This window comes from Catonella massiliensis (assembly GCF_016651435.1).
Taxonomy (GTDB): Bacteria; Bacillota; Clostridia; order Lachnospirales; family Lachnospiraceae; genus Catonella; species Catonella massiliensis.
In genome coordinates this window covers 2,997,582-3,055,252 of sequence record NZ_JAEPRJ010000001.1, presented here as the reverse complement: position 1 = coordinate 3,055,252, position 57,671 = coordinate 2,997,582, and the positions used below count along the sequence as shown (strand labels likewise).

Genomic DNA, 57,671 nt, shown 5'->3' with positions numbered 1-57,671 from the left:
TGCCTCTCCTCTTGTTTCCACATTGGCTGATGCGTGAGGGAAAAATGTAGAGTTTTCGTGCTGGTCATATACATTTAAGACCAGATTTTTTTCCTTTGCAATCTCTTCCTCTGTAGCATAGCGTGCCTCTATATAGTGCATTGCACCTGTAAAGCTCTTTGGTGAATAATTAGGTCTGTTGTTAGCAGGTGGTATAAAAAATGCTACATTTCTTTCTGGTGCATAGATAAATGCTTCTCTCATACTGTCTTCAAAGCGTACTACACAGTATCTTCCTGCCCTATCCGTATCAAGCACTATCCTGTCTCCGTCAAGGTATTCGCTTGTATACACAAGCTCTGCCCTATCCTCGCCTTCAAAACCGCAGGCCTTTTCTCTTTCATCCTTACCAACAATCTTTAGTTTAATCATTATTCTACTCCTGTAGTTGTTTTACCAGTACATCTTCCAATCAGGTCTTGCAAGCCTTGTGAGAGCTTCCATAAAAAAATAATCTCCCCATATTACACATTCATCTACACCTCTGTTCTTACAGGTGTTATAAGGTGTCTTTCTCGCATAGGTACCATGGAGGAGCTGTCCGTTGGATACAGACTTATTCTTTACCTGATAGTTCTCTATAAGTGAGTGCATAAGCTTCTTTGCAACCGATATATAATAAGCACTCTTCTCTTCATCAAGGTACTTGCTCATTTCAAGGAAACCGCAGATTGCTATTGCCGCTGAAGAAGAGTCTCTTGGCTGTTCTGACTCATCCCCGTCACCAAAACATAAATCCCAGTATGGGCAAAGATCCTTTGGAAGGTGGCTAAGGAAGTATCTTGATACTCTTTCAAAATATTTAATGTACTCAGGATCTCCTGTATTCTTATAAGCAATTGCAGTGCCATATATGCCCCAAGCCTGTCCTCTCGCCCAGGCAGACGCGTCCTTATAACCCTGGCAGGTAGCTCCGTGTGAGAATTCACCACTGTCTGGATCAAAAAATATGGTGTGCCAGGTAGAATCGTCATCTCTTATTACGTGCTTCATAGTGGTGAGAATATGATTTTTAGCTATATCAGCGTAGTGACCATCCTTTGTTTCCTCACTTGCCCAGTATAACAGAGGTACATTTAACATACAGTCTATGATGAGCCTTGCATTGTCTCTCGCCCACATTTCTCCCCAGGCCTGGATGTACTTTCCTTCAGGACGGTATCTGCTTACAAGCTGGTCTGCAGCCTTAAGAGCTGCTTCCTTTCCATTTTCATAGCCTAACAGACGGTAGGCGGCAACACAGGAAGGTATATATAAAAATCCCATATCATGGTGGTCTATATAATGCCTAATGTTGATTCTCTCTAAGAATGAATCAGCCTGCTTCTTCCCTGCTCTTTCAAATAACGCCTTGTCTTCAGGATTTGCAGCATTCTCGTATGCAAGCCATACCTCACCTGTCCAGAAGCCACTTGTCCAGTCAGTGTTGATATCAGGCTTATAAAAATTCTCCTCGCTGTTGGCTGGAGGAAAATGCTCCTCAAACTCCGGAAGATTGTTCTTTACCTGATTTGTACAGGTATCAAGAGCATTTTTAACCATATCATCCGTAGCTTCCGGATAGTTTTTAAGTAAATCAACATCAATCCATTTTTCCACTTATCCAATCTCCTTTATCTTACCCATAAGACTATAGTCAAACCATAATCTATGATTTTTTTGCTGATTGTAATCTATACAAAGTATAAGTTAACTACCACCTTAAAACTGTCATATACTCAGGTTTTTTATGGAGAGAGGCAGCCATAGTCTGTCCAATTCCATATACTCCCTTGATTCCGTTTAAGTCTCTTCCGTTTCCTACATCATCCTTGTATAGCATAACACTGTATTCCTTTTCACCTCTGGATATTAAGTATCCCTGCACCTCATTATCCTTAAGTACGGTTTCATTGGTGAGGTTATAAACTTTCTCTTTGTTTATCACAGTCTTTTCGCCTGCCTGATTCTTTACTATAATTGTAGTAAGAAAATGCGAAGCTTTCGTACTTAACCTAAGAGCCTTGCTTTCACCTATATGGTTATAATGCCTTGACACCTTGGCTGTGACTATGTCCTGAGCCACCTCTCCTCTTTCATCAAAGCTCTTTACCACAAACTCACATTTAACTCCCTTGCCTCGTAATTCTCCTGCTTCTTTCTTTAAGTCAATATCTTCTGCAAAGGCAAAATGCTGTGAGAGTTCATTCTTCTTATTTCCTATAATTTCATCACAGATTACGATAATATCAGGCTTTAGGGCAACAACTCTTCTTCTAAGTAAAACTCCTGCTTCCATATAGCCACAGTGTGCACCTTCAAACAGTAAAAATCCGTCCTTTTGATTGAAATAATTTCCGACTGATAAAGGCAGCTTTTCATATATCCACGAATCGGCATTAGGTGCATATTCAAGATTGTTTATTATCGGCACATTGTGAATCTTAGAGCCCTTCAGCTCATATCTTTCTTCTACATGTTTATATGTGTAACGTCCGCTGTCCCTTAGTATCTGTTCACCTTCAAACCACAGCTCTATATGAAGCTTATCCTGGTGTCCATGTCCGCCCCCAAGGCAACCATTTCTAAAATATATAAAATCGGCATCTTCATTATACGAGCTTCTCCAGACAGCCTCTCCACTTTCATCACTTATTTGAAGCCCTCCAATAAGTTCAGTAGTTTCAAGTTTTTCATAGGTTTCTATTCCTTTAGTTCCAAAAAGCCAGGCTCCTTCAAAGTCCAGTTCCTTATATCCCCCTGACTTTAGGCGGGAATCTACAAAAATAACCGCTGACTGGCTTAATAAATCCCTCACATCTGTGTCATCCGAATCTCCTGTCATCAGCTGATGGTGATTAGGATAGGTTCTTACAAGGGTGGCATATGCCATTCTTTTAACAATCTCTCTCTCATCCTCTGTAAATGGCTTATCTCCATAGATTTCAGCCACCCTAAGAACTTCAAGATAGGCTGCAAGCACCTCATTGTGATACATAGGAGAGGACTCCCACTGGAAGCCGTCATCATGTATCTGAGTATGTAAGCCCATTTTAAGGAAATAGATTGCTGTTTTTTTGTATTCTTCATTGTCAAGCACAAGGGAGAGAATGTAAAGTCCTGTATATTCCATCACTCCCCAGTTACTTTTCATTGAGAATCCTTTTTTAGGATTTGCAGCCAAATGCCCTGCGTGTACTAAAAGAGCCTCAAAAAATCTTTTCTTTACATCCTCTGTAATAAGTGGGCTGTCTGCAAAAAGCGCCATAGCTCTCACCCAGTAATCAGCCCTTAGTCCCGTTTCAAGAGTTCTCCAAATCGCTTTATCAGCTTTTTCTATGTCGATGTTCTCATCTATCCAGTCAAGGAGCTGCCCTATAAATGCTTTTACATACTTTTCATTGCCTGTAAGCCTATAGGCCTGTCCCAGGCTTATCCAGTATCTATGCCTGTTTAGCTGAAAGATGAATTCCTCGTCTTCATTTAGAACATAATTCCACTTGATTTTCCTGTCAAAATGTACTACTTCACTCGTGGCTTCCATATCCCACGGAAGCCTGAATAAAAAGGTATTCTCTGCTGTTTCATCAGCTGTCTCCATAACAAGCTTCATCATTTCACCGCAGTTTTTCAAGCAGAAATCTGCTATTTTTAAGGCTTCATCTTTGTCATAACCCAGGTGTTTTTGAAATTCATCCCACAGCAATTCTGTATTATTCATAAGCCGCTTCCCTGCTCCAGTTATCAATAAAGCCGTCATTTTGGCATTTCATCCAGTTTACAACCTTTGCTTCAAGCTCCCTTGCAAGCATTTTATTCTCTTTAGTATCCAAGTCAAGTGGATGAATCTGCTCGGGATCTTGCTGGTTATCATAAAGGTATCTCTTAGGCTTACATATTACATCATAGCCTAATTCAATCACATAGGTATATCTCTTGGTTCTGACACCCCTCCAACCGTAAGTCGCTGGATCCTTACCTGCCTTCTTAAACTTCTCTACAAAGTCAGCCCTGCCGGGACTTGCACAGATGAAGCTTACTCTCTCCTCATCCTCTTCACCCTTTATGAATCTCTGGCAGTCTTCGCCCTCTACCGTATCAGGTATAGGACAGTTTAATAGCCCAAGGATGGTCGGCATCATATCCTGGCTTCCTATGCAGGTGCTGCATCTTCTGTTATCATTTCCCGGAATATGCACGACAAATGGGATTCTAATTGACTCCTCATACCACACATGTTTTCCCATAAGTCCGTGCGAACCCATCATATCTCCATGGTCAGCCGAAAGAATGACTAGGGTGTCATCATATAGGTCATTTTCTTTAAGATAATCTATTATTCGCCCAAACTGCTTATCCAGTCCGCTTATAGCTGCATAATACTGCTTCGTGGTAAGAGTCATTTCCTCCTCTGTCATTGGTGCCTCTTCACCTGTGTGGTGATGAATCCCTCCTAAACGGACATTATTTTTAAGCTTGACATCGTCATAGAGCTTAAGATATTCTTCAGGAACCTCACTATATATGCTATGTGGAGGATTCCAAGAAATGTAAAGGGCAAAAGGCTTTGATTTATCCCTCTTTTCCTCCAGATATTCAATCGCCTTATCAGTCTCATGTTCCGGAGACCACTGATGAATTTGAATCATTTCATCGGTATTCTCCCAGTAATGAGGTGATAAATGCTTATCGAATGTTCCATAAGAATACCAGTAGTCAAATCCATGTCTTCTGACACCGGGAGGAGTATAGGCATCCCAGTTTCTGGCTCCCGACTTTGGCTCAGCACAGTAGGTCTGTTCAGCCTCATCCAAGTGCCATTTTCCGATATAGGCCGTATCATAGCCTTCCTTCTTAAGTACATCTCCCACGCAGATTTCTTCATCTTTAAGCCTTAAAGACAAGCCCTTCTTGCAGTTGGTGAAAAACCCTGCGGAGAGAGGATATTTTCCAGTCATAAGGCTTGCTCTGTGAGGAGAGCAGACAGGAAAGGTACTAAAAGCATGGTCGCAGTAGGTCGATTCCTCGCAAAACCTGTCCATAAGCGGAGTTAGCACAGGATCTTCCTTTGCATATCCCATGGCTCCCACTCTCCATTGATCCGCAAAAACAAATATCAGATTCATTTAGCCCTTTACGCCTCCTGTTATACCACCAATAATCTTCTTTGACAGACCTATGTAAAGAACAAAGGTTGGAATAAAGACAATGATTACGGATGCGAAAAGTCCTGACCAATCACCGCTGTACTTCATTCCGTTAATCATAGAGAAGAGTCCCAAAGCTACAGGTCTTAGCTTCTCTGAGTTTACAAAAAGCAGTGAGAGGAAGTACTCATTCCATATAGCTATGAAGTTAAATATTGTAACCGTTACAACGCCGCCCTGTGCAAGAGGGAATACAATCTTCCAGAAAGTCTTTACAGGGTGACAGCCGTCTATGGCCGCGGCTTCTTCATAGGCCTTTGAAATATTGGCAAAATAAGCCATAAGGAAGGTAGTTGTATAAGGTATCTTAACTGCCACAAACAGTACTACAAGTACTATTCTGTTTGAGAATGCATTCCCAAGCACTCCTGTTCTTGCTACCCAGGTATAGAGAGGAATAATAACCATTATAATCGGAATACCCATTGTACCTGCAAGTGCTGATGTTATTGTCTTTCTTCCCCAGAATTCAAATCTCTGAAGTACATAGGCATAAGGTGCGCAAATCAAAATGAGAAATGCACATGACAGGACTGCATAAATAAGGGAGTTGGTAAAGAATACCGACACATTTGACGATACCCAGGCCTTTTTATAGTTTTCAAAATGAATTCCTGTCTTAAATCCAAGAATATCACCTGAAAATATATCTGCTGTAGTTGACAAACTGGCTGCAACTACCCATCCAAGTATAACTACCGTAAAAATAATCCAGGTAATTATAATTATATATCCCGGCAAAAGCTTAATTTCTTTCTTGAAATTAAAAGGCACAGAATTTTTTTCTTTTTTTGCAGTTTTAAACATTTTCATAATCTAACCTTTCGTATTTGACTATTAGAACTCTAAATCATCGTCCCTAATAAATTTGTTGGCAAGCTTGAATATAATCAAGACTAAAACACAAAGAATTATACCAATAGCCGCGCCTGCTCCGGCATCACGGGAAATTATATCTGCCGTTTCCGCTCCAAATACCTTGGTATACATATATACCATAGGAACTACAGTTGAAGTATCCGCTGTAAGTGGAGAGAAGAGTTGTGACCAGATAAAAAATCCTGCTATTCTTATGGACCACATGATAATATTGGTTCTTAATATACCCCTAAGAAGAGGAAGGGTAATATGAAAAAACTGCTGAACTTTATTGGCACCGTCTATTCCTGATGCCTCATAATATTCCTTGCTGACTCTCTCGATACCGCTTATCCATATAAGCATATGATGGCCTATCATTCCAAAGCAGTAGGAAATAAGAAGTGCCCAGAATTTATGTTCTGCATCCAGCCACTGTATTTTAGCAAGGCTCTCCAAGCCCAACATATTAAAAAATGTTGTTAAAAATCCATAAGAAGAATTAAATACATACTGAATCCACATAGTTGCCATTGCTACGGCACTAATTACATTAGGCAGGTAAATTGCTGCCTGGAAAAATCCCTTGAATCTTATTCCGCTTGTCAGGATTATTGCCAGTAATAACGATACGGAAAGAGTTATTACACCACCTATTGTCCATATCTTTCCTATATTGATAAGAGACTGCCTAAACAGTGAAGCATTAAACAAATCAATGTAATTGCCTAGTCCTCTAAATTCCCATCTACTAACCGGGTCTGTAATCTCCACAATTCTAAAAAAGCTCATGATTACAGTTCTGATTATAGGATAGACAAATACTGCAATAAACAATAATGTTGCGGGAAGAGTAAATGCTAAAATCATACTTCTATTGCGCTTCATAAATATTTTCCCTTCTGAACAAACTCCTTTAGTATAAACCCCGGTTTGGGGTAAGTAACTTATAAAACGGGCAGGTCAAATAACGATAAGTTACCTGCCTGCCCCTATTATGTACATTTGTAAATCTAAGTACAAATCACATATTTGTTAAAAACAAAACTATAAATCCTGTCTTAGTCTTACTTTCCTGCAGCTGCCTTCATATTGGCAACGAACTCTGCACCTGTGATCTTACCTGAGTAAAGCTTAATCAAGTTCTCCTTTAATGCAGGTGTAATGTCAGGATTGCTTTCTGCTCCACCCATAATCTCTGTACAGTTGTCAAAGTAAGGCTTTACATCTGCAAGCTGCTCTGGCCAGTTTTTATTCTCTGTATCTGCTGTAATACTGATACTTTCTTTGCCTAGCTTCTCGTCAAATTTGCCTCTTGTCATCTTCTCGATGAATCCAAATGCTGCTTCAGGGTTCTTACACTTTGAAGTAATAGCAAAGCTCTGTCCACCGATAACCATAGCTTCTGTACCGTTGATTCCGTTATTTACCTCGGGATAAGCGAAGAAGCCCCATTCAAAGTCAGGTCCTGTGATGTTCTTAACCTCGTTAACCATGTAGGTTCCTACGCAGTACATAGCAGCCTTTCCTGTTGCAAACTCAGTATTCTGTCCTGTAGGATATACGTTTGATGCAACCAGCTCTGAGAAATATCCCTTGGCCGCAAGGTCTGCGAGGTCGTTAGCTGTCTGTAAAACCTCTGGTCTGTCCCAGCCGTTTTCATTAACTATTTTCTTCAAGCCTTCACTTCCTACAAGTCTTCCAAGGTGCATACCAAATGCCTGTGGCACGTAGGCATCATCAGTAGTAATAGGTGTGATTCCGGCATCTTTAAGCTTCTGACAAGCAGTTAAAAACTCTGACCAGTTAGCAGGTGCCTTCTCGATTCCTGCCTGTCTGAAAAGCTTTTTATTGTAAAGATATGAATTAGCCTTAAACTGGAAAGGTATTTCTTTAAGCACTCCATCATTATAGCTTCTGAAAAGTTTCATCATAGTAGGGTTGGAGCGTGGCTCGTAATTATGCTCCTTAACTAAATCCTCAAGACTTATAATACGGTCACCGTAATTACTCTTATTTCCGGCACCGTCAAAGAAATCTATCTGCTGGTTTGCATCAAGAGCAGGAATCAAGCCTTCTTTAATTCCCTTACGTCCCTTAAACTCAACCTCAATATCAATACCGGTCTCCTTCTCATAGTCCTCAATAGCCTCAGCAACTACCATTCCCTGTGGCTCTGTAGCTTCCCAGCTTGACCAGTATACGAGCTTTACCCCGCTATAATCCTTAGCCTTTGTGCCTGAAGCAGTGCTTGTCTTAGCAGAACTTGTTGCTGCTGACTTTGCTGCACTTGCAGAAGCTGATTTGTCTGTCTTTTCTGAGCTTCCACATCCTGTAAGTGCGGATACTATCATAGCTCCTGAAACAACTGCAACCCCAATTTTCTGTAACATTTTCTTTCTCATCAAAAAATCCTCCTTTTTATTGATGTTTACATGTATATGATTTTTGTACATCCCTTTTGTTTGATTTTATGTACAAACATTTCATACCAACTTAAATCTTGCCCGCCCCACATCCGGTTAAGCCTCATTTGAACAAATATTTTACTGAACGTTATACAGTTCCGCATTGTTTTCAAGCGCTATGTCAATCTTACATAGCATTACATCCGGCACCTGTAATTTTTTAATGAGGCAGTCAACCATTGCATTAAATGCCATATAGCCTTTTTTATAAGGATTTTGATCTATAACTGCCACCATTTTCTTTTGCTTAAGAAACTCAATCGTTTCCTCATTTAAGTCGGTACCTATTATAGAAACTCCGGATAACTTATCTCTTCTTTCAAGTGCTTCGACAAAGGCCACATTATCATGTGATGTAAGCGCATACATAAGACAAATATCGTCATACTTATCAAGAGCCTCACAAGCATTGCGGTATAACTCTCCCTTGCGGTTCATCTTCCTAGTGTAGCCCTTTACAATCTCTAAGGTAAGCCCCGGCTTATTCTCTCTTATGTAATCACAAAAACTATTTAGTCTTCCTTCGTGAATCTTAGAATCAGAACGTCCCCCTGATACAAGCACCCTGCCCGTTTCAGGTGTAACTAGGGAAGCAAATTCTGCTGCAACCTTTCCTACCTGAACTTCTCTTGGGTGAATGCACATAAGCCCTTCAGGTGTGGTGATATGATCATCTATAACCAAAACCTTAATATTAAGCGCCAGCAATCTTTGTAGCTGCATAAGAATCTCCGGCGCCCTTGTAAATGAAAGTGTTATAACTCCCCCATAGCTGTCAGAACCTTCTCCTGCTATCTCCTTAAGCTGTGTAAGCTGTTGTTCTTCGTCATCACATACAAAAGGAATTATTTCAACATTTAATCCCTTCAATTCCTTTGCACTTTTTTTAATTCCAAGCCAGATGTAGTCGAAGTACATTTTCTTCTCCCACTTACCCTTCGGGAGAACCACCGCCACCCTCTCGGTCTTTCTCTTAATCGAAGCTGCGGCATAGTTTTCTACATACCCCATTTCCTTGGAAGTCTCTATGATTTTGGCACGAAGCTCGTTGCTCACTCCCTCTTTACCCTTAAGTGCTCTGTGAACAGAAACCGAAGATACTCCTATTTTTTTTGATATGTCTTTTATCGTAACCATAGCTGAAGCCTTCTTCTTAAAATCATCCATTTCCATCCGATAAGCATAAGTTATAATAATCTTTGCTTATCTTTTTGTGAAAACAAATTAACGTTTAGCGTTTAAGTAACCGTTTACTTATATAACATTTTATGATATAATCATTCCGATGTCAATATCCTTTGGTTATTTTTTATAAATTTTTTAGGAGGTATTTATGTTATTGCACGATATTATTGAAAACTGCGGTGTTGTTCCTGTGGTAGTACTGGAGGATGCCAACAAGGCTGTTCCTCTTGCAAAGGCCTTACTCGCGGGAGGAATCAAGACCTGCGAGGTTACTTTTAGAACTGCTGCCGCAGAAGAAGCCATTAGGCAAATTGCACTAAACGTTCCTGATATGATAGTGGGTGCCGGTACAGTTATTACAAAGGAACAGCTTAAGAGTGCTGTAGATGCCGGAGCTAAATTCATCGTTTCTCCGGGAAGCGATATCGAGGTGGTTAGATATGCTAAAGAGCTTGGGGTATATATGCTTCCCGGCGCTGTAACTCCTACAGAAATAATGCAGCTTATGAAAGAAGATATCAAGGTAGTTAAATTCTTCCCTGCAGAAAACTATGGTGGACTTAAGACTATTAAGGCCATATCCCAGCCTTTTCCTAACATCAGATTCGTACCTACAGGAGGAGTGAGCCTGTCAAACCTCTCCACCTATCTTGAGTTTGGTAAAATAGCCGCCGTTGGAGGCTCCTGGCTGTGTACAAAGGACCTTATAAATGAAGAAAAATGGGATGAGATAACAAGGCTGTCAAAAGAGGCTATGGAGATTTTTAGGAAAGTAAGAAACCTATAAAGGCCACCGTTTGACTTGTAGCCTATGAAATATTGGAAAAGTTGGAATCTGTAGCGTTGACAATGTTGCTTGTAACTTATGAAATAAACGATATGAGTAGATAGCCATTTTGGCAAAGGCAAGCGGATTACGAATATTTTGCAATGATTATAAGACAAAACGAGGAGAGGCACAACATTTTTCATAACTTGTTTGTGCCTTGAGTGAAGCGAAAGGAATGATAAAATTATGAATTTACAGATTAAAAGTAAGGAAGAATGTGCCTATGACGAGGTATCAATGGGAGAAGTTATGCTACGCCTCGATCCGGGTGAGGGAAGAATAAGGACTGCCAGGAGCTTTGCGGCCTATGAGGGAGGCGGCGAGTACAATGTAGCAAGAGGACTTGCCAAATGCTTTGGCTTTAAGACTGCTGTCATCACCTCTCTTGCAAAAAATGATGTGGGTTATCTCATAGAGGAAATGATTGATGCAGGAAAGGTTGACTCTCAGTTCATACTGTGGAAAGACTTTGACGGCATTGGCAGGGCTGTTAGAAACGGACTTAACTTTACCGAGAGAGGACATGGAGTAAGAGGCGCCCTTGGCATATCCGATCGTGCCAATACTGCTGCCAGTAAACTTAAACCGGGCGATTTTGACTTTGACCACCTCTTTGGCAAATTAGGTGTAAGGTGGTTCCATACAGGAGGAATTTTTGCTGCCCTTTCTGAAAGCACCGCAGAGTTCACCATCGAAGCCGTAAAAAAAGCAAAACAATACGGTACTATTGTAAGCTATGACTTAAACTACCGCCCTTCTCTCTGGAAGCACATAGGAGGCCTTGAAAAATGCAGGGAAGTGAACCGTGAAATAGCTAAATATGTAGATGTAATGATTGGAAATGAAGAAGATTATACTGCCTGCCTTGGCTTTGAAGTGCCTGGAAATACAGAAGATCTTACCTCTCTTAACTTAGACGGATATAAGCTTATGTTAAACGAGGCAACCAAGGTATACACCAACTGGAAGGCCGCAGGGACCACTCTCCGTGAGGTTAAGACAGCTACAGTTAATGACTGGTCAGCAATGCTATATGTGGACGGCGAAATCTACCGCGCAAATGAGTATAAGGCTCTTGAAATCCTTGACAGAGTGGGAGGCGGTGACAGTTTTGCTTCAGGTCTGATTTATGGACTTATGGAAACGGGCGATCCAGCGAAGGCTGTAAACTATGGCGCAGCCCACGGCGCACTTGCAATGACTACTCCGGGCGATACCTCGATGGCAAGAAAAGCCGAAGTTGAATCCCTGATGTCAGGCTGCTCCGCAAGGGTTAAGAGATAGATACTGCAGTTAAGACACTGGCTTTCATTTTTGATGATTAATGCAAGTCCGCTGTTAGTTACAATGTAAATGATAGGAATAAAAAACAGCCACATTAGGAATTATTATCTGATGTGGCTGTTTTTTATTCTCTGTTTCAAATAGTCATTTTCCTTCATGCTTATTCCTGACTAATTTACCCCTTATGTCTAATCTATGAAGTAGCTAAATAACTATTAGCAATCATAAACACAGTATCAAATTTTGCCCAACTTTTTCAGGGATGTAGATGGCTACCTTAAAAACAGCCTCAGCAACTTCTCCTTAAATCCCGTATAAGGCTGGTAGCGTACAGGCATATCCATCCAGGTCTTCTTATCCACTATGCTCCTTGTATGGCTAAATTCCTCAAAGCCTGCCCTTCCGTGGTAAGAGCCCATTCCACTCTCTCCAACTCCTCCAAAAGGCATTTCACTTGTAGCCAGATGAATTACCACATCATTGATACAGCCACCGCCAAATCTGCATTTTTTTAGAATTTTCTCTTTAACTCTCTTATCCTCCGTAAAACAGTATAAAGCCAAAGGATGGGGATGACTTTCAATCACCAAAACAGCCTCATCTAAGGTCTTATAAGTAAGTATAGGGAGTATTGGACCAAATATCTCCTCGCCCATTACTGCATCTTCCCAATTTACATCTACCATAACAGTAGGCTCTATTCTGTTATTCTCCTCATCAAGGCCTCCGCCGCATACTGTCTTTTCCTCATTTATCAGTCCTTTTAACCTGTTAAAATGCTTTTCATTTACTATCTTGCCGTAGTCAGGATTCTCAAGCGGTTTGCTTCCAAACTGTAAGGTTATTTCCTTTTTGATTGCAGAAACCAAGCTCTCTCTTATGCTTTCATCACAAAGGATGTAGTCAGGTGCAACACAGGTCTGACCACAGTTTAGGAACTTTCCAAATACTATTCTCCTTGCAGCAAGACCTATTTTGGCGCTTTTTTCTACTATGCAGGGACTCTTGCCTCCAAGCTCTAAGGTTATAGGAGTAAGATGCTCAGCCGCTTTTCGCATTACTTCTTTACCAACTTCCTTGCTTCCTGTGAAGAATATCTTGTCGAATTTCTGCTTTAAGAGAGCCTGATTTTCAGCCCTTCCTCCGGTAACTACAGCTACCAACCCGGTATTAAAGCTCTCTTCAAGCATTTTCTTTATTATATCAGAAGTCACGGGCGCATAGGCACTCGGCTTTAATATGGCTGTATTTCCCGCAGCCAGTGCATCCGCAAGAGGCTCTAAGGTAAGGAGTAAAGGATAGTTCCAAGGACTTATTATCAGCACATTTCCATAAGGAGACGGACTTCTAAAGCTGGTTGCCGCAAACTGTGCAAGAGGGGTGAGGACATATTTCTTTCTCATTAGCCCTCTAAGATGCTTTATAAGCCAGTTTATCTCAGAAATAGCAAGTCCTATCTCACACATGAAAGCCTCTGCCCTGCTCTTGCCAAGATCCTCCTTCAATGCTCTGCACAACTCATCTTCATTACTAAGTATTGCTCTTTTTAAGGTCTTAAGCGAAACAAGTCTTGATTCATAGCTCCTTGTAAGCCCTGAATTAAAATACTTATTCTGCTCTTTAATAAGTTTTTCTATATCCTGCTCTGTCATTTTACTTCCTCCTCACAACACAGACTACGCCTGTAGAATCGCCTTCCTCTTCCTTCAATGACACAGCTCTTAAAAGTGTCAACCTTCTCTTACAAGCACTCCCACTTGATTTTCAACACCTTTGATGCTTATATCATCCTCTTAAAATTTATTATATATATGCTCTGCCGAGCAAAGTACATCCTTAAGCTCTATCTTTCTTCCATCATCAAGGATGGCGGTTCCACTCATTTTACCAAATACCTGATGCTGGTCGGAACAAAGAAGTTTTAGGTCGATTTTCGCCTTTCTGTCGATGATAGGTTCAAACTCCATTTCAAAGCGTCCGTCAGAGGAGATATATTTCCACTTATCCATATAGCGTATGGCTCTCTTTTTGTCTCTCTTTCCGGACTTAACCTCTTCACCCTTTTCCTTTAGCGGATTAGGTCCATTGTCTCCCGGTATCACAAACATAACATCGTCAATCTTGTGTCCTACCCCGTCATAGAAGAGGATATTTTCGCTCGCTGCCTTTGTATTGCCAAAGCCATAGCCTATGTTAAAGCCAAAGCTGTGTCCGTCCAGGTCGCAGCTGCAAGTTCCCCAGTACCAGGTATTTTCATAGGTCCACACTCCTCTGCCCCAGTCCAGGGTACCAAAGTCTGTCTTAGGGTTAAATTGATAGGTTTTATCATTAAACTGCACCTCTCCTGAGGCGCGCATACAGTTTATTTTCTGATTATAGTAAAATGCGTGTTTTTTATTCCAAGGTGTAGCTATGACCAGACTGTCCATTTCAGGCTCATCAAGCCATACATCACACTTAAAAGGCTTGCCGTTATAAAAGTTCTTAAAATTGCAGATTATATGCCTTTTTCTACCATTTCCCGAAGTATTTGCAACAAGCTCATAAGAGAGGGTAAGTCTCTTATCTTTGTAAAAGCAGTTCCCCTCCTTGCTTGTTTCAGGCATTTTCAGCTTACCCATAGGAAATGGTGTTAAGATGGTTTCCGTATGCTCAAAAGGCTTTCCTGTAAATTTAAGAAAGCTTGCAGACTGTAGTCCCAGATAGCCGTCATCAGACATTGTAAGGGCTATACCAAAGTCTTTATTTAATATGAGATAGTAGTCCCACTCCTTAATCCTTACTGCAGGAGCTTTTATGTCCTTCCTCCTGTATCTTTGGAACTGCTTCCTAGACCACCCGGGCTCCGCCACATTTCCATTTTTGTCTAAAAGGTTTTGATACTCTGTGATTTCGTGATTTCTCATGTAGTTACCCCCTTTAAGCTTATTGTCACTATAAATTTGGGTTTTCTTTGATATTTTTAATTCTTACTCCCTTGCAATCTCTACAAACAGCTCAAAGGAAGTCATTTTATTCTCTTTGTCAAAACTGATTGTTGCATAATATTCATTCCAAAACAGGTGGTCACTGTTTGTTCCCCATTTCAATCCATAGTACAACTGAGTAATATCCGCATCTTTGTCAGGTATCGACCATATATTCCCAGCAAATGTCTTTTTTACCTTTTCTCTTTTCAGAGTAGTAAGCAGATCCATGCCGTTTAATTTGTATGAGAGCGACTTTCCTTTTGCTGCCGCTATACAGTCCTCATCAGTCTTAAAGCCTATAATTTTACTATCTTCCAGTACCGTATCCTCTGTCTCACCACCATATAATTCTATGCTTCCAAGAACAAGCCCCTCTTTTACAAGAATATACTTAGCATTCTCTACAGAGTCATTAACCGGGTGAAATCCTTTTCCTATCCTTACACTTTGGTCAGCCGGATATTTTACATAGCTCCCCGATGTAAGAAGTTCATTATAGTCGGTGCTCCCTGCACCTGACCTCCTAATGTAGATATCACAGCCACTATCAATCAAATCTTTGGCAGTCGTCCTCGCTGCTGTAATAGGAATGTGGTCTACTACCAGTAAAGGTGCTTTTTTAGGAAGACCTATAAGCGCATTGGCCAGCATCAAAAACAATGAGACCATGAATGCCATTACCAGAGCAAGCATGGCTTTGCCGGTACGCTTTCTTGCATTAAAAAGCGCCATAACCGGTGGCAGAAGAATTGCCTTTGCAAGGATAGCAGACCCTCCTCCTTCTTGTTCCTGCATAATCAGTACTACAATGAGAGCTGCAACAATAATTATGGAGCCATATACCAATAACTCTCCTGCCCCCATTTTGCCCGTTCTTGTCTGTTCATTTACAGGCTGGTTCATCAGCGGCTCTCCATTAACCAAAGTTTTCTTCATCCAGTGATACATAAAGAACCCGATGCCTGTGCAGGCCGCCGCAAAAAATACGAGTAAACCTATAAAAACCATCTTTAACATATTCGCTATCCCCTTTTAGAACTTAAAATCACCTAGAAACCCATAATTTATACGACTATTCTTTTACTTGATAATATCACATTTTAAGGCTTTGAACAAGGTAAGTCCTGCCTCTCCACTATAAAATACAGATAATTTCTCTCATGATATGGTAATTATGTGGCTTCCCATTGCATGATTGTACAATCACCTAAATCCCTACCTCTCCTCCATAAACCATAAATTATTGTCCTCATAATATAAATGACTTTTACATCCATCCACTATACAGGTGTAGCGAAGCCCCACGCCTCCGGCTTTAAGGCTCGCTGCCCTGCGTATATCTGTTACTTTCTGAATCTCATAAACCTGTCCGTCCTTCCACACAAAGCTCTTCGGAATGAGCCTCCCGTCCTTGGTAAACTCAGCCGTTACATCCACATATACCTTATGGCTTTCCATCAAATCATCCCTCCATTTTTAACATATACAAAGTACAGACTTCGCACACGAATCTCGCCCCTCAACTAAGTTTATATACCGTAAGCTATACAACATATTGGCAGCATTCTCTTTTATTTATCTGCCAAAAGACTGTAAATTCTCTTGCGGGCAGGTTCCATTTAATTTCATAACTTTGGCGCTTGCATCACCCAAAGTACCCGATAGGGTGCACAGTATGGTCTTCCTTAGCATTACAGGCAGATAAGATAGAATCTCTGTACATAAGCCCCCTCTGAATACTGTAAAATCCAAATCTTTTTCTTATATTGTCAACAGTGACATCCATCTTCATCCTCTTTTCCCTAAGCTTAGGATCCATAAATATATCCATCTGCTCCCAGTAAAAGTCTGTCACAAGATCTGAGCCACTGATTCCTATACTCCTTAGCGGCTTTTGATAAAATTCCGTACCAAAGCTTTTAAGCTCATATTCATTTGCAGGCAGACTATAGCTTTTTTTGTAAAGCATATAAGCTGCTTCAGCTATTTCACCTGTGATATTGCTGGCATTTTTAAGCTTCATCTGCTTTGAAAAATGAAATAATTCCTTGTCTCTGATGCTTATTTCCACAGTTCTGCAACGAAATCCATTTTCACGAAGCCTTGCAGCCACGCTCTCTGCAAGAATGTATAATACAATCTTTACATCCTCATCAGTTCTCATATCCTTCGGAGTTGTGGTGCTGTTGCCTACTGATTTAATCGGTGCGGAAGTATTTTCAATCTTTACGGGAGATGTATCATAACCATTTGCAAATGCATGAAGGATATTCCCCACCTTGCCAAACTTTTTAGTAAGGATGCCCTCGTCCATAAGCGCAAGGTCTCCTATAGTCTTTACGCCCATTGTCCTAAGCTTCCTATCTGTCGCCCTCCCCACATATAAAAGATCCGATACAGGGAGCGGCCATGCCTTTGTGCGGTATTCGTCCTTACCCATAGTGGTAATGGCATCCGGCTTCTTGTAGTCAGAGCCAAGCTTTGCAAAAACCTTGTTAAATGAGACTCCTATACTGACGGTTATACCAAGTTCCTTTTTCATCCTGTTATTTATTTCCTTTGCAATTGAATATCCGTCTCCCTTTATACTCACGCTGTCGCTCACATCAAGCCAGGACTCATCTATTCCAAATGGCTCTACCTTGTCTGTGTATTCCGAATATATCTCCTGAGCCATTCTTGAAAATCTAAGATAAAGATCCATCCTTGCAGGGAGAAAGATGAGGTCAGGACAGAGCTGTCTTGCCTGCCAAAGTGCCATCCCCGTCTTTACTCCATACCTCTTTGCCTCATAATCCGCTGTGAGAATTATGCCATGCCTTGCATCGGGATCGCCGCAAACTGCAACAGGCTTTCCCCTAATCTCAGGATGATGCAGAAGTTCAACTGAAGCATAAAAACAGTTGCAGTCGCTGTGAAGTATGGTTCTACTCATATCTGTGGCCTTCCTTTCCCTAAAAATAATATATAAAATGCTAAATATCTTGTGACCCCCACATCACTCAATGATGTTGTATCTTTAAATCGAATCTATGTTCGAATATCTTGTATATAATATAACTCTAATTTTATTGAATTTCAAGTATTAATTTTTTATTTATTCTATTTTTATTGATTTAAGCTTGAATATTTGATGTTTCAATGATATAATTATAATACGAGGCTGAATTGAAATCCGAAGTTCCAGTTTATATACCCAACACAAACACAGAAAGGCGATTTACTATGAGAAATTTGGGAAAAACTATAGCAAAGCATAGAAAAGAGCATAAGCTGAAGCAGAGCCAGCTTGCAGACAGGCTTACAAGCTACGATATCTTTGTTAAACCAAATACCGTAAGTGCCTGGGAATCAGGACTTTCTCTGCCAAGCTCTAAGCAGCTACTTGCTATATGTGAGATTTTAAACATTTATGATATATATACCGAGTTCATTGGAACTAATCCCGACAATCCTTTCCGCAATCTGAATAAAGAGGGTATAGACAAGGTAATGGAATACACCTATCTCCTTGAAAAGAGCGGAGATTATAAGACTGCCGAGATTATTCCTATCAATGTGATAAGAGAAAGAAAGGTTTACTTTGCCGCCGTATCAGCAGGCAACGGCTCCTTCTTAGACGGGGAAGACTATGAGATGCATGCCTCAGCGGATATACCTGAGAAGGCTGATTTCGGGGTTCATGTAAGTGGAGACAGCATGGAGCCTGTTTATAAAGATGGTGAACTTATATGGATTGAGCAGACTTCTTCACTTGAAGACGGCGAAACCGGCATTTTTTTCCTTGACGGCAATGCTTATGTGAAGAAGTTTCAGAATAACAAAAAAGGAGCTTATCTCGTTTCTCTTAACAAGAAATACGCCCCTATGCCTATTACGGAGAACAGTTCATTTAAGATTTTTGGCCGAGTTTTAACAGGGTGAGGTAATTGACACTAACCACCCTGTTGCAGATGCTTGATTTTTAATGCTATATACTGTATAATCAAAATAAATAGAGGTTGTACCGTTCCCCCACAAGGTTTCTTTGAAACTGGGAGCGGCCACAATCTCTATTTTATCTCTTGAACACTTTTAATATTTCCCCATTTTTTATCAGTATTATTTTGTTGATGCTTTGGGTGTGTTTTGAGCTATAAATGGTTTTTATTTGTAAATCTACATCGTCTATTCCTAGCACCGTATTATCTAGGCAGATTATAAAATTATCAGCCTGTGCCTTACTTTTCCTTACCAAATCATAAATTGTATTTTTCCCTGAACCTATAGGTATTTTCAAATCATATTTTTCACCTTCAATTAAATAATCAGGTGTTTTTATTTTTTGTGGATATAGAATTCTAGGAACTAATTGTATTGACTTTCCATATTTTTCAGAAAATATATTAGCAATTTCCTTTTCTACTTGATTATGATCAAGTAATATGCATTTATTGTCCACCTTATACACAGTTCCATTCGCTTCATATTCCGTTAAATCCCTAACCTCTTTCACATTCCTCTGTAATACTTCTTTCCATTCATCTGTTATATCTTTCATAATAGGTTCTACTTTAACATCTTTTTTGGTTCCCTTCAAGTCTTTTATATATTTCTTTTCAATGCTTATGTGAAGAAGTTTCGAAGCAGCAAAAAAGGAGCTTATCTCGTTTCTCTAAACAAGAATTATGCCCCTATGCCTGTTACGGAGAACAGTTCATTTAAGATTTTTGGCAGAGTTTTGGCAGGGTGAGGTGGTTGATGCTAATTATAGATGCCATCACTTCTGCCTTTACAAGGTTAGTTGATTTGGATTACTTGGTTATATGCTTGCTGGTCCGCATAAAAAGCATCCTGTTCGAGTACTTGACACAAACGGTGCTTAAATAATATTTGACTTTTTAGTCTGAAAAAACTATAATACAGATAAGGAGATATCCACAGTACTCATAGTTCTATTTAGAACTGTACAGCCGAATATCTCCTTTATCTTTTAAATACTCTTACTATATTTTCTTTTTTCAATAAGACTATCTCATCAACAAATCTGGTATTAAAAGATTTATATATTCTTTCAATTTGAGAAATTATATCTCCCTCAGCTAATGGGCACTCACTTATATCAAATATAAAATTTGAAGATTGCCTTTTCTTCTTTTGAATAGCATTATTTAGGACATTCTTTCCCTCTGTTTTTATTGTCTTTAAATCATATCTGACTCCATCTATCAGGTAATCAGCAGTTGAAATTCCTTGCGGATATGATATCTTTGGTATCATATTTACTTCCCTGCCATATTTGATTGCCAATATGTCTGCTACTTCTTTTTCATATTGTGAATAATCAAGGACAACATGTCTGCCATCAACCTTATACACAGTTCCATTTACTTCATATTCCGTTAAATCCCTAACCTCTTTCACATTCCTATGTGATACTCTTTTCCATTCGCTCGTTATATCTTTCATAATATGTTCTACTTTAACATCTTTTTCAGTTCCCTTCAAGTCTTTTACATATTTCTTTTCAATGCTTATGTGAAGAAGTTTCGAAGCAACAAAAAAAGAGGCTTATCTCGTTTCTCTAAACAAGAAATATGCGCCTATTCCTATTACTGAGAACAGCTCCTTTAAGATTTTGGGCAGAATTTTGGCAGGGTGAGGTGGTTGATGCTAATTATAGATGCCATCACTTCTGCCTTTACAAGGTTAGTTGATTTGGATTACTCGGTTATATGCTTGGCAGTCCGTATAAAAAAGCACCTCCCTATACATTTATTGTATCAGAGAAGGTGCTTTTATTCCACTAAAATTACACTATTTTTTCACTATTTTGCTTTTAGGCCTTTAATCCTTTATATACTACTTCTTCTTAGCCTTTTTCTTCAAAATAGCATAAGTTCCTGACTTATCTGTCTTAAATACAAGCTCCTTTTTCTTCTTGTCGTAAGAAGCCTTGTAACGCTTGCCGGTTTTTATATTGGCAGCGTAGAATACATAGCCCTTTACTGCCTTCTTGTATGGAAGCCTTACTTCTACCTTTTCCTTAGACACAAGAAGTTTAACCTTGTAAGCTTCCTTGGTAAAAAGAGCCTTGAACTTCTTAACTATCTTATTTAAGGCTGTCTTTGCCTTAATCTTGGTTAACTGGTACTTCTTTATGCTACCTGCTTTTCCTGACTCAGAACCCTGGTTAGCTGCATCGCCCTGAGGAGTCTTGTCGCCGTCTATATCAAGCTTCGCATCAGGATTAGTTGGCATAGGCGTAATGTCAGGTGAAGGCACTAATGAACTACCAGGTGCTGGAGTAGCACCAGGAACTGAAGGTGCTACAGGCACTAACGGAACTGAAGGAACTGAAGGAGAAGGTACTACAGGTGTAGTAGGAGTAATTTCAGGCTTCTTCTCTTCCTTAATGGACTCTGAAAGAGGCGCATCATATACGTTTCCTGCCCAGTCTTCAATATAGAGGTTGATGTCTTTAAGCTCCTTGCCTGTATCCGCTGTACTTATGACATACTCTCCGTTTTCTTCCTTAACATCAATAAGCTTTGCATTTTCATTTTCAATGGTATAAGCAATGACATCTTTTACTCCTGAAAGCTCTTCCTTAATCTTACTTACCTTGAACTCACCCTTCTTTGCATCATAAGAAGAAAGCTCTACTTCAGGCTTAACCCTGTCTACTACAAAGCTATAAGTCTTTGTCTGAACGCTGGCACCACTTACAAGTGGGGCGTAGCTTACTTCAAGGACATAGTTGCCGTCAGGAGCATCTGTGTCGCCTACTTTACCATCCCACTCCCAGTCTCCGCCGGTAGATACCTTTTTATCAATGTCTTCCTGTGTTGCAATAGCTTCTCCATAGTAATTCTTGACACCTTCGGTATCCTCTTTACTCTGGTAAACTACAGCTCCTGTTGAAGCATTCTTTACAGTCATTGTAAAGTCTCTAAAGCCTCTAAGGAAGGTTCCGTAGAATCTGACATAGTCATATGACTTATCGCCGTTAGGTGAAATTGCAAGGTGCTCACCATCATATATAGGTAGCTTACCCTTATTCTGCTTCTCACCAAGTACAGCATGCGCACCATCAGCGCTGCTGCCTAAGTGAGAGTATGTACCATGTTCGCTATAATATATAGGCAGCTTACCTTCATTGTAAAGGGCATAGATGTCATCCTCAAGTACAGGAAGATTAGCCCAGTCTCCAACAAAGCCTGTTACAGGTATGCTTAGCTCTACCTCATCTTCTGAAGTAAATACTATGAAGCCATCAAGATAGTTTCCATAAGGTGTTTCAGGGAAATTAAGCTTTGAAACATCTACCGCTGCCTTAACATTGGCACTCTTTCCTGCCTCCACTGTTACGCTTCCAAGTTCAATAGCGCCAAGAGTTACAGGGTCTAGAGTGAAGTGCTTACTTCCATATTGGTCTGTCTCAACTCCATCTGTAGTGAGATAAAGCTTTGCATTGTAAGTAATGCTGCCCTTGGTAATGTTCTCAACTGTTACATTTACATCAGCATTGCCACCCTTAGGAATGCTTCCAAGGTTTACACTCGTAACGTGGTTCTTTCCGTATAATACAGCAGGCGCATAGATAGCATTGTAAAGGTTTAATACACCTGCACCCTGCTGTCTAGGTGAGCTGTAGAGTCCATTTACCAGACTCTTGTGAGGTAGAGCTGAACTCATAAGGAGATTCTTTGTAAGCAGCTGCTTAGCCTCCTCGGTGATGTCAGGATACTCCTTCTCAATTCTCTGCAAAATGACTGCAACTGCACCTGCTACATGAGGAGAAGCCATACTTGTACCTGACATATTTCCATAAGAATTATCATTTAATGTAGAGTAAATATTTCCACCCGGAGCAGTTATATCAGGCTTAAAGTCTCCATCAGATGTAAGTCCCCAGCTGCTAAAATCAGACATTTTTCCTACATTAGGATTCTCTACATTTATCATATTCCTTGCAATACGAAGCTTAGGTGAAGACTCATTCATAAGGAACATTCCGTCATCATAGGATATCATGGTTGTAACTGTCTCTGTATCGTTAGTTACCATTCCCATGAGGTTTGAGCCACCCTGCTCATGATTATATATTACAACGAACTTAGCACCGTGAGCCTTTGCATTCTTAACCTTATCTTCAAAGGTAATCTTGCCCCTTTTGATAAGAACAACCTTGCCCTCAAGGCTATTCTCTGTATCATTCTTAAAGTCCTCAGCCTCTCCAAGTCCTCTGGATACTACATCCATATACTTGTCATAAAGGTCGTTCTTTTTAGCATAGTTATCGATGTTCATAAGACTTGAAAATATGATATTATGGTTACTATTCTCAACCTGAAGATAGCCTCTTCTTACTGAAGTATTCTCTATAGAGGCAACTGTGAGTGCATCCTCCACTATACCTGGTGAAGCAGCAAGACCGTAGTCAGGGTAGTTAACGTCAGGCTTTGATGAACCCTGTCCGAAATATCCGTCATTACCCTCTGCAATGGCAACAGTCATGCCTCTTTTCTTTGCCTTATCAATCACAACAGATACACCCGGATCCATAAATCTCTCTGAACCCGCACCTGAACCAAGGCTCATGTTGGCTGCGTTTACACCTAAAGAAACACAGTCCTCTAAAGCATTGATATAGTCTCTTGTACGTGCACCCTTTGCCTTATCACCAAATACTTTCATGATGAGAAGCTGAGCATTAGGCGCAACACCTACTACACCGTTTTTTTCAGGATCTACAGGGTTGGCTGCTGTGATTCCCGCTACGTGCATTCCGTGAGACTCTTTTGCAGGCTCTAATACATCATTATCTTTGTCTGCATAATCGTAAACAAAAGGAATCTTCTCACTTATATAAGCACCTTTTTTGCTGCCTGCAATGAAGCCTGTTGCAAGGTCTTTACTTACCTTTACATTTACACCCGCATCCAAGCGAAAATCAGGGTTTTTTACATCCGCACCTGAATCTATGATGGCTACCGCCATTCCTCTACCGTCATATTCTGCAGGCACCTTATCCTTTACCATAAGGATATTGCTTGGAACATAGCTTCTAAATGCTGCTCTGCCTTCCTGCTTTGCAGGCATAACAGACTTCTTGTATACCTTCTCCTTGCTTACAGTCTCTACCTCAGGCAATTGTGCTATCTTAAGAGCATCAGCCTTGGTAGTCTTGTACACAACTCCCGCAAATTCGGTATTAAATACCTCTTCAATCTCAGCTTCTATGCCAAGGCCCTTCACCTTCTCAGTAAAGGCTGACACCACTGAAGCAGGATTCTCTCCATCCTTAAGCATCACAACGAAGGAGCCTATTCCTTCCTTTTCGCTGGCAAGCAAAGCCTTCCAGTTTGTAGCAAATGAGCCTGCAGCGTATGAAGCAGCCTGATTCAAAGAATCCGTACTTTTGTCATTTGCTAAGGCATACCCTGACTGGAAAGTCGACAAACTTGTAGCCAGCGCAAGGGTAAGACATAACACTTTTTTTGAAACCATTCCCGTTCTCCTCCTATAATGTGATTGTATTGTTTGCATAACATAACCTACTTTATAGTATAATTATTCATAATATTAACTATGCCAATTGGTTATATAATGTCAAACAATTCGGCCCTGGCACACCAAGTATGCCAAACGCGATAACACATTATACATAATAAATTCACAAATGTCTATATTTATACATAAATTCTTAATATTGTTGCATATTTCTAAAAATGTAACCGAAATGAATTTTAATGGCTATGGCTTCATCAAGTCCTCCCCTAATACCCTCCTAAAGTTCTCATTAGCCTCATAGACTTCATCGAAAGTCCCAAAAGCCTCGCAGACTCCATCATTTATAAAAGCTACATAGTCTGCACTTTTAATGGTAGAGAGCCTGTGGGCTATCATTAGGGTTATCCTGCCCTTCTTTAATTCATTTAGAGACTCATTTATCTTGTTCTCGTTTTCATAGTCCAGACTAGCGGTAATCTCATCCATTATCAATATAGGCGAGTCCTTTAAGAATGCTCTTGCTATAGATATCCTCTGCTTCTCACCGCCTGAAAGGCTTGCTCCTCTTTCTCCTACAACTGTCTTTATCCCCTCTGGAAGCCTGTTTATCAAATCCATAACATTGGCATCTTGTAAGGCTTTCTTTATTTCCACATCTCCCGCATCTTCCTTTGCCAATTTTAGGTTTTCTTCTATACTGCGGTTAAACAGGTAGACATCCTGCGGAATGACGGAAATCATCTTCCTTAACTCCTCTATCTTTATGTCTTTTATGTCATTTTCATTTATGGTAATGCTTCCCTTATCTACATCCCAAAATCTCTGTAAAAGCTTGATTAAGGTGGATTTACCCGAGCCTGAAGAGCCAACCAATACAACGCTCTTTCCTTCTTCTACAGTAAATGAAACATCCTTTATAACCTTGTTTTCTGCCCCTGTTTCCCTGTCTTTATAGGCAAATCCGACATTGTTAAATGCTAATTCCCCTACATTTTCACTCATTACATCTTTTGCATTTAACCTGCCATTATTGATAACGGGCTCTTCTTCATTTAGAAAATCAAATACCCTGCCTGCTGCCGCAAATATTCTTCCATAGTTACTCTTCATAGAGAGCATCTCACTTAAAGGGCTGTATACCATACTTGAAACTGCAATAAGCGGAAGTACAAATTCCGTGGAATATTCCCCCTTTATAGCAAAATACACACCTGCAACGGCTGAGATTACTGAAGAAATGCCTATGATTAGATTGGTGTTGGTTACTTCCTCCACAGCCTCTCTAGAATAATCAAAATAAGCTTTGTTATAATCATCATTGTACCTAAACATCTTCTTAAAATATGCCCTAAAGCCACGAAATGTAATGATTTCCTTAAGCCCCTGTATCCCGTCTATAATGACAGCGTTTAACTCGCCAAGCCTTGACTGCGTCTCACTTCCGTACCGGTCAGCCTTACTATTTTTCCTGCCTGAGATTAGTAGAATAATAATCGAAAATGCTATAAGGATAAGTGAAAATTCAGGTGAAAAACATCCGACAATGATGAAAGAAATGACTGGTAAAATGATTGCCACAAAGACCTGAATTATCGAATGGGCATAGAACCACTCCAATATTTCCACATCTTCAAGCACGATACTCATTATGTCTCCACTTTTTTCGCCCTCAAGCCCCGCCGGTGCAAGCCTTGCTATCTTCTCATAGGATACTCCTCTTAATGTGGTGAGTATCTTGTATGCCGCATCATGAGACACATAGATGTCAAGATAATTTAATACTGCCATACCGATAACCATCGCAAGTACGATTAGAAAATGCATCACAGGGCTTGTCAAAGTCCCACTCATAGCCTTTGACACGATTAATGCAGTTTCAAAACCAAGGCATATTGGCAGGCTCTTGTAAAGGGCATGGATAATAACGCAGAGTATAACATTTATTCTATAATTCTTTATATACTTTGAAAGTAAGAACACATATTTCATCTTACCCATATCTATTTCACTCCTCTTATAAGCCTTCTAAAAAGTTCACAGTTTTCCTCCAAATACTGCCTGTTTCCTCTATCAATAATCTCTCCATCTTCTACAACCAGGATTTCATCAGCCATACTTATAGTGGACAGTCTATGAGCTATAATAAGAATAGCCTTATCAGACTTTAGTGACTGTATAGTTTCCCCTATATATCTTTCATTTTCCCTATCAAGGGCAGAGGTAGCTTCATCAAAAATGAGAATAGGCGCATCCTTAAGCAAGGCTCTTGCGATAGCTATCCTCTGCCTTTCACCCGCAGAGAACCTGCTGCCAAGCTCATCTACACCAGTATCAAACTCTTCAGGAAGCGACATAATCAAATCATAAATCATAGCTTTTTTAGCTGCCTCATATATCTCTTCATCGGTAGCAGATGGCTTTCCCATCTTTATATTCTCATATATGCTCCCATAGAACAGATGATTATCCTGCCACACAGCAGCTATATTGTCGCCAAAAAATGCTGCATTTTCATTGTTCATCACCTTTTCATTCAGTGTCACTTCTCCACTATCTGCCCTGTAAAACCCCATCATAAGCCCCGCTATAGTGGATTTACCGCCACCGGAAGGCCCTACCAGGGCTATGGTCTTACCCTTATATAGTTCAAAGCTTATGTTCTTTAAGGTATCCTTTTTAGCTCCCTTGTACCTAAAAGACACCTTATTAAAGCTAAGCCTGACATCCCCATTTATAACATTCTGAAAATGCTTCTCATCAAGTAAGGACTCTAGTTCCTGCCTGTTTTTTGCCTCCCTGCCTATTACATCATTTTCCATAAGATTCTCACTCTTAGTATCAAGGAATTCGCTCAAAGAATATGAGCCTGAAACACCCTGAAATCCCAGATGCCAGGCACTGATTAGATTAAACATAGGGGAAAATGCCGCCCCTATAGCAAAGAACGAATATATGAGGAAACTTTTATCCACATAGCCATAGGCACACCTAAGCCCGGTAATAGCTATAGTCAGTGCAGTACCTACTCTTAAGAAGAACTCTGAAAACGTACCTTCAATGATTGTGACCTTCAGATGAGCCATAATGGCTTTTCTGTAATTCTCACCGTAGTTCTTAATATCCCTTACATACTTAGCATCCGCATTAAATGCCTTAAGGCTAACCATTCCCTGCAAACCGTCCAGACACTCACTGTAGTAAGTAGCGTGTTCTTCCCACTCTTTCTTTCCCTTTTCTTTCATAATACCAAAAAACAGCATCGGAATAGCAAGCATCATTACTACGGAAACGATGGAAACCATGCCTGTATAGATATCTACATACATCAGGAAAATAATAAATATGCCCGCATTTAACACTGCACTTAAAATAACAGGAAGATACTTAGTATAATAATTCATTAGCCATTCTACTCTGGTAGTAAACATTGAAGTCAAGCTGCCTGTGCGGATAGTATCAGCATATTCAGGGCCAAGGAGAAAGAGCTTCTGGAGTATCTTCGCTCTTACATTATCCTTTATGCTTCTTCCTGCCTCATTTACCACTCTTACATTTAATCTGTGAAGGAATTTAATCACTATAAGCAGGACAAATATAGAGCCTATAAGTATGGATACAGAGGAACTTCCTATCTGCATAGACTTTAGCAGCTCGTTTATTAAAATGCTCAGGCAGACCGATACTGCCGATGAAAACAGTGTTATTATTAGCTGTAAGAAAATGGCTTTTGAAATTTTGCTTTCTGAACCTTTTGAAAATGCAAGCAGAGCCTTGTTGATAAAAATAAAATCACCCCCCTGGTAGCTACGTCAAGTCCCCAAAAAACCTGATATGGAGTTAGAATATTAAATATATGACATGAAATATACTACAACCTTTTGTGAATAATATCAATAGTCATTTTCAATTGCGACGGTAATGATGTTCTTTCCGAGAACCATTTCTTTCTTCATATGCGAGAGACTTGAAGGGAACTAAACTTAGTGTTATAATACAAAATAACGAGGGGTTAGAGATGGATTTACAATTTTTTGCGGAAAATGATGTGCCAAAGCAAAGTTCAGCTTCATTAAAGCGTGCTATCAAAAATTTATCCAAAAGGATTAAGGAACATGAAGAATACATAGAGAATCCATATGTACATGTTCCAGAGTGGGATGAGGATAAGAGCAACCTTTTCTATGATGGCAAGGCACTGGCTTATTATGAAATGCTTGACATAATTAAGGCAGAATTAGACATAAGGGAGCAGGACTTGAAAGAGTTCGGGCTTGATGTTAATTTAGAGGAAAAACTGCTTGCATAAAGCAAAAATAATATTTAAAAAAGCACCTTTAATTAAGGTGATTTTTTTCGTGTAGAAGGTCACTAACTGCAAAAACCTCATGGTAGCTCCCATAAAGCTCGCATCTTGTTTTAACTAGTCTTATGACTTTGCTTTACACCCATCTGAATTAACACCCTTGTGTCAAGTATTGGATACATATTTTTTTCAAATTTCCAATCCATTTTCCACTTCTATTTTAACTGCAACACCGGATTTTTCAATAGGTTATTGATAAGGTCGGTGTAAATCATCTGATCGATCACTTCCGTTATGCTTGTAATTCTTTGACCTGCATCTTTGGAAGACGCTCCACAATGATAGATTCTCTGATGTTCGGTATTCCAATCGATAATAATGTACCTGTCATGAAACTCTCCACCGGATTTTTGGAATGTTATCTTTCTAAATGGGTATTCTTGGCAGAAATCCTGATATTCAAGGGTATGAAGTCCTTTGCCGATGTTATCGCTGAATATAATGACTTCTACCGATGAAGGAACATCTTTTAACAAGACCAAAGTTTTCACTCCGATGTAGTTATCGACGATATAGATACTCTTTTTCGCTATGCTATAAATGTCTTTATAAGCAAGATTTGCTTCAATCGGCTGTCCATTCAAAAGTAAAAATCCGTATTTGAGCTGTGGATTGCTAAGGTCGAGAATCAAGTCAGACAGTTCAGATTTATGCACAACATTCCCTAAATTATCCACTAAACCTGCCACCTTATCTTCCACATCTCTTAAATCTCGTCTTAAATCCTGCATTTCCACGACATTACTTGTAATCTGCATCGAAAGCTGCAAAAACTCTCTTTTCCCAATCAAGCCTTGATTTTCTACTATGTAGTCTTTCATTTGCTTGAAAGTGCGAACTAAAGCTCTACTTTGCCTTACAGCAAGGTCACCCTTTAATACAGTCATCAGCATATAGATTCCCTGTTCAGTAAAGGCATAAGGAAGGTATCTTGTACCACCCCAACTTGAGGTGAAAATTTTGCACCTCAAGTCATCCATTTCTTCTTCGGTGAGCCTGAACATAAAATCTTCACCTTCAAATTTCTCAATATTATTCTTGACCTGCCTGTTGAAATTTTTCGTTTCATATCCATAAATTTCGGCTAATTCAAAGTCAAGCATAACCTTTTGTCCCCTAATAATATAAATCTTTTTTACAAGGTATTCATGATTTACAATCATAATTTCATCTTTTTTATCCATTTCTTTATCCTCTTTATTTAAATCTCTAAACAATTCATTTTATAGAGCATATTGTGTCATAAATAAAATGTTATTCATCATAAAAACTTATATGTATCCCTATCCGACCACAAGACCACCCTTGTGTCAAGTATTGGATACATATTTTTTTCAAATTTCCAATCAACTTTTTTTACTCTATTTTAACTTTAAAATTGGATTTTTCAAGAGCTTGTTTATCAGGTCTGCATATACTACTTGGTCAACTACTTCCGATATAGTTATCGACGATATAGATACTCTTTTTCGCTATGCTGTAAATGTCCTTATAAGCAAGATTTGCTTCAATCGGCTGTCCATTCAAAAGTAAAAATCCGTATTTGAGCTGTGGATTGCTAAGGTCAAGAATCAGCTCCGACAGCTCCGATTTATGCACCACATTATTTAAGGTATCCACCACTTCTGCTACCTGATCTTCCACATCTCTTAAATCTCGTCTTAAATCCTGCATTTCCACGACATTACTTGTAATCTGCATCGAAAGCTGCAAAAACTCTCTTTTCCCAATCAACCCTTGATTTTCTACTATGTAGTCTTTCATTTGCTTGAAAGTGCGAATCAAGGCTTTACTCTGCTTGACTGCAAGCTCTCCTTTGAGAACTGTCATCAGCATATAGATTCCCTGCTCGGTAAAAGCATGAGGATTGTACTTAATATTACTACCTCTTCCTGCACTCCTGTTCAAGGTCGCATTTTGCGACCTTGAAAGTTCAGATACTTCCTCATCCGTTAATTAAAACATAAAGTCTTCATCAAATTTCTCAATATTTCTTTTAACCTGCTCATTAAATCGCTTTGTTTCATATCCATAGATTTCGGCTAATTCAAAGTCAAGCATAACCTTTTGTCCCCTAATAATATAAATCTTTTTTACAAGGGATTCATGACTTACAAACATCATTTCATCTTTTTTATCCATTTCTTTATCCTATTTATTCAAATTTCCAGTACATTTCATATACTCTATTGTATCATGATTTTACAAAATCAATCTCGATACCTTAAAAAAAATTAAAACTATACCGGTATCCCTATCAGAACACAAGCACAAAGCTCTCAAACACTCTCTCTTTTTATAAACCTCTATTAAATTTCATAAGAAATAAGAGCATTCATCTTAGCCATAATTCCCATAAAATCACTTCTTTCCATCATTTTGGGAAGTATTACATCGCATTTCAACTGAAACGAACTTGCGTCTCTCTTTTCAATCTTTATTCTGCTCACTTCCATCCCCATTTCTTCCAATTCCTTCATTACTGCATCTACATTCTCATTTACACCCCCAACTGAAATTATAGCCTGGGCTCTTAAAGGCTCTTTAAACATTGCAAACTTTTTATGAAAGAGATATTGCATTAGGAGAATAAGTATTGTTCCTTCAAAACCCAACACATACATCCTTGCTCCCATCGCCATACCTATACCTACGGTCATCCATATTCCTGCTGCTGTTGTCATACCACTTACAAGTCCCTGCTTCCCTATTAAAACAAGTCCTCCACCAAGTATACCTATACCAGATATTATACCTGCAGCTACTCTGGATACATCCACACTTGCGCCATTGATGATGATAACGTCCAAAAAACCATATTTAGAAACTATCATCATAAGTGCCGATGCCATGGCTACTACAAAATGAGTTCTTACTCCTGCAGACTTCATACGGCTCTGTCTCTCTATACCTACCGCCATACCACAAAGTCCTGCGCATATCAGTTGAAATAAGAATACCCCATCATTCATTAAATACTCTTCCATTATATCAGCCCCTTATGTTCATGCATTATTTCTGTTTTAACAATAGCTCCGGTATATGGGTCGTATTCAACGCTTTCTGCATATGAATCCTCACTACGCTCCTCATCATTCCAAAAAACTTGAAGTTTTCCTTTGTCTGTATCATTTTTCAATACTACATGCCCCAAGTAACTGTTACTACAATATACTTTTACACCATACTCTTTATTATAGGATGATATCTTATATACGTTTCCTCCCGGAGTTGTTAACTCCATCCCTCCATCTTCAACGACACGAAAGGCAAGGACATTCGCTCCATACATGTCGACAAACTTACACCATTCATCAACTTGATATTTTCTACAAACGCCACTAATTCCATCAATATACATTACATTGTGTGTCATTCTACCTTCGTCATCAATATAAATATGAGGCGCCTGTGAGCCACAAAAATAAGGCCATCTAAATATCAAATGCCAATGAGGTGGAAAATCAGGATGAAGTTCATTACATGTTTCAAATCCCAATAACAGGAGATATCCTAGACTGTTATTGTGAAGGTATCTTGCTACCCCCATACGCCTTAACACCTCCCGCGCAGCAAAAGAGTAATGACTAGCTGCTTCAATCTGAATTTGTGGATATGTATCTTTACTATACTTTCCGGCACACCTTCCTATATCATTTTCCTCAACCCTGAGAGTAATACCGTCTTCTCTCAAAATAGTATGCGCAAACAAGGTTCTTGTTGGACCTGTCAAACCACTAATTTCAATTTGAAATTTCCAACAACTATTAATATGATCAAACTTAATATACTTGCCTTCACATAAAACATGTTTAAGTTCATAATTCTCGTCTTGTTCTACTTCTATGGAAATCAAACAAGCATCTTTTAAAATAAAATGTTTTATATAAAAGACTATCTCTCCATCTGTTTCATAATATAATCCTTTATCCTTCGTGATTTCACATTCAAAGTCAGCACTAATATTGATTTGGGGTATTCCAAAAATCCCACGTTTATCTTTAATCAGTCTTATCGCTGTATAACGATACTTTTCAGTCTTATAAATAGATTCCTGCACCTCTAACCTCCTAAAATTTATCATTTCTTTTCTTCTTTATTCTTTCGTAGGAAGAACGTGCAAATTTAATCACATTATCCATGTCTATATTGCCCATTATTCCTTCTCTAACTGCTAAACCTAACAGATTTTGTAATTCTTTTAACACTACTTTTTCTCCGTCTTTTGTAGGGCAATAATTACCCCGTGAATTCTCAAAGCACTTTTTAGCATAGTCCAGCCAAGGATATGAATTATTTACTTCAGCATCATCATAGGCTGCATTTTTGGCTGACATTCCACCAAGTAATACTGTTGCTGTACCAATATCATCACGACTAAGCCACTTCAAAAATCTAAGTGCTTCTTCTTTATTATTTGAATACTTGGAAATTCCAAGTACACTGCCCCCTAACATAGGGTTATTACCCGGTACTACACTCCATCCTAATTTACCCCTAACTTTTGAATCGGTACCAACAAATCCACTAACATGATTTATCATATGAATACTCATTGCCGTATTACCTTCGGCAAATTCTTTAGCTGTATCAGTCCACCACATGTGTTTTTCTTTAGAAGAGCAATTCCATGAATCTGAGGTCTCTTTAAGTGCTTTTTCTGCGGCTTCTATACTGTAGAAAATATCACCTTTCTCATCAATCAAAGTCTCAGAATGACTGAAATAACGCATTAGAAACTCTACTCCCACAAGTTCCGGTTCTCCTGATGTAAATGTACATCCGTATTCAACCGGAGATTCGTTATTAAATCTTCTAGTGAAAAACCGGGCTATTTGATTATACTCTTCAAAAGTCTTCGGCACTTCTAAAGTCTGTTTATACATCTCATAATACAATCTTTTTACTCTGGTATCCTCAAACAAATCCTTTCTGTAGAATAACAATTGTATACTTGGTGTTCCTGGAAGAGCATAAATCTCCTCATCTAAATAAGCATAGTTTCTCAGCGCATTAGGTAGATATCCATCTAAAACACTTGTTATCTCTCGGTCAATACTAGAGAGAGGCTCAAATACCAACTTGCCAAAATTTGGAAACCAGTCCTTACCCATACGAACAATATCATAAGATAGTTCAGGTCCCCAATTCTTCATAAGGTCATACATACTTTCTGAGTGTAATTCAGTAATCCGTATTTTTACTCCTGTATTATATTCATAAAGATTAACCACAGTTTTAAGAGCACTTGTCGTAGGGCTTCCAATGGACAAGACATTTAATACTTTCTCTTCGCTATTTGCTCTTAGTCTTTGCCAATCGGAAAAACCTTTGGGTTGTATAATTATCTCATTACTACTTTCCCAATTGCGATTAATCAAATACGAGGCTGCTTCAATTCCCATCTTTCTATAATCAATCTCGTATTTAATAATATCCATTTCTGGGACTGTATATACGGGAGAAAGCGAAATAATATCCATCGGATTGTTGCTGTAAAAGTTCTGGTAGACAGCTTTAATTATCTCTGCCAGTGATAGACTATCTGTTACTACTACGTCCGGACACATGTGAGTAAAAATTTTTACTACACTTTGATGGCTACACTGTTCAGTAGTAATCAACCCATATATTTCACTGATTTTGTCAGAATTATTTATTCTTTCAAAAAAACTATCGTAAAATTCTTTTTTACTGGTGTTAGTCAATGGTCCTGTTAAAAGTGCGACCTTCTTGTACCCTCCACTCAAAACTCTTTTTGCAATATTTTCACCAACCTGTCTACCGTCATAGCCTATAAATTTACTGCTATAGGATTGCTTGCACGAGATAAAAATCACGTCCTCTTTCGAAAATCCAGCTTCAAAGTAGGGCTTACTTCCATCGGATATTGAAGTAAAAACAGCTACCCCTTCTGTCATCCTGGATTTGATTCTTTGAATTTGCTTTTTTTCATAATCACCATTATCATTTGTAATATACAAATCCACTACATACTCTCTTCGTTCAGCATAATCCTTAAAATTAGAGAAAAAATCTATATATGTCTTATCGTATATATTAGGTACTACAACTGCTAAAACCTTTGCCGCCCCTTTACGAAGATTTTGCGCTTTTTCATTAATAGCATATCCCATCTCCTCAACAACCTGCATAACTCTCTGTATTTTATCACTACTAACATTATCCTTCCCATTCAAGACATTTGAGACAGTTGCAGGAGATACTTTTGCTTCTTTTGCTATATCTTTAATAGTTGCCATGCGTTACACTCCAATCTATTTTACAAGTACAAAAATTCTGCTTGTAAAGAATCTTATATTTTGTTATTTAACAACATAAAATGATTAGAATACATTATCTCATGAAAATATAATAATAACAACTTTTTCACTTAAATATTGATATAGCTCAATGTTTTTAGCATTCTCTTCACTTATTAATCCCTCTGTCTTTAAGATACTTACAACATTGATATGTCCAATCAGTTTGAATAATGTCAAATCCATGGTCGACCAACCATCCCCAGCCCTTTTCAGGACTTTCAATGAGTGAAATATCATCGGTATGCCCCGCAGAAAGTGGTATCTTAAAATCATATAAAACTGCATTCCCCCAAAGAATCTTCCCTTTCTTCTTCATCTGATCAATATACTCAGGTTGAATTACAGGAGACTGTTCAGTTTTAAATACTAATTCTGCTCCAATATAGTTTATATTCATGTTTTCAACCATCTCTGATGCAGTGTCTTCCTCCATATATATAGGCATGAACATATACGAGGGAGCAATTTCCTCAATAATTTTAAGAACTTTCTTGGTCGGTGCATGTTTTAAGAGAATTTGCTCTCTCATATTGTGTCGTTCAACAATTTTAATCACATCAGATATGCAAGTACCAATCCTATCAAGGTTCAAAATACAACGTCCTTTAAAGTGTTCAAGTACCTCGTCAAATGTATTAATTCCCCATTGTGTCGCATTGAAATCAACATTAATCAATCTTAATTGTCTAATCTCTTTACTGCTTAGTTGAGTAAGGTCAATATCTTTGTTTAACTGATACGGCTCTTTCCCTGTATGAAAAATAAAAATCTCACCATCTGCACTTTTAAAAAGATCCATTTCCAATATAGATGCCCCGCCTCGTAAAGCAATATCAAATGCAGTAATTGTATTACAAGGAATGTTAGCACCGGCAGTCCCCCGATGTGCAGCAATCTGAACAGCATCATTATTGAATAAATGAAGTGTATTATTCATTCCATTTTTCCTCCAAAATTTCAATCATATAAATGTCCATTCACTAATCACAATCTGATTGTGAATTAGCTATTTATTCTTTGTCTCAAATAATAACAAATCAAACCACTTCAGGAATACGGAAACCAGCCCTCATAATATCATCTTTTATATCATCACCCAAATGCATACAGTAAATACGATTTCTTTCATTAACCTGAATCAATTCACTCAATTTTTTAAGTGAAAAATGAGATATACTATCTGTATCTAAATATGTGCATTCCTGGTACATAGTTTTTATCTCTCCAGACAGAAACATGTTTAAAATATTTTCAGGTATAATACTTGTATCTCCACTGTAATACGTCTTCTCCCCATCACAATCAAACACAAAACCACAACACAACATGTCCTTAGCGTGAACAACCCTCTGTACTTTTATTCTAAGGCCTTCTGTTTCACATTTACTAAAGTCTGTTGTAAATTCATACATATCCGGCTGAACCCCGCTTTGAGACAAAATATGCACAATGGTATCTTCTTCTGCGGCCAGTAGAACTTTTTTATGAAGCACAATATTACAGAATGAAAGTAAAGAACCCAAACTGCCTATATGGTCTGCATGAAGGTGCGTTATTAGTACAGTAATTTTATCATAATGATATATTTCATTCCTTGAGTACATTGACTTGAAAGTGCTTTCTCCACAATCAATTAAATATAAACATCCTCCATGCTCGAAGAACGCGCAGTTGCTGCCAAGCACGGGATAGTACGCTGCCCCTATGCCTGTAAATTTTAATTCCATATTTCCTCCCTAATCGACCATAAGCCACTTATACAAACCAAGCTTACCATATTATTTCTCTATCGCAAATAGAAGCACTCAACTCTTGCTTACATCCCATATCTACTGGACCAGGCTCAAAAAATTCTCCTGTCTTTCCTTTAATATAAGCCCTTTTGCTGTCCAATTCCACCACAGCATATAATGGTTTTTTGTATGGAAAGGTGTATTGTAGATTTGGAAATGACGATTCAATTTCATTTGAAAATCTATGTTTAGCAAAATCCTTTCCTATCCAATGGTTAGACATGCTATTTAGTGTATAGTATCCTACCCCATTGCATTCAGTATAGACATCTACATGCGTATGTCCATTTATGCATAAATAGACCCTCTTACCATTTTTGTTTACATTGTCAAACAAGTCCAATAATTCATCAGCATTTTTTATTCCTCTTGAACTTTTATTGAGAGGCTGATGCGAAAATATAACCACAGGCATTTCGTCTGAGAACAATTCTTTTTCAAGCCAGCTCATTTGTTCAGGATCAATATACGGAAGATCCTTTGAATCAAAATAGTCCCCGTAATAGTAGTCCTTAAACTCTCCACTTTCTGTTTTAAAATTGTTTCCATCCAACACAATAAACTTCCAGCCTTTGCATGTAAATGAATAAAATCGATTTTCCATTCCATAAAGCTTCATTGCCTGTTTTTTTGAACAAAAATCAAGCTCGTGATTTCCAAGTACATGATAATGAGGTTTGGAGAAATGGTTGAACTTCTCTAACAATTCAATTTTAGGAACGTCAATCGGAGTTGTCATTGCATTTTTAAGATTAACCGGAAGATTCTCTTCTGAGCAAAGGCACTTGCTCGTATCTTCAGGATAGCAAAAATCTCCCAATTGTATTATAAAGTCAACATTTTCTTTCTCCATCTGATCAATAAATGCATTTAATCTAGCCCTTCCATCATGCATAATATCCAGATGTAAATCCGTAAAAATTCCAAATCTAACATTATTATAATGCATTTTATTACCTCTATATTTAATAAAATTAGCCCTTAACACCACCGGAAGTTACTCCAACTACAATTTTGTCTGAGAGGAATAAGTATATTATTACTGTTGGCATAAATACAATAACCACTGAAGCAAACATTCCAGCCCAATCTCCTGATTGCATCATAGACTGAACTGTTTGGTACAGACCTACGCCAACAGGACGAAGCTCTGATTTATTAGCAAAAATAAGTGCCATGAAATATTCATTCCATCTACTTATAAAGTTAAAAATAGTCACAGTCATAACCGCAGGTTGAGCTAGAGGAAACATAATCCTCCAAAAACACTGTATCGGTCCGCAACCATCGATTGCTGCTGCTTCCTCGTAAGCTTCAGATATTCCCTGAAAAAACGCCATAAGGAAAAAAGTAGTATATGGTACCGAAGTAGCAGTATATATAAATATCAGTGTTAAATGGGTTCCACCCAATTTAAGTGTACTTACAATCGAAAATAATGGCATAACAATCATAATTCCAGGAATGCCAAGTGCAGTAACAATACTCTTTTTAATCAATCCGCTAAACCTGAACTTAAATCTCGTTAGACAATATGCCGCAGGCGCACTCACAATAATTGCAAGAAAGCATGATGGAACTGTATAAATCACTGAGTTTAATAAGTTCATTAATGCTTTATTCCTAAAAAATGCTTTCGTATAATTCTCAATATGCAACCCTGTAGCCAGTACATTCCCCGTGAAAACTTCTTTTGTTGATGACAGAGAGGCTGCCACAATCCAACCAATCATAAAAATCGTAAAAAACGACCATACGAGTCCGCTTATATAACAAGGTAATAGACGGACTTCTTTTCGCCAGCGAAAATTTGTTACTCTATTATTCTTTCTCATCATATCACCCTCCTACATATCATAGCTTTCATCTTTGATTGCACGATTTAAAATCAGTGAAACAAATACTACAATTACTGTCATTAATACAGCTGCTGCCGCTGCCATTCCTGCGTTAATTGATTCTGACGCAACTTCTGTTCCAAACAAAGTCTGATATGTAAAGAGCATAGGAGTATATGTATTTACACCGGCAAATACCTGAGATAACGCAAAAAAGCCCATTGTCCTTGTTGTCCACAGTACAATTGCCGTCCTCAAAACACCCTTAGTTAATGGGAAAATAATATGCCAAAATCGTTGAGATCCTGTTGCACCTTCCAAGGAGGCCGCTTCAAAATAATCCGTTGGAATCTTTTCAATGCCTGCTATAAACATCATCATAAAATATCCGACATTGCCAAACACATTGGCAATACACATTGATAAAAACATATTATCCGAACTAAGCCACTGAAATTCCGCGAGTTTTGTCAGCCCTAGTTTTGAAAATGTGGTAGTAAGCAATCCAAATCTACTGTTATAAACATAAAGCAGCCACATATAACCTACTGCAATAGCTGCAATAACATTTGGGAGGTACACTATTGTCCTAAAAAATTTTTTGAATCGAATGTCTTTCGTAAAAGCAAGTGCGAATAACATAGATAAGACTAGTGTTGCAATTCCATTGTATATCCATATTTTCCCTATATTTGCCATCGACCTTACAAATAATGGTGTTTCAATCAATTTAATAAAATTGTCAAATCCGACGAACTTCCAATCTGCAAGTGGAGTAGTAACACTTTTTGCATTGAACATACTCATGATAATTGTTCTTAAAGTTGGATATAAAAAAATAACTATCATAAGAACCACAGCCGGCATCATAAAAATCAAAACCGACCTCTTCGTTTGTTTCATAAAAGCCCCCTTTTTAGAAAAAGGCAAAGGTCTATCCCCTTTGCCTTTAACAAATCTTTATTTTTTCTAATTAAAAGCCACAGCAATTTTGTACCTTATGCTAATGGCATTGATTATCTTTCACAACAATCACAAATTAGAACTTAGATGCCATTTCTACAAACTTCTCAGCTGTTATACTTCCGCCCATGAGTTTAAGGCAGGCGTCTGCAATAATCTGCTTACTATTACTATTTAGTATCAGAGAAGTCTGAGATGGATATCTTTTTGTATATTTAGCCATAACCTGCTGTGCATCCTTCAAACTATCAGGCCATACGCCATCAACACTTACAGGAATAGCATTTGCAGAATCTGAGAATTTCTGGTCAAATGCTGTGGTAACATACACTCCAAAAGCAGCTGCTGCTTCAGCTTCTTCAGCAGTTGCTGTTTTGTTGATAGCAATACCGTAACTACTATAACAGCCTGCTGTCTGGTCATCAACACCACCTTCAACAGTTGGGAAAGCAAAAGATCCCCACTTAAAGTTTTCAGGAGTTGATTCACTTACTTCGTTTGGTAACCAGGTTCCATTAATGTACATTGCGATTTTTTCATTTATAACCATACTCTGCTGTGCATTTGGGTATGTATTTGTTTCAATAACCGGATCAAAGTAACCCTTCTTAGCCATTTCTTCGATAGCCTTGGCTGCCTCTAGAACCTTTGGATTGCTCCAAGCTTTTGGGTCATTGCTTAATTTTTCTACTTCTTCATTGCCAAGCAGACGGCTCAGATAGTACCCCACCCAGCTCGTTGCATATCCATTATCAGTAGTAACCGGGATATAGCCTTTTGCTTTTATTTTTTCACAAGCATCCATTAACTCAGCCCAGGTTTCAGGATACTTTGTAATACCACATTCATCAAAGATATTCTTATTACAGAATATCATAAAAGCTTGAGGTGCATAAGGAAAATATGAATACTTCCCATCAAACAATGATGCTGACAATCCAGACATGCTTGGCATAATTCTATCAACATATTTTTTTCCATCAGTTGATGCATATGTCTTTTCGAAGAATGGAGTTAAATCCATTGTCATATCTGACCACATTGATTTTATATTATCCGCATTTGCATCCATCATTGTAATTTTGGTTCCGGCAGCCACTGCTGAACCAACTAAGTTCCTGTTATCACGCCCATTAAATGTAAAGTTGATTTTCACTCCAGGGTTTGCTTTTGTAAATTCATCTGCCGCTTCCCTTAATGCAAGTGCCTGAGCCTCAGTTTCACTCCAGCTTGACCAATATTCAATATCTCCCTTTAGCTCTGTTCCATTTTCTGCAGTGGAAGATGTCTTGGATTTTACTGTTGAAGCTGTTGATGAAGCTTTTTCCGCACCTGTTGACGACTTAGATGACGAGTTATTACTACAGGCCATTAAAGATAACCCCATAGTTACTGATAGTGCAACCGCTAATACTTTTTTCATGCTTTACCTCCTATGATCTAAAATAAGTTTAACATCATAGGTTCATTATAAGACATTAATTAAAACGTGTCAATATTAATTTTTGTGTTTTTAGTACATTTATTGACGCATAATTTTATATATTATATGCATTTTTACCTTTATTTATTCTTTAGTTGATATTTTAGCTATTTTAAATAATAAATAATTGAAACGTATTATTTTTCGTCTTATATATTTCAGAAGTTGCACTACACTTTTCTTCCTCTACATCTATCTGCCTCATATCCAGCTTCCCTCAGATTCGAGGTCACCATAGGCGCCCTTGCTTTCGGCACATCCTTCCCACTACCGGGCGGATTCGGGACTGCACCCGTTAGAAATGTGCACCGCTATGCGCACCCATAAAAAAAGCTCGGAGCTAATCCGAGCTTTTTACTTATTGTTTATGCCTTTATATATTTCTGCTTGCTACAGGCGAAGTCTCTGGGTCTACCTTTGTCATCGAACCAACAGACAGCGGAATAATGATTTTAAATATGTCACCTTCTATAAATTCAGGCTCTGCACCACTGTACATTAAGGTACATTGGTTTAGAGACAGTCGTATATCCTGTTTATTTCACGAACCTTTATTCTATCAGCCCACTCTCCCTTAGGAGAATCTCGACATCAGTTCCCTTTGCTACGTTAAGCGCAATCTTTAGAGCAATTTTTTCTTTAAATGACAAAGGAAGTTCAGACAGTTTCTTCTTGTCGATTGCATAGTAAGCAGCCCTTAGAAGCTCTCTTATGTCATACTTTGAGCCCCATACTTCCGGCACACCTCTATCAACATTAAGAAGAGTATATACAGCCTCCATTCCGGTACGGATAGAGTATTCTGTAGTAAATATAGTGTCTCTTGGTGTCTCTGTGAACTGTCCAAGAAATGCGAAGTTGACTGCTCCCTTAGGGACTACAAGCGGTCTGTCCTTTTCCTTTCTTGGCTGGAAGAAGGCATTGATATAAGGCATGAAGCAGGTGGTGGTATTACAGCGGTTCTTTGCCCATTCGTCTATCTTATCAAGCGGGGCTCCTATGTGATACAGCCACTCTCTGCACACCTCTTCACCTGTGCAGTCACGCATAGCCTTCTTGACATAGTTTCCTTCTTTATTGGTAGTAAGTGCATATACCCAAATCAAAACAGTATCCTTATTCTGAGACTTAAACTGTGGCTGGCGGTTGATAGTCCAGGACAGGTACCAATTATCCGTACTGTCCTTTACAGTTACTATGCCGCCTGTGGTAACCTTTCCTTCCCTTGGATCTCTCTTACATATGCTGATTATCCTTTGGATGATTTCCTCATCTGAGGTTTCAACTGTTGCACTCATCCAGTTGGTGGCTTCAACATCACTGCAGAACTTATCAGGATTGCCATATTCACCGTTTTTAGCCTGAGATGCGATATTTTTCCACAAATCCCATGACTCACCCACGCCATTCTTCACATTGCTTATATCAGGCACGGTATTCTGGTCTCCATAGCAGGAGGTATCCGTACAGCAGCCATTGGTAATGAATACCAAATCATCCTCTACAAGGTCTATTCGATCCGTCTCTCCATTCTTCTCGTATACAATCTGAGTAGCAACCTTTCTTCCACCCTCATCCTTAATGATAACATTTTTAACATCTATGCCGTATTCTACCTTTACTCCGTGATTTTCAAGATATTTTACAAGTGGAAGTATCATACTTTCATACTGATTGTACTTTGTAAAACGAAGTGCTGTAAAGTCAGGAAGCCCATCTATATGGTGGCAGAATCTGCACAGATATCTCTTCATCTCAAGCGCAGATGACCATCTTTGAAATGCGAACATGGTCTGCCAGTACAGCCAGAAATTAGTTTCCCAGAAAGAGTCCGGCAGAACCTCACTTATTTTCTTGTCTTCAAGCTCCTTCTCCGGTGTCATAAACAGCTTGGTAAGTGCCATCTGAGACTTCTTATCAAGTGTAAATTTTTTATCTGTATGCGCATCCTGTCCACGTTTTTCAGAGGCTCTGCAAAGCGAGTAGTTCGGATCGTGTTTATTTAGCCAATAATACTCGTCAAGCACCGATATTTCAGGATTTTCTATGGAAGGCACATCTCTGTACATGTCCCACATACACTCAAAGTGGTTGTCCATCTCTCTTCCACCCCTCATGTAAAATCCCTTTCTCACATCCTTTCTGCCATCGCAGCTGCCTCCTGCAAGCTCCAGCTTCTCAAGGAGATGAATCCTCTCACCCTTCACCTGTCCATCCCTTACAAGATAGAATGCTGCAGAAAGTCCCGCAAGTCCTGTTCCTATAATGTAGGCTGATTTTCTGTCAGCTCCCTCCGGTTTCTCCGGCTTTGCAAATGATTCATAAGTTCCTGCTGAATAATACATAGGCGTATTCTCCTTTTCATTTATTTTGTGACTAAACTCCCTTGTCTAGCTCATCTGTTTTCTATGTGCATAAGTATAAGCATTATTCTAAGATAATGATATGCACAAAATCGGGAGATTGTCTGCATATACGACAATCCCCCGATATTGGGTTAAAATACGACAAATCACCGTCTTTGTCGTATTTATTTATTAAGTTTTGCATTGTTTAGAGCCTGTTCAAAATTGCCTTGAATAAGCGAATTTAGGCGTTCTACAATGAGTGCGGGCTCATCTTTCATTCCGTTGTCAATCCATTCCAGCAAAAGGCCTACAAAGCCATATTTATAAAAGTTAGCAATAAAGGCCTTGTCTTCTTCTCTGATAACCATTCCCTTGGCCTTTTCCTCCAACACATTGTAAAGAAGCTGATATGTAGCCTTATACAAGTATCTGTGCAGATAGTCACTTGGCACATTGCGGTAAATATTTATAATAAAGTTCTTATCTTTTTTTATCATGTTGAAGATGGACAAAAATCCTTCCTGCCAGGTCGCATATGTACGATTTTCGCTTAATGCTCTTTCTGCATCCGATTCGCAAATCCATTCTGTTAGCTCCAAAATGTCATGAAAGTGATAATAAAAGGTCTGACGGTTCATTTCACACTTTTCTGCGATATCATTTATTGTTATTTTGTTTAGAGGCTTTTCCATCAATAATTCCTTAAAAGCAAATGCAATAGCAAGCTTAGTGGTTGACTTGCTCATCTTTTCACCTTCTTTCTCCGCCTCATTATATCACAGTACATTTGCAAATCTCAACATCTTCGTGGCTTGGCAAATCAATCATCCCCCCTACACTTCTAATAATATCCCCTTCTTTCTGAGGTTTTCTATACACTCAGCCAGATATTTAGGATTATGCTCTTTGTATATTGGACTACCTATAGTCTTTTCTTCAAGATTACTATAATTCTCTGCATTCTTTCCTCTATAATTCTTATCCCTCCATTCCGAAGACACATTGTATCCTCTTTTTTCCATTTCATCCATTACCAATGAATGGTATAAAAACAGATGATACGGAGAATACAAAAATACATAGTCTACAGTTCTATGTCTCCTTAGCCAGCCGTTACCCCTAAGGGCACAACATTCTCTATGCTGTCCGAGAAGCTGATTTTTGGGTAATATGGGGATTAGTTGTTCATGCCACAGTCTCATATGTTTTCTCCTGTTAATAAAGTTGATTCCTGTAAATATTTACTAGGATATTTCTTTAGTAAAGCGTTGATGTACTCAATGACAAAGGTCTGACTTTTCTTCCCATCCATATACTCTTCCAGTATATCAAATAATCCTTGTTTCTCATTTTCGCTTGCCTCTTTTTTGAAATATCCCCAGATATGGAGAATGGCATTGCTAAAATCTTTCTTACTTTCTTCCATATCTCGTACTTTTTGTATTTTATCTTGCAGATATAAAATATCAACTTCCTTTTCCTTTAGATACTCCCTTATCTCAAGATATGTCTTATGTGACTTGCTTAACACAAAATATTTATTTTTTGCCCATAGCTCTTCACATTCTTTTTTAATAACTTTGTTGTTCACATTGCACCTACTTCCGAGTTTTATATTGTGCACTACCAAATTTAGCTATTATCCTTTAGTCTTAAACACCCTGAAATGGTTTTTATTGTCCTTGGATTTCTCTATGTTACAGGTAAAACCACAGTTTTTATCAGGATTTTTTGTTAAAATGAGCCCCATTAGAGTACTTGCAAATGCCGTACTATAGGCCTTTTTCGACTCATTCACACTGACAAGCAATGCGTATTCCTTCCCATTTTCAATATTATAAAATTCATCAATAAAATCCTTGATATTGCACCAATCATGCTTTTCATAGACAAGCTCATAGTCTTCATTTTCAGGCATATTAAAGAATTCAGCTTCCTCTTCCACATCTTCTCCCTCGTGGAATTCTTCATAATCAAACTTATCAATATTTGAAATAGCCACATTGTCTAGATAGCGATTTACATTATCGATTAATCCCTCATACTTATCTGCATGTAGTCCAAACTCTGACGTTTGATTGTATGCCTGCATTTCTTCTGTAATTTTCTTCCTTACTGCATCAATCTTATCTTTGATATTATTCATTTCAGTTTGATATGACTGTCGGATATCTTTGATTTCCTGCAATCTCTTTTCCTCTTTAGCTATTTTCTCGTCAAAGGCTCTACAGATTGCAAGATTATCCTTATCAAGAAGCCCTCTTATCTCATCTATTGTAAATCCGGCTTTTTGAAGATTTTTTATTTTGACAAAAACATAAGCCTGCTCCTCATCGTAATATCGGTATCCTGACCACCTATCTACTTTAACCGGTTTCAGTAGGTCTATTTGATCATAATAACGAAGTGTCTGAGGATTGCATCCACAGATATGGGCAAATTCTTTAATCGTCATATCATCCTCCTTCCTGAACCATTTATATCATTATAGCTTACTATAAGGTCAAGGGGTATTTTGTTTAATCTAAGGGAGCTTTACCCTATATTATCTTGGTGCTCCTATTCTTATTTTCCTCATAAGGGATTTTTATACAGTCGTTCATAACAAACTCCCCAAGGAATTCTGAAAATATAGTTATCCTCTAAATTTGCAACAAGTTGTTGCAAATTTCCAGTACAACAAAAGCATTTCGCTGTTAACTGCGGTGGCAGCCTTTATTTGGCTTCTTTTGAACCTTTTACTTACGTCTTGTACCCATGTGGCGTATTCTCTATCAATTCTTAAGATTTCGCTCATTTCTTATTCCTCTATCTTATCTACACTAATATGCCTTTTGTATATATTGTACCAAGTTACCTACGCGATGACTAGCCTTAATACAATAAATTTTCAACTTTTCCTTGATAAAAATGTCTGTCTTTTAAACTTGCAACTATTTGTATCTTTCTTAAGGTAGGTTTCCAAGTATAGGAATTATGTTAGCAGGAAATTAGAAGTTGTCGCTCTTTAAAGACCTGACACATTAGTTGCTTTTTTATTTTGCTCTCTAATCGAAAGAACAGTTGCCATTACTATAATAATTATTTTACAAGCATAAGTTATATTTTGATTACCACCTACTGCTAATTGTGAGAAAACATTTATTAACGAATGTGTCATCACACATATCCACAAACTGTTTGTCTTTATAAATAATGCGGATAAAATAAAGCAATTAGTTAACAATCCAAGCAAAAATCCAAACACCTGTACTTGTAGCAATGTTCCTTCAATGTAGAAATAAGCAAAATGCCATATTCCCCATAGAACAAAAGTAATTAAAGTTGAACTAATATAACTATGGCGTTCCATCATAATTGGTTGAAAAATATATCTCCACCCTACTTCTTCAATCCCACCAAAAAGGATTGCTTTAAGAAATAAGATAATAGGAATATACCACGCATTCAACGCTAATTTTCCATCAAATGCAACATAGCAAAAATTCAAAAACAAGAACACAATAACGAGTAAATAACTGCTGATGTTTTGCTTTATAGCGAAAAAATCCTTTAATATTTTCTTCGTACTGTACTTTTTGTATATAACTGCAATAATAGTTCCCCATAGAGCAGATGAAACTCCACCTATTCCAATAGCAACCATTCCCATTGGCATAGTATAATCTACAACAATACCCAAGTTACGAAATATAAAAACTATAATACATATCATCAATATTTGCCCTAAGGTTCCTAATAAATAAAGAAAAATTGCCTTTTTTCGACTCATAAATTTCCACCTGAATTTCGATTTATCAAGATGTTTTAAGCTCCACCTTCTTGCCCTTCGAACAAGAAGTATCCCTTGCTCAAAGAGCTCGGTCAATTCTAATTTATTGATGTGTTCTTTTCGTCAACAATGTAACTTCAAATTTCTCTTCTTCAGCTTTAATTTCCTTTTTCCCCTGCAAATACTCTTTTAGCCCGATTTCACCCTTATTCTTTTTCTCTGTCAAAACTTGCTCTCTTTTCTTCATTTCAAGATAAGAAACCAAAGTAAAAAATGATACATTAGGATTCATTTTTTTTAGTCTTAAGTATTCTACCACATCATACCGCAAGCTAAACATTTTGCTGTTAATGGTAATTTTAGAAAAATACTTATTTAGCTTTGTTTTCCCTTGTTTATTTTCAAGCTTATTCCATTGTTCATTTGGTAAAACACAAAATAAAAGCGTATCATCTTCCATACTCTCGATAAACAAACATATGGAAAAATCTTCTTTTATAACTTCATTTATCCATATTATCGTAGTGTCCCTATCCTTCTTTTCCTCATATGGGATTTTTACAGTCTTTTCCTTATAGGTTAAAATAATGTCATTACCATAAGGCTTGTTATTATTTTCCATTTGAACGCAAATCTTATGTCCAATGGCGTGGTTAAAATATTGTACAATATCCTCGTCATCCTCTCGCCAATCAATGGCAATGACTGTATCGCTTTCATATAAGCTGTCTGTATTCTGCGGGTTATTTAAAAATTCATTAATGACATTATAACTCTTATCCATAATAAACTCCCAGTGGTTATTGGCTGATAAATCTATTTTCTTGATTTATAAAACTCTATATACTTTGGATCATCGTTCTCGAAATACCTATACCCAACTCCCTTTTGTTTTACAAGATTTTGCCATAGCTCAAACGCTTTATCAAGATTCCCAGCTTCAAATTCATATTTTGCTTCCATATGTTCAATTTCAGAATCAAACAAATGTAATGTGTTATTGTTTTCTATCATTCTATCTAACCAGCGTTTTGCAATTGGCATATCGTTATTTTTAATTGCACGGCCAAAAAATGTCTTCGCATAATTATAGCCTTGATTCCACTTTGTGCCGGACTCAGGAAAGGCCTCCCAGCCTTGTTCTGCAATAGAAAAACCCTCCTCTAACTTGTTCTCATCAAGCTTACTTATGGCTTCCTTACCATAGGCAATAACGTTCTCATATCTTTCACTATCCAGTAACATGTTTACTTTACCTCCTAAAATAAAAATAAGGGTTAGCTCTGTAAATTCTAATTTGTAGGGCTAATGTGTTGTTTGACCTACTAAGTCACGCCTCCACTAATAAATGTCCAGACTCGCTCCGGTTTTTCTGTAAGATGCTGCTTAAGAATAGTTCCGTTGACGAAAAACATGATGCGCTCGCTTAGAATTTATCATTCGTAGCTGATGCCTAAAATTATTGATATTTCATTTACGGACATATCATTTCCTCTCTTATTTTCTTTGGAAAACGCCTTACTACGAATGTAACAAATAATACCGTTTCCAAGATAATCGTCAGTGTACAAAGAGCAATGGCAACAGGTACATTTGACTGGAAAACAATGGAACTGCCAAGCCCCAAGAGATAAACCAGCACAAATGGAATCATTAGTCCATCCTTCAGCTAATAATAAAGGGAGTCATATAAAGTGGTTTCTTTTTCAGTGTTTTCTCTGCACCGACATCTTTTCCCGACAACAGGTAAAGACCATCTATATTTGCAGAGAATTTTTTTGCAAATTCCTTAATTGATTCATGTTTACCTGTACCCGATGATTTTACTTCAAAAGCAGAAATTTTACTCTTTTTTGAAATCAGAAAATCAACCTCATAATAATGAGTACTTCCGCTCTTTTCCCAAGTGTGATAATACAGTTCCCTGCCTGTGGCATTAATCATCTGAGCCACCATATTTTCATACAAGTACCCGAGGTTTGCAGGAAGCTTATCCGAAAGCAGTTTCCCATATATTTCATTTTCTGCGGCTGCCCTGTCAATAAACATAAGAGTAACAAACAAACCGGTGTCCGCAAGGTATAGCTTGTAACTGTCAAAATCCTTACTATCTGTAAGACTTACCCTTGGATTAGTCACATTGTAACAAGGTAACACCGTTTTAGAATCAACCAACTCATAAAATAGTTCTTCGATTTTTGAGCTGTTCCTTTTTCCTAATGCTGAAGTTATTCTGTATTTTTTAGTTCCTTTTGACAGCTGTGCCGGTATGGAATGGTACATTGCCGATATTCTTCCCGATGGATCCACTTTCCTGAAATCGTCTTCGTATAGAGCTATAATCTGACGCTTAACCTGGTCTATTTTTGCAAAATTTTCTCTTTTTACATAAGCATCTACTGCCTGTGGCATACCACCCACAGCCATATAGACTCTAAGATCTCTCATCAGTTTTCTGTTTGTGTCCTGTCCTATCGCTTTCCCGGTTTCATAAACTTGCTTTAGCAGTGAATAATTAAAACCTGCTGCATCACAGAACTCTTCATAATCCATAGGATTAATCTGCAATTTCATTTCTTCTGACGGTATCAGAATATCTTTAACATTTCTCTTAATTGAAATTAGTGAGCCTGTTTCCAAATAGTGGTATCTTCCATCTTTTACCAAATGTTTGATAGCCTGCCTTGCTTTTGGAAAAAGCTGTACTTCATCAAATATAATTAACGAATCCTGCTCATAAAGTGTGATTCCTGTTTCTGCCTGAAGCCTCAGGAAAAATATATTTAGATTTCCTATGTCATCAAAGCATCTTATTATATTCTCTGCACTTTTTGAAAAATCTATAAGGATATAGGATTTATATTCTTTTTTTGCAAATTCTTCTGCAATGGTTGACTTTCCTACACGCCTTGCTCCTTCAAGCAATATAGCATAGCTGTCTGAATAATTCTTCTTCCATTCTTCAAGCCTTTCTATAGCCTTCCTTTTAAATATCATAATATACCTCCTAGTAGGTATATTATCAGATTTTTTACATTTCTTCAATATTTGTTTTACAGTTTTTATACATTTATTCAAAGTTTATTTTTCTAAAAACATACATTTCTTCAAAGTTTTGTTTCAAGTATGTAGCAGTCATGTAGCAGTCAAGAAAAGTAGACACAAAAAATGTTTTTCCTTTTTTCTTTTTATCATTTCTATATACATCCAGTTACAATCCTCTATCTATCGTAATATCAGCTGAAACTATGGCATGTTCCTCTGATACTTTTTGTGTATCGCATGATAAGCCATCCTCGGAACTTTGACAGTTATAAATTAAAAAATATCTCTTTATACAGTCTTTGTATTATAAGTTCAGGCTTAATAAATTCTGCCGTAAATTAAAACTAAAGCATAAGTTTAAGTATGATATAAACAAGATTCTTGCAGACCTGATTTATGCCAGAGTTTTAGAGCCTGCAAGTATACGCTCCTCTTTTAAGACTGCATCTGATTTTTTAGAAAAACCGACTTATGAACTTCATGATGTCTACAGGGCTCTTGTGTCTTAGGCTCTGAGTATGACATGATTCAAGCTGAGGTTTATAAAAATAGCCATTTTTAGGAACTAGTAATGATAAGGTTCTTTATTACGACTGCTCTAACTATTAGTTACCTATGAGAATCTAATCCCAGGCTATATTCGTGAACTTTTATTGCAAAAGCCGGTTGGAATGCCAATATATACAAAGACAATTGCTACTTCATTATCAGAACAGTTACCACATCTCCCGAGTTTACATTTATTAACGGCGCAAAATGCCAATCCCCTTTTACATACTCTTTATCAGTCTTTCCGGTAATTCAGCAATTATGGGTATTAAGTTATGCTATTGTTCATGTACTTTCTTTTCTGTTTTTTGAAATATTATATGATGACTGTTATCTATTTTTTATTTAGATCAGCTTTCATGTGTTACATAATACACCTGTTTTTCTAAATTAAAATAAATAACCATCAGTTCATCTGTTAATTCCGGATTAAAACTTAAATCCATAATAAAAGCTTGCTGATTTGTTTTATTATCAATTAAGCTCCCAAAACGTATCATTTTTAAAAAATCTACCATTTCTATAAATGTTATTGTATCAACATTACTTGAAGGAAACAGCTCCAATACCGTATCAGCATCCATTTCATCTCTATGATATTCCATAAAATATGCAACAGTGCCATAGTATTCATTTTCCTCATTCGATAATGTATTTTTCAAAAAATCTTTAGCTGTTTCTACTAATGTATCCACTTCATCTATCATAGAGGCTACAATTGCCATAGCCTCATCATTTGAGGTTAATTCCTCTTCAACATCAAAGTAAAAAGAACTATTAATTTCCTCTGGTGACAAAAAAATTTCTTCTCCTTTTTCATATTCAATGGATGGATAATTATTACTTTTTAAATTCATCTCAACCTCCTTGTTTTTATAAGTATATATTTGATTTTTTTTACCGCTTACAATGAATGTTCCCTGCGGGAATCGAACCCCGGGCTACAGTTTAGGAGCTAAGGTTTGTACTGTAATTTACTAATATTATCTGTCAACATAGGTGGGTGAAAGTAGCTTGTTTTCTAACTTTCCTGTAAATCTGTGCCAAAAAGCTTGCAACAATGATTGCTCTGTCTTATTTTTAGATTAAATATATTATAGCGTGTAACAGGTCGGATGTCGATATGGTTTTGACCATTATTTTTATTATATAATTCCACCGCTCCTCAACTTTTTGCTGTTGAGAGCTCTTTGTATGCGTAAATATAAATCTATTTCATAATCTGCCAGTGACCATAGCGCTTGCCGCCTACACGCTCAATCACATTGTCCTTAACAAGTTCTTCCATTTTTCTCTGTATTGTTCTTCTTGTACTTCCTGCTATTTCTTTCTGAGAAATTGCAGGGTTGGATTTCAGCTCTTCAATTATCCTTTGCACCAAACAAACTGGAATTGACTTATTCGAAAATTTTAATAAATCTCTTTTGCGTCTTATCACATACATATCCTATATTCTTATAGAATTTATGTGCTTCTGTTCTCGCTTCTCCTGAGTTTAACCTGATAAACTTAATTAATTTTTGTCGAGAATCCATTTCTAAATGATTCATCAATTTTTTCCCAATGCTTCTTCCTTGAAACTCTGGTAAGACAGCTAATCCTAGAATATTTAATCCACAATCTGAATAAAGACACTCATATATTTCAGCATGTATAAATCCAACAACTTTATGTAAATCCTCATCCTCATAAACATAAATCACATGATGCTTTTTATCAGCTGATAGTTTTGTGATTTGATTCTCTACTAACTCTGTAGAAACAGTATATCCTAAAGAAATATCACATATTTCCTGTATAGATTGAGCATCTTCTTTTTTTATTTTTCTAATCATTTCATCACCTCCATAACTTCAAATTTGATCGAAAAGCCAAGAATCTCTAATGTCCCTTATGCCTTTCTTTTTTCTTTTGCTGTTTCAGTTCAAACATTATATGTTCTTCTGTCTCTTTTTTCTTGTGGCTTATCTCTTTACTCTCCTGTTTATTCTGTTCATGCTGTAATTTCAATAGCTGTTGTGATTTTGTGCCGATGCCTTTTTTCAGCATCTGTTTTCTTGCCTGACGCTGCATCCTTTTCGGATTTCTGCTTATATCCTTTACAGCAGTATCAACAGCCATGCTGAATTTCAAATCGGAATAGTATTTTTGAATATATTCCTGCACTTCGTAATCTTTTGGCTCTGCACCAAATATTACCTTTGCCACAGACAGTTTACCATCTTCGATATGCTCAAATACACCTATCCAAAACGGTTCCTCAAAATATACTGTCAGTTTTCCACTTACTTTGTTCATAAGAATCCCTCCTAAAATAATTATTGAACAAAGAATGGACAACCCGGAGGGGAAGGTTACTTACCCTATTTACATAGGACGGCCGGGCTACCTACCGGCTCTAATACATCATAGATGTACGTTGCGTTTTTATCTTTGCATTTATAATCAAGCCATATGGCACGATTAACTTAATTTATCAAATTTTATTCTGCATCTCATTATACTCTGTAAAAACATAAATTTAAAGTCTTATTACATACTCAACAAACATAATTCATCACGCAATAAGAATGTCTGTAAATACCTCTGATTTTTGCAATAAACAAAATGACAACTCCCCAAGTATCAAGCATAAGGTAGCTTACTACAAGAATTGATATTGTAATGCCTAACTGTAGCCAATCCCGTGAAAATAGTAACATAATTACTCCTACCATAGCAATAAAATTAACAAATTCGGCAGCAAGACCGTATATTCCGGCAAATATACAAACAATATAGAATAGGATAGTGGTCGCAAGAATCATTTCAGGTTTTCCCGCTGACAAAATCATTCTGGTATTCTGCTTTTCACTGACAAATCTGTCACCGAAAATGCGATTTTTGCATGAAAAAAGCAGCAATGACCTATCTTCATTACCGCTTACAATAAATGTTCCCTGCGGGAATCGAACCCCGGGCTACAGCTTAGGAGCTAAGGTTTGTACTGTAATTTACTAATATTATCTGTCAACATAAGTCAATGAAAGTAGCTTGTTTTCTAACTTTCCTGTCATTCTCTGTCAAAATAAGAAAACCTGTTTTATCCCTTGTAAAAGTACCTGACGGTGCTTGTCCAGTGCCCGAAGCACCGAAAGGATATAACCATTCAGTTCCATAGAGTTCATGCCTATGTCTACCATTGTCAAAAAGCTTGCAACAATGATTGCTCTGTTTTCTTATTAGATTAAATATATTATAGCGTTAATTAGGTCGGATGTCGATAGGGTTTTGACCATTATTTTTATTATATAATTTCACCGCTCCTCAACTTTCGGTTTAACCTTCTCGTTTAAATTTCCGTTTAAATTTCTTTGTTTTGCTGTAGTTAAACGAGAAAAAAATCCCATTCTTTCGGGCTTTATATGATTTTTAGTTTTCTTTTCTCGTTTAAACCTTGTTTAAACCTCGTTTAAATTTCACTTACCTTGTTTAATTTTATCTGTCAAAATCCAAGATGATTTTTGTTGATTACTTGAATCAGTCCTTATGATACCTTGTTTTCGCAAAGAAGTAAGTAAGTTTCTAATCTTATCCTCTTTTTGCTTATCCGCCATAATGCTTGGAAGCTTATCCCATAAAAGAGTTTGAATATCTTTTCTCCTTGCGCTTCCATATTGCGCTAAATATTTTACAATCAAATCTTTATAGTATTGATCATCAAAAGCTTTATTTTTTACATACCGGTCTTTTTCTCCAATAGTTTCCGATATAGTGGCAGACAAGAATACATTAGGTATCTTTCCCTCTATTATCTTTAGCTTTCTTAAGTACTTCACTGCATCTTTATCAATCTTAATTCCCTTTTGTACGCAGTCAATTAAAAATACTGTTTCTAAGTCAAAATCAGGATTCTTGAACAATATCTGCGAATAATTTTCATCAAGAATTCTTCCGTATATACATACCTTAACTTGCTGGCGGTTAGAAAAGTCATAATCCGGAAGCGGAAAGTATCTCTCTTTTTGTATTCTAAACACCCTCCGTATTCCCGTAGACTGTGAATCAATCATATTTAATTTAACCATTGTCTCTGCCAACAATTGGTTGCGGTAAAATGGAGGATTATATCCCGGATTTAATATTGGCTCTATTCTTCCCGGTAAAAAAGAACCGGGATTTGTTAAAATAATTCTGTCTTCAAACTCATTTAAGTATATCCTTCCGCCATAAGTATACTCTGAATGTGCGATGCAATTGTTCAACAGCTCCCTCAATAGCCACATATCATACTGCTTTGTTTCAGTTGGAAAGAGAGTAAGCTGATTAGGCATGTACCGGTAAGTGAGATTCCTTATTTTCCCGAATAGCCTTTCGCTCAGGGTAATATATGGAATCTTAAATATTTCATAATCATTTACATCATTCTTTGAATCATATGTCCTCCATGATGCCTCTGGTACCGATTGAAACAGGTAATCATAATCTTCGTTGCCTAATAACAGCATAGCTGCATTAGTAAGCCTTCCATCTATCATTAACTTCAATTTTTTTAAGAACTGTTCATCAGACATCTGATCTACTTCTTCACTAATATACTGCTTATTCATCTTTTTCTTATAATTTTCTCGTGCAAGCTCAATTGCATTTTTATCTAAGTGCTTAATTGTTGCCCCCAGAACTATCTGTTTAGACCAGTCCTTTTTTTCTTGTCCCCTGATTCTGTCAATTTCGTCAACTGATAGTGCCCCTAATGACTCACCATTCCTGCCATAAAAATGATCATTCCATCCGGTAGGTGTTGCAGTTGTTGCAGCAGGAATTTGAAATAAAATTACTCTCTTTTTTTCACCATCTGCAAGCGGATAAACTTCATATATTTCTATAAAAGATATCCCTCCTGTTGTTCCCACCGAAATTTCCTGTTTAAGGACATCCAGTCCTTTACTGTTACGGTAATCTGAGCCAACTATCATTCTATCCTTATTTCTGACACCAAACACCAGCCAGCCATGCTGGAGTCCTTTAAGATTAGCTTCATTGCTGATTGCAGAAAAATATTGGCCTATCTTATTTTTGTCATAGTCTTTTCCTGCCTCTTTAAATTCTACAACTTCAGATTCCCAACTTAATATTAACTTATTGAGAATTGAACAAAGTTCAGAATCATTAGGTTTTCCTTCTAATAATAACTCCATAATGTCATTACCTCATACATATTCAAACATAATACCAATTTATCTGTTTCTAGTTATTTTATCACACAATTCTTAAATATAACAGATGTATCACCTGCATAATAATAGAAAAAACGATACTCCACGGATATTTCTATCCATAAAGTATCGCTCTTTTTCCTTATATCCCTACTCCTTCATAGTCTTAGCAAGGCTTGTAATCAGGGCTGCCATTTACAGGTTGCCAAGTACCTTCATCAGAAGGTTCGCATCCACTCCTTCAGGTATTGTTATCTTATTTTCATTCTCTTTGCTTTCTCCCATCTGTCCCTTCATATCCGGATTGATGTTTTTCTTATTATAAAAGGCAGCCTCTATCAGTTGTGCATTCTTTCTTCTGTCCTCATCAAATATGTGGCTGTATACTTCTGTCACCATATCAGCCTTTTTCAACTATAAGAGATAGCTATGTTATTTGTTAGCTCTATAACCTGTAAGTTATTTTTGCCAGGTGATAAGTCCTGCACAGTCAGACATTTTTTCAAATCGCATTTCTGGAAATTGACCTTTTAGCTCATCCCATACAAAATACATTTCATCATCGTCCCATTCATCTGCCGCAATCCGCATACATTCTTGAAGTAATGACCGAGTTTCAAATGCTATATCTCCGATATATATACATCCTCCCTCGTTCAACAGCTTAAATAATGATGTAATAAAATCTACTTTTTGAAAGTCTGTAAGATGATGGAGAGAATATGTAGCAATAATCGCGTCATACTTTTGTTTCTGTATCGGCTCCACCAAGCCATTGGAAAAATCGCCTTCATACAAACTTGCTTTAGGCATTTTCTCTTTTGCAATTTCAATCATTCTATCTGAAAAATCTTGTCCGTAAATCGTACAGCCGTTTTCATATAATCTTGAAGTCAGTACTGCTGTTCCAAACCCAATATCTAAGACAGTCTTCGCTGATGAACAAATTACACGATTATAGATTACATTAAGAATAGATTTGTAGCCTGCAAAAGGATACGAGCCATATTTGTCAGACAAACCTACACTCTTATCATAATCATCTGCCCATAAATCAAAACCTTTTTTATCTTGCATATTTCACCTCGATAACTTCTAATTTATATTTCATTATACCCTGTTAAAACATAAGTTTAAAGTCTTATTCTCCGCCAAACAAATATGTGTTATTTGAAAGTTTGTGTCAAGTACTCGTTGGCAAATTTCCTTACTTTTTCTTTTATCATTGTTTTTTTATTTTTTTGTATCACAAACAAGACTGTATGATTGGGAAGGGGGCAACCCCTTCTTTTTTTGCTATTGCCAATTATAATTATACACTAACAATAGCTTTACTTTTACCAGTAAATTTGCCACTAACCGTGACAAGTATTCAACAGCCTGCTACAATATTTAAGCTATTTATCATAGCTATATTGAGAAAGACCTTGAAGGACAATCTTGTGTGCCAAAGCGTCAGCCAAAGCGCCAGAGACATGTCGCTTTGGTTCTTTATTTTTTCTTGTATTCCTTTACTACTCTTTCTACCTGTTCTTCTAATTGTTCTCTATCCGGAATATATAGCGTATACTTAGAAGCAAATATCTTATTGGATAAACTGCCAAGTGCATATTCTGCCTGTATACTGTCTTTATCAGTACAAAGGATAATTCCAATAGGTTCATTATCCATTTCATCATTAAC

At 37.7% G+C, this 57,671-nt stretch carries 52 protein-coding genes and 3 pseudogenes (2 of these 55 cut by a window edge); 7 read left to right on the top strand and 48 right to left on the bottom strand.

The window, feature by feature from the left end; genetic code table 11:
- The 8 genes from JJN12_RS13720 to JJN12_RS13685 all read right to left on the bottom strand — a co-directional run.
- A protein-coding gene (locus tag JJN12_RS13720; protein WP_208430212.1) for a carbohydrate-binding protein crosses the window boundary here: on the bottom strand, window positions 1-411 show its 5' portion. It extends 378 nt beyond the left edge of the window; the window shows 411 of its 789 coding nt (coding positions 1-411); the start codon lies at window positions 409-411; its stop codon lies off the left edge, out of view.
- A gap of 21 nt (window positions 412-432) precedes the next feature.
- Entirely contained in the window at window positions 433-1,638 is a 1,206-nt protein-coding gene (locus JJN12_RS13715; protein WP_208430211.1) for a glycoside hydrolase family 88 protein, read from the bottom strand.
- Window positions 1,639-1,732: 94 nt separating this feature from the next.
- Window positions 1,733-3,739: a heparinase II/III family protein gene (locus JJN12_RS13710; protein WP_208430210.1), complete on the bottom strand. Its 2,007-nt coding sequence runs from the start codon at window positions 3,737-3,739 to the stop codon at window positions 1,733-1,735.
- Window positions 3,732-5,144, bottom strand: a complete 1,413-nt coding sequence (locus tag JJN12_RS13705) for a sulfatase family protein (RefSeq protein ID WP_208430209.1) — start codon at window positions 5,142-5,144, stop codon at window positions 3,732-3,734. Before JJN12_RS13705 ends, JJN12_RS13710 begins: the two co-directional genes overlap by 8 nt.
- On the bottom strand, window positions 5,145-6,032 hold the full coding sequence (locus JJN12_RS13700) for a carbohydrate ABC transporter permease (protein ID WP_408610928.1): 888 nt from the start codon (window positions 6,030-6,032) through the stop codon (window positions 5,145-5,147).
- A 30-nt stretch (window positions 6,033-6,062) separates the two neighbouring features.
- Window positions 6,063-6,971, bottom strand: a complete 909-nt coding sequence (locus JJN12_RS13695) for a carbohydrate ABC transporter permease (protein ID WP_208430207.1) — start codon at window positions 6,969-6,971, stop codon at window positions 6,063-6,065.
- Between the two features lie 179 nt (window positions 6,972-7,150).
- Entirely contained in the window at window positions 7,151-8,488 is a 1,338-nt protein-coding gene (locus JJN12_RS13690) for an ABC transporter substrate-binding protein (RefSeq protein ID WP_208430206.1), read from the bottom strand.
- 141 nt (window positions 8,489-8,629) lie between these two features.
- A complete protein-coding gene (locus JJN12_RS13685; protein ID WP_208430205.1) occupies window positions 8,630-9,718 on the bottom strand; it encodes a substrate-binding domain-containing protein in 1,089 nt (362 codons plus the stop codon).
- Window positions 9,719-9,884: 166 nt separating this feature from the next.
- On the opposite strand from JJN12_RS13685, the gene JJN12_RS13680 reads away from it, so the two are divergent.
- Window positions 9,885-10,523, top strand: a complete 639-nt coding sequence (locus JJN12_RS13680; RefSeq protein ID WP_208430204.1) for a bifunctional 4-hydroxy-2-oxoglutarate aldolase/2-dehydro-3-deoxy-phosphogluconate aldolase — start codon at window positions 9,885-9,887, stop codon at window positions 10,521-10,523.
- Window positions 10,524-10,751: 228 nt separating this feature from the next.
- Window positions 10,752-11,849, top strand: a complete 1,098-nt coding sequence (locus tag JJN12_RS13675) for a sugar kinase (protein ID WP_208430203.1) — start codon at window positions 10,752-10,754, stop codon at window positions 11,847-11,849.
- Between the two features lie 272 nt (window positions 11,850-12,121).
- Here the strand turns inward: JJN12_RS13675 and JJN12_RS13670 are convergent, their stop codons facing one another.
- From JJN12_RS13670 to dinB, 5 genes are all read right to left on the bottom strand, one after another.
- On the bottom strand, window positions 12,122-13,501 hold the full coding sequence (locus JJN12_RS13670) for an aldehyde dehydrogenase (RefSeq protein ID WP_208430202.1): 1,380 nt from the start codon (window positions 13,499-13,501) through the stop codon (window positions 12,122-12,124).
- Window positions 13,502-13,642: 141 nt separating this feature from the next.
- Window positions 13,643-14,755, bottom strand: coding sequence for a DUF2804 domain-containing protein (locus tag JJN12_RS13665; protein ID WP_208430201.1), 1,113 nt, complete (start codon window positions 14,753-14,755; stop codon window positions 13,643-13,645).
- A gap of 63 nt (window positions 14,756-14,818) precedes the next feature.
- Entirely contained in the window at window positions 14,819-15,835 is a 1,017-nt protein-coding gene (locus JJN12_RS13660) for a hypothetical protein (RefSeq protein ID WP_208430200.1), read from the bottom strand.
- Between the two features lie 198 nt (window positions 15,836-16,033).
- Window positions 16,034-16,276: a hypothetical protein gene (locus JJN12_RS13655; RefSeq protein ID WP_208430418.1), complete on the bottom strand. Its 243-nt coding sequence runs from the start codon at window positions 16,274-16,276 to the stop codon at window positions 16,034-16,036.
- A 187-nt stretch (window positions 16,277-16,463) separates the two neighbouring features.
- Window positions 16,464-17,753 (bottom strand): DNA polymerase IV, encoded by a 1,290-nt coding sequence (gene dinB / locus JJN12_RS13650; protein ID WP_208430199.1) that lies wholly within the window; start codon window positions 17,751-17,753, stop codon window positions 16,464-16,466.
- A 290-nt stretch (window positions 17,754-18,043) separates the two neighbouring features.
- On the opposite strand from dinB, the gene JJN12_RS13645 reads away from it, so the two are divergent.
- Window positions 18,044-18,742, top strand: coding sequence for an XRE family transcriptional regulator (locus JJN12_RS13645; RefSeq protein WP_208430198.1), 699 nt, complete (start codon window positions 18,044-18,046; stop codon window positions 18,740-18,742).
- A gap of 133 nt (window positions 18,743-18,875) precedes the next feature.
- Here JJN12_RS13645 and JJN12_RS13640 read toward each other — a convergent pair whose 3' ends face one another.
- A complete protein-coding gene (locus JJN12_RS13640) occupies window positions 18,876-19,358 on the bottom strand; it encodes a CdiA C-terminal domain-containing protein (RefSeq protein WP_208430197.1) in 483 nt (160 codons plus the stop codon).
- 69 nt (window positions 19,359-19,427) lie between these two features.
- On the opposite strand from JJN12_RS13640, the gene JJN12_RS14690 reads away from it, so the two are divergent.
- Window positions 19,428-19,550: a S24 family peptidase gene (locus tag JJN12_RS14690; protein WP_328706808.1), complete on the top strand. Its 123-nt coding sequence runs from the start codon at window positions 19,428-19,430 to the stop codon at window positions 19,548-19,550.
- A 233-nt stretch (window positions 19,551-19,783) separates the two neighbouring features.
- Here JJN12_RS14690 and JJN12_RS13635 read toward each other — a convergent pair whose 3' ends face one another.
- Window positions 19,784-20,266 carry a CdiA C-terminal domain-containing protein gene (locus JJN12_RS13635; RefSeq protein ID WP_208430196.1) on the bottom strand — a complete coding sequence of 161 codons (483 nt, stop codon included), beginning with the start codon at window positions 20,264-20,266 and terminating at the stop codon, window positions 19,784-19,786.
- 127 nt (window positions 20,267-20,393) lie between these two features.
- On the opposite strand from JJN12_RS13635, the pseudogene JJN12_RS14685 reads away from it, so the two are divergent.
- Window positions 20,394-20,459, top strand: a pseudogene (locus tag JJN12_RS14685) (hypothetical protein); the annotation flags it as partial.
- Window positions 20,460-20,659: 200 nt separating this feature from the next.
- Here the strand turns inward: JJN12_RS14685 and JJN12_RS13630 are convergent.
- The 3 genes from JJN12_RS13630 to JJN12_RS13620 all read right to left on the bottom strand — a co-directional run bounded on the left by JJN12_RS13630 (window position 20,660) and on the right by JJN12_RS13620 (window position 28,035).
- Window positions 20,660-24,310 carry a S8 family serine peptidase gene (locus JJN12_RS13630; protein WP_208430195.1) on the bottom strand — a complete coding sequence of 1,217 codons (3,651 nt, stop codon included), beginning with the start codon at window positions 24,308-24,310 and terminating at the stop codon, window positions 20,660-20,662.
- Window positions 24,311-24,556: 246 nt separating this feature from the next.
- Window positions 24,557-26,311 carry an ABC transporter ATP-binding protein gene (locus JJN12_RS13625; protein WP_208430194.1) on the bottom strand — a complete coding sequence of 585 codons (1,755 nt, stop codon included), beginning with the start codon at window positions 26,309-26,311 and terminating at the stop codon, window positions 24,557-24,559.
- Between the two features lie 2 nt (window positions 26,312-26,313).
- Window positions 26,314-28,035 (bottom strand): ABC transporter ATP-binding protein/permease, encoded by a 1,722-nt coding sequence (locus tag JJN12_RS13620; protein WP_331466947.1) that lies wholly within the window; start codon window positions 28,033-28,035, stop codon window positions 26,314-26,316.
- 293 nt (window positions 28,036-28,328) lie between these two features.
- Between JJN12_RS13620 and JJN12_RS13615 the strand changes: the two genes are divergently transcribed.
- Window positions 28,329-28,619, top strand: coding sequence for a hypothetical protein (locus JJN12_RS13615; protein ID WP_208430193.1), 291 nt, complete (start codon window positions 28,329-28,331; stop codon window positions 28,617-28,619).
- Between the two features lie 212 nt (window positions 28,620-28,831).
- Here JJN12_RS13615 and JJN12_RS13610 read toward each other — a convergent pair whose 3' ends face one another.
- The 21 genes and pseudogenes from JJN12_RS13610 to JJN12_RS13510 form a co-directional block, all read right to left on the bottom strand.
- The gene (locus JJN12_RS13610) at window positions 28,832-29,860 is read right to left on the bottom strand and encodes an ORF6N domain-containing protein (protein WP_208430192.1); all 1,029 of its coding nucleotides are present in this window, start codon (window positions 29,858-29,860) and stop codon (window positions 28,832-28,834) included.
- Window positions 29,861-30,110: 250 nt separating this feature from the next.
- Window positions 30,111-30,818 (bottom strand): annotated as a pseudogene (locus tag JJN12_RS14680) (ORF6N domain-containing protein); the annotation flags it as partial.
- A gap of 167 nt (window positions 30,819-30,985) precedes the next feature.
- Window positions 30,986-31,663 carry an MgtC/SapB family protein gene (locus tag JJN12_RS13600; protein WP_208430191.1) on the bottom strand — a complete coding sequence of 226 codons (678 nt, stop codon included), beginning with the start codon at window positions 31,661-31,663 and terminating at the stop codon, window positions 30,986-30,988.
- Entirely contained in the window at window positions 31,663-32,736 is a 1,074-nt protein-coding gene (locus JJN12_RS13595; RefSeq protein ID WP_208430190.1) for a hypothetical protein, read from the bottom strand. The genes JJN12_RS13600 and JJN12_RS13595 overlap by 1 nt, the downstream gene beginning before the upstream one ends.
- A 10-nt stretch (window positions 32,737-32,746) precedes the next feature.
- On the bottom strand, window positions 32,747-34,939 hold the full coding sequence (locus tag JJN12_RS13590) for an extracellular solute-binding protein (protein ID WP_208430189.1): 2,193 nt from the start codon (window positions 34,937-34,939) through the stop codon (window positions 32,747-32,749).
- 169 nt (window positions 34,940-35,108) lie between these two features.
- Window positions 35,109-35,939, bottom strand: a complete 831-nt coding sequence (locus JJN12_RS13585) for a glycerophosphodiester phosphodiesterase family protein (protein WP_208430188.1) — start codon at window positions 35,937-35,939, stop codon at window positions 35,109-35,111.
- A 100-nt stretch (window positions 35,940-36,039) separates the two neighbouring features.
- Window positions 36,040-36,729: an MBL fold metallo-hydrolase gene (locus JJN12_RS13580; protein WP_208430187.1), complete on the bottom strand. Its 690-nt coding sequence runs from the start codon at window positions 36,727-36,729 to the stop codon at window positions 36,040-36,042.
- 43 nt (window positions 36,730-36,772) lie between these two features.
- Entirely contained in the window at window positions 36,773-37,744 is a 972-nt protein-coding gene (locus JJN12_RS13575) for a metallophosphoesterase family protein (protein ID WP_208430186.1), read from the bottom strand.
- 25 nt (window positions 37,745-37,769) lie between these two features.
- The gene (locus JJN12_RS13570) at window positions 37,770-38,630 is read right to left on the bottom strand and encodes a carbohydrate ABC transporter permease (RefSeq protein ID WP_208430416.1); all 861 of its coding nucleotides are present in this window, start codon (window positions 38,628-38,630) and stop codon (window positions 37,770-37,772) included.
- 12 nt (window positions 38,631-38,642) lie between these two features.
- A complete protein-coding gene (locus JJN12_RS13565) occupies window positions 38,643-39,536 on the bottom strand; it encodes a carbohydrate ABC transporter permease (RefSeq protein WP_208430185.1) in 894 nt (297 codons plus the stop codon).
- Between the two features lie 136 nt (window positions 39,537-39,672).
- The gene (locus JJN12_RS13560; protein WP_208430184.1) at window positions 39,673-41,019 is read right to left on the bottom strand and encodes an ABC transporter substrate-binding protein; all 1,347 of its coding nucleotides are present in this window, start codon (window positions 41,017-41,019) and stop codon (window positions 39,673-39,675) included.
- A gap of 611 nt (window positions 41,020-41,630) precedes the next feature.
- Window positions 41,631-43,424, bottom strand: coding sequence for an oleate hydratase (locus JJN12_RS13555; protein WP_208430183.1), 1,794 nt, complete (start codon window positions 43,422-43,424; stop codon window positions 41,631-41,633).
- 185 nt (window positions 43,425-43,609) lie between these two features.
- Window positions 43,610-44,173: a TetR/AcrR family transcriptional regulator gene (locus JJN12_RS13550; protein WP_208430182.1), complete on the bottom strand. Its 564-nt coding sequence runs from the start codon at window positions 44,171-44,173 to the stop codon at window positions 43,610-43,612.
- 87 nt (window positions 44,174-44,260) lie between these two features.
- Complete coding sequence (locus JJN12_RS13545) at window positions 44,261-44,629, bottom strand: TIGR02328 family protein (protein WP_208430181.1); 369 nt, start codon at window positions 44,627-44,629, stop codon at window positions 44,261-44,263.
- On the bottom strand, window positions 44,626-45,018 hold the full coding sequence (locus JJN12_RS13540) for a YbgA family protein (protein ID WP_208430180.1): 393 nt from the start codon (window positions 45,016-45,018) through the stop codon (window positions 44,626-44,628). The genes JJN12_RS13545 and JJN12_RS13540 overlap by 4 nt, the downstream gene beginning before the upstream one ends.
- A gap of 48 nt (window positions 45,019-45,066) precedes the next feature.
- Entirely contained in the window at window positions 45,067-45,882 is an 816-nt protein-coding gene (locus JJN12_RS13535; RefSeq protein ID WP_208430179.1) for a helix-turn-helix domain-containing protein, read from the bottom strand.
- Window positions 45,883-46,434: 552 nt separating this feature from the next.
- The gene (locus JJN12_RS13530; RefSeq protein ID WP_208430178.1) at window positions 46,435-47,199 is read right to left on the bottom strand and encodes a CPBP family intramembrane glutamic endopeptidase; all 765 of its coding nucleotides are present in this window, start codon (window positions 47,197-47,199) and stop codon (window positions 46,435-46,437) included.
- 103 nt (window positions 47,200-47,302) lie between these two features.
- Window positions 47,303-47,983, bottom strand: coding sequence for a hypothetical protein (locus JJN12_RS13525; RefSeq protein WP_208430177.1), 681 nt, complete (start codon window positions 47,981-47,983; stop codon window positions 47,303-47,305).
- A 32-nt stretch (window positions 47,984-48,015) separates the two neighbouring features.
- Window positions 48,016-48,444 (bottom strand): hypothetical protein, encoded by a 429-nt coding sequence (locus tag JJN12_RS13520; RefSeq protein ID WP_208430176.1) that lies wholly within the window; start codon window positions 48,442-48,444, stop codon window positions 48,016-48,018.
- A gap of 229 nt (window positions 48,445-48,673) precedes the next feature.
- On the bottom strand, window positions 48,674-48,853 hold the full coding sequence (locus JJN12_RS13515) for a hypothetical protein (RefSeq protein WP_236013807.1): 180 nt from the start codon (window positions 48,851-48,853) through the stop codon (window positions 48,674-48,676).
- An 11-nt stretch (window positions 48,854-48,864) separates the two neighbouring features.
- Complete coding sequence (locus JJN12_RS13510) at window positions 48,865-50,196, bottom strand: ATP-binding protein (RefSeq protein ID WP_208430175.1); 1,332 nt, start codon at window positions 50,194-50,196, stop codon at window positions 48,865-48,867.
- Window positions 50,197-50,525: 329 nt separating this feature from the next.
- Here JJN12_RS13510 and JJN12_RS14675 point away from each other — a divergent pair.
- A pseudogene (locus tag JJN12_RS14675) lies at window positions 50,526-50,850 on the top strand (IS1634 family transposase); the annotation flags it as partial.
- Window positions 50,851-51,143: 293 nt separating this feature from the next.
- Here JJN12_RS14675 and JJN12_RS13505 read toward each other — a convergent pair.
- The 9 genes from JJN12_RS13505 to JJN12_RS13465 all read right to left on the bottom strand — a co-directional run.
- Window positions 51,144-51,650, bottom strand: coding sequence for a DUF2004 domain-containing protein (locus JJN12_RS13505; RefSeq protein WP_208430174.1), 507 nt, complete (start codon window positions 51,648-51,650; stop codon window positions 51,144-51,146).
- 353 nt (window positions 51,651-52,003) lie between these two features.
- Complete coding sequence (locus JJN12_RS13500) at window positions 52,004-52,171, bottom strand: putative DNA binding domain-containing protein (RefSeq protein WP_208430173.1); 168 nt, start codon at window positions 52,169-52,171, stop codon at window positions 52,004-52,006.
- Between the two features lie 19 nt (window positions 52,172-52,190).
- Entirely contained in the window at window positions 52,191-52,628 is a 438-nt protein-coding gene (locus JJN12_RS13495) for a GNAT family N-acetyltransferase (protein WP_208430172.1), read from the bottom strand.
- 46 nt (window positions 52,629-52,674) lie between these two features.
- Window positions 52,675-53,091 (bottom strand): YjdF family protein, encoded by a 417-nt coding sequence (locus tag JJN12_RS13490; RefSeq protein WP_208430171.1) that lies wholly within the window; start codon window positions 53,089-53,091, stop codon window positions 52,675-52,677.
- Window positions 53,092-53,333: 242 nt separating this feature from the next.
- Complete coding sequence (locus JJN12_RS13485) at window positions 53,334-53,627, bottom strand: hypothetical protein (RefSeq protein ID WP_208430170.1); 294 nt, start codon at window positions 53,625-53,627, stop codon at window positions 53,334-53,336.
- Window positions 53,628-54,251: 624 nt separating this feature from the next.
- Window positions 54,252-55,970, bottom strand: coding sequence for an ATP-binding protein (locus JJN12_RS13480; protein WP_208430169.1), 1,719 nt, complete (start codon window positions 55,968-55,970; stop codon window positions 54,252-54,254).
- 213 nt (window positions 55,971-56,183) lie between these two features.
- Window positions 56,184-56,387, bottom strand: coding sequence for a hypothetical protein (locus tag JJN12_RS13475; protein ID WP_208430168.1), 204 nt, complete (start codon window positions 56,385-56,387; stop codon window positions 56,184-56,186).
- A gap of 60 nt (window positions 56,388-56,447) precedes the next feature.
- Entirely contained in the window at window positions 56,448-57,065 is a 618-nt protein-coding gene (locus JJN12_RS13470; RefSeq protein WP_208430167.1) for a class I SAM-dependent methyltransferase, read from the bottom strand.
- A 414-nt stretch (window positions 57,066-57,479) separates the two neighbouring features.
- Window positions 57,480-57,671, bottom strand: the end of a protein-coding gene (locus tag JJN12_RS13465; RefSeq protein WP_208430166.1) for a PDDEXK nuclease domain-containing protein. It continues 834 nt past the right edge of the window; 192 of the gene's 1,026 nt are visible here — the last part of the coding sequence; its start codon lies beyond the right edge, outside the window; it ends in the stop codon at window positions 57,480-57,482.

Coding starts and splice junctions, on each gene's coding strand:
- JJN12_RS13685 (WP_208430205.1), bottom strand. CDS start 9,718: ATGGATGATTTTAAGAAGAAGGCTTCAGCTATGGTTACGATAAAAGAC.
- JJN12_RS13580 (WP_208430187.1), bottom strand. CDS start 36,729: ATGGAATTAAAATTTACAGGCATAGGGGCAGCGTACTATCCCGTGCTT.
- JJN12_RS13630 (WP_208430195.1), bottom strand. CDS start 24,310: ATGGTTTCAAAAAAAGTGTTATGTCTTACCCTTGCGCTGGCTACAAGT.
- JJN12_RS13640 (WP_208430197.1), bottom strand. CDS start 19,358: ATGAAAGATATAACAGATGAATGGAAAGAAGTATTACAGAGGAATGTG.
- JJN12_RS13545 (WP_208430181.1), bottom strand. CDS start 44,629: ATGAGACTGTGGCATGAACAACTAATCCCCATATTACCCAAAAATCAG.
- JJN12_RS13680 (WP_208430204.1), top strand. CDS start 9,885: ATGTTATTGCACGATATTATTGAAAACTGCGGTGTTGTTCCTGTGGTA.
- JJN12_RS13590 (WP_208430189.1), bottom strand. CDS start 34,939: ATGGCAACTATTAAAGATATAGCAAAAGAAGCAAAAGTATCTCCTGCA.
- JJN12_RS13655 (WP_208430418.1), bottom strand. CDS start 16,276: ATGGAAAGCCATAAGGTATATGTGGATGTAACGGCTGAGTTTACCAAG.
- JJN12_RS13615 (WP_208430193.1), top strand. CDS start 28,329: ATGGATTTACAATTTTTTGCGGAAAATGATGTGCCAAAGCAAAGTTCA.
- JJN12_RS13550 (WP_208430182.1), bottom strand. CDS start 44,173: ATGAGCAAGTCAACCACTAAGCTTGCTATTGCATTTGCTTTTAAGGAA.
- JJN12_RS13470 (WP_208430167.1), bottom strand. CDS start 57,065: ATGCAAGATAAAAAAGGTTTTGATTTATGGGCAGATGATTATGATAAG.
- JJN12_RS13570 (WP_208430416.1), bottom strand. CDS start 38,630: ATGAGAAAGAATAATAGAGTAACAAATTTTCGCTGGCGAAAAGAAGTC.
- JJN12_RS13585 (WP_208430188.1), bottom strand. CDS start 35,939: ATGAATAATACACTTCATTTATTCAATAATGATGCTGTTCAGATTGCT.
- JJN12_RS13670 (WP_208430202.1), bottom strand. CDS start 13,501: ATGACAGAGCAGGATATAGAAAAACTTATTAAAGAGCAGAATAAGTAT.
- JJN12_RS13660 (WP_208430200.1), bottom strand. CDS start 15,835: ATGTTAAAGATGGTTTTTATAGGTTTACTCGTATTTTTTGCGGCGGCC.
- JJN12_RS13510 (WP_208430175.1), bottom strand. CDS start 50,196: ATGATATTTAAAAGGAAGGCTATAGAAAGGCTTGAAGAATGGAAGAAG.
- JJN12_RS13515 (WP_236013807.1), bottom strand. CDS start 48,853: ATGATTCCATTTGTGCTGGTTTATCTCTTGGGGCTTGGCAGTTCCATT.
- JJN12_RS13530 (WP_208430178.1), bottom strand. CDS start 47,199: ATGAGTCGAAAAAAGGCAATTTTTCTTTATTTATTAGGAACCTTAGGG.
- JJN12_RS13645 (WP_208430198.1), top strand. CDS start 18,044: ATGAGAAATTTGGGAAAAACTATAGCAAAGCATAGAAAAGAGCATAAG.
- JJN12_RS13705 (WP_208430209.1), bottom strand. CDS start 5,144: ATGAATCTGATATTTGTTTTTGCGGATCAATGGAGAGTGGGAGCCATG.
- JJN12_RS13700 (WP_408610928.1), bottom strand. CDS start 6,032: ATGTTTAAAACTGCAAAAAAAGAAAAAAATTCTGTGCCTTTTAATTTC.
- JJN12_RS13535 (WP_208430179.1), bottom strand. CDS start 45,882: ATGACGATTAAAGAATTTGCCCATATCTGTGGATGCAATCCTCAGACA.
- JJN12_RS13600 (WP_208430191.1), bottom strand. CDS start 31,663: ATGGAAGAGTATTTAATGAATGATGGGGTATTCTTATTTCAACTGATA.
- JJN12_RS13710 (WP_208430210.1), bottom strand. CDS start 3,739: ATGAATAATACAGAATTGCTGTGGGATGAATTTCAAAAACACCTGGGT.
- dinB (WP_208430199.1), bottom strand. CDS start 17,753: ATGAGTAGAACCATACTTCACAGCGACTGCAACTGTTTTTATGCTTCA.
- JJN12_RS13495 (WP_208430172.1), bottom strand. CDS start 52,628: ATGATTAGAAAAATAAAAAAAGAAGATGCTCAATCTATACAGGAAATA.
- JJN12_RS13690 (WP_208430206.1), bottom strand. CDS start 8,488: ATGAGAAAGAAAATGTTACAGAAAATTGGGGTTGCAGTTGTTTCAGGA.
- JJN12_RS13565 (WP_208430185.1), bottom strand. CDS start 39,536: ATGAAACAAACGAAGAGGTCGGTTTTGATTTTTATGATGCCGGCTGTG.
- JJN12_RS13490 (WP_208430171.1), bottom strand. CDS start 53,091: ATGAACAAAGTAAGTGGAAAACTGACAGTATATTTTGAGGAACCGTTT.
- JJN12_RS13555 (WP_208430183.1), bottom strand. CDS start 43,424: ATGTATTATTCAGCAGGAACTTATGAATCATTTGCAAAGCCGGAGAAA.
- JJN12_RS13610 (WP_208430192.1), bottom strand. CDS start 29,860: ATGGATAAAAAAGATGAAATTATGATTGTAAATCATGAATACCTTGTA.
- JJN12_RS13480 (WP_208430169.1), bottom strand. CDS start 55,970: ATGGAGTTATTATTAGAAGGAAAACCTAATGATTCTGAACTTTGTTCA.
- JJN12_RS13635 (WP_208430196.1), bottom strand. CDS start 20,266: ATGAAAGATATAACGAGCGAATGGAAAAGAGTATCACATAGGAATGTG.
- JJN12_RS13625 (WP_208430194.1), bottom strand. CDS start 26,311: ATGGGTAAGATGAAATATGTGTTCTTACTTTCAAAGTATATAAAGAAT.
- JJN12_RS13520 (WP_208430176.1), bottom strand. CDS start 48,444: ATGTTACTGGATAGTGAAAGATATGAGAACGTTATTGCCTATGGTAAG.
- JJN12_RS13695 (WP_208430207.1), bottom strand. CDS start 6,971: ATGAAGCGCAATAGAAGTATGATTTTAGCATTTACTCTTCCCGCAACA.
- JJN12_RS13485 (WP_208430170.1), bottom strand. CDS start 53,627: ATGATTTTGTCAGCGGGAAAACCTGAAATGATTCTTGCGACCACTATC.
- JJN12_RS13575 (WP_208430186.1), bottom strand. CDS start 37,744: ATGCATTATAATAATGTTAGATTTGGAATTTTTACGGATTTACATCTG.
- JJN12_RS13475 (WP_208430168.1), bottom strand. CDS start 56,387: ATGGTGACAGAAGTATACAGCCACATATTTGATGAGGACAGAAGAAAG.
- JJN12_RS13675 (WP_208430203.1), top strand. CDS start 10,752: ATGAATTTACAGATTAAAAGTAAGGAAGAATGTGCCTATGACGAGGTA.
- JJN12_RS13665 (WP_208430201.1), bottom strand. CDS start 14,755: ATGAGAAATCACGAAATCACAGAGTATCAAAACCTTTTAGACAAAAAT.
- JJN12_RS13560 (WP_208430184.1), bottom strand. CDS start 41,019: ATGAAAAAAGTATTAGCGGTTGCACTATCAGTAACTATGGGGTTATCT.
- JJN12_RS13525 (WP_208430177.1), bottom strand. CDS start 47,983: ATGGATAAGAGTTATAATGTCATTAATGAATTTTTAAATAACCCGCAG.
- JJN12_RS13505 (WP_208430174.1), bottom strand. CDS start 51,650: ATGAATTTAAAAAGTAATAATTATCCATCCATTGAATATGAAAAAGGA.